Below are 56,737 nucleotides of genomic sequence, written 5' to 3'. Positions count from 1 at the left end.
CTGGGCTTCCTGTCCTACTGGGTCGCCTCCATCATGAACCGCAAGACCTACGAGCTGCTGCCGGCCGTCAAAACCCAGGTGGACGAGTTCGGCTCCGCCACCATGGTCCGCGTTGGCCACGAGGGCCCGGGCAGCAAAGCCATCGCCCCGCCCCGTCCGGGACTGATCATCTTCCTCATCGCCACCCCGATCGTGCTGATCCTCCTCGGCACCGTCGGCACCCTGGTGATCGACAAAAACGACTTCTGGTACGGCGTCGCGGCGTTCGTGGGCAACCCCGTCTTCGCCCTGCTGGTGGCCGTCGCGCTCTGCTTCTTCCTCCTGGCCGTCCGCCGGCAGTGGTCGCTGACGGAAACCGGCGAAATCTTCGAAGGCGCRCTGCCTCCGATCGCGTCCATCCTGATGGTTGTTGCGGCAGGCGGCGTGTTCGGCAGCGTCCTGCAGGTGAGCGGAATCGGCAAGGCTCTCTCCGAATCCCTTGACACGCTTGGCGTTCCGCTGCTGCTGCTTGGCTTCATCATCTCCCTCGCCCTCCGCGCAGCCCAAGGCTCGGCCACCGTCGCGATCGTCACCACGGCCGGCCTGCTCTCCTCCGCCGTCGCCGGCGGCGGCTACACGCCGGCGCAGACCGCCGTGATCGTGATCGCCATCGGATTCGGCGCCCTCGGCCTCTCCCACGTGACCGACGCCGGTTTCTGGGTGGTTGTGCGCTACTACGGACTGACCGTCGCCGACGGCCTCAGGACCTGGACCGTGCTCACCACCGTGCTGGGACTGGCAGGCTTCGCCCTGACATTCGTCGCCTGGATGCTGGTGGGGGGACTGAGCGCCTGATGCGTACCCAACTGGACACCCTGGTGACCGGCGCCCTGCAGCAAGGCTCTGCCGTTCCGGCGTTCACCTGTTACGACTTCACCACCGCGCTCGCCGTTGTGGGGGCGGCCGAGGAATCCGGCCGGGGCGCCATCCTGCTGGTCGCGCCGAAGACCGCGGCAACGCCCAACGGGCTGCGGCTGATCGCCGCCCTGCGCGGACTCGCCGACGCAGCCTCGGTGCCGATTGCGGTGCAGCTGGATCATGCCACCGACCCGCAGGTGATCGCCGACGCCGTCAGTGCCGGGGCCGACTCGGTGCTGGTCGACGGGTCCTCGCTGCCGTACGAGGACAACATCGACCTGGTCCGGAACGTCCGCGCGGCCCTGGCGGCGCAGGGCCGGGCCGACGTCGTCATTGAAGCAGAACTCGGCGGACTCGCCGGCGACGAGGACCGGGCCTTCGGGACCGACGCCGCGGATAACGCAGGCGACGCCGCAGGCAATGTGGAGTCGGACGCCCCCGCCGGGCTCACCGACTCCGCCCAGGTGGAGGACTTCGTGGCCCGCACCGGGGCGCAGCTGCTCGCCGTGGCTGTGGGCAATGTCCATGGCAAGTACAAAGGCGAGCCCCGGCTGCGCTGGGACGTGCTGCAGGACATCGCCGTGCGGACCCGGATCCCGCTGGTCCTGCACGGCGCCTCCGGCATTCCGGCCGAGGAACTGGTCAAGGCAGCCGCGATGAACGTGGGCAAGGTCAACTTCAACACCGAGCTGCGCACCGGCGTCCTGGCGGTCCTTGAGGAACAGACCACCGCCCACCGGGCCGACGGCGAGAACCTCCAGGCACTGCTGGGCCTGTGGAATGCCTCGGCCAGGACCTTCGCGGCCACAGCCCTGGCCACACTCTCGCGCTGACACTGTGACTGCCAGAGCAGTATGGCCCGCATCCGGCGCGCATCCGGGCCATACTGCTCTGGCAGCCAGGGCGCCCCGGCCCGACAATGATGGCACCACAGCCTGCCTTCCCGAGGGGTGCCATGCTTGCGCAGCAGCGGCCAGCCGGCGACCCGGCGCCGACGCCGGACCGAGACCCGGTGATCGACCTTGTCCGCTTCTTTTGCCTGGCATTGGTGGTGGTCGCGCACACCATGATGGTGAGTCCCGTCCTGCACCCGGACGGCACCGTGACGTCCGAGAACACCTTGGGCGATCAGCACTGGTTTGAACCAGTGGTGTGGGTCTTCCAGATCATGCCGCTGTTCTTTGTGGCCGGAGGCATCACCGGGCTGCAGTCCTGGCGCCGGCTCCGCGCCAGGGGCGGCAATGCCTTCGATTTCATGCAGGCCCGGCTGCTGCGCCTGATCCGGCCGGCCGCCGTCCTGCTGGCGGTCATGTTCGTTGGCCTGTCGGCGGCCCGCCTCGCAGGGGTTGACCCTCAGGTCATCGAACTGCTCACCAGCGGAGCCGGCATGCCGCTGTGGTTCCTGGCCGCGTACCTCGCTGCGCAACTCAACCTTCCCTGGCTGGCGGCCCTCCACACCCGCGCGCCATGGCTGACCTTCGCCGGCCTCACCGCCCTGGTGGTGACGGTCGATTGCCTGCGGGGAGTGCTGCCGCTGTTGGCATACCTGAACATGCTGTTCCTGTGGTGCGCCGTGCAGCAGCTCGGATTCATCGTGGCGGATGGCCCGCGGCTGCTGCCGAGCCGGCCGGCGCACCTGAGCATCATGGTTGCCAGCAACATGCTGCTGGGGTTGATAGTCCTGCTGGGGCTGTATTCCGGGAACATGCTGGTGAACCTCAATCCGCCCAATGTGACGCTGCTGCTCCTGGGCATCTCGCAGGCCGCCGCCCTCCAGCTCTTCCGGCCGGTGCTGTCCCGGATCGCGTCCGTGGCCGGGGTGCGCCGGATGATGGGCGTGGCCGGCCGGCGGTCCATGACTGTTTATCTGTGGCATCTGCCCCTGCTGGCGGCGATGTCCGGTGTGCTGTTGCTGACGGATTTCCCGCAGCCCCCCGGGGGTAGTGCGGCCTGGTGGTGGGGGCGGCCCCTGGTGCTGTTGGGCGTCATCGCCCTGCTGCTGCCGGTGGTGGCATTGTTTGGCAGGCTGGAGGAGCAGCCGACGGCGCCCGGCCCGTCGCCGAGCCGGCCGGCGGCCGCCGTGCTGCTGGCCGCCGTCGCCGTTTTTGTCCCGGCAGTCAACGCCGCGCTCACCGGGCTCACGCCCGGGCTCCTCGGCGGGGGCGCCGCCTGCTTCGCGCTGGCCGTCGTGCTCCTGGGCCGGATTCCGGTTCGGCTCACGACGCCGCCTGACGGGCAGGGCGGATCGGAACCGCCATTGCCACGCCCGCCATTAAGTGCCAATGTCGAACCATGACGGAGAACTCGGCAACCACGGAAGACACCTTCACCCCGGACGTCTCCACCACCCGGAACGACGAGCTGCACCGTTACGAACTCCGTGTCGGCGACAAGCTGGCCGTCCAGGTGCGCTTCATCGACAGGCCGGGCCATATCGACTTTATCCACACGGATACCGCAGAGCAGTTTCAGGGCCAAGGGCTCGCCAAAGTGCTGGCGCACTTCGCCCTCGATGACGTGGTTGCCTCCGGCAAGCGGATCATCCCGAATTGCCCGTTCATGTACCGCTACCTGCGCAAACATGAGTCGTACCACCAGTATGTGGACTGGCCGGAGCGGGTCCCCGAGGGAGCCTGAGCGCCTGGCCCGGGGGCCGGAACGGCGTCATGGGCCTGCCCGCTTGTGGGCAGCGGACCAACCTCGTAAAGTTTGACCAGAGTTATGCAGTTGGCTCTTGGACAGGTGACTTTGGAGTACCCCATGAACCATAAACTGCGTGTGCTTGTCCGGGTGGACGTCGATCCCGCACAGGTCACCCTCGAAATTACCGGCTGCGTTACGCAGTCTGACGCAGCAGCCCTCCTGCACATCGTGCGCCGCGCCTGCCGCCTCGAACCGGGCGCCGCCGTGGTCATCGACCTCCACGGCGCCTCCCACCTGGACCCTGAGGTGCTGCTGGACCTCCGGCGTCTCGCTGATGCCGGACGCCTGCCCGCTCCCGATGCCGTGGGCTCCGCAGAGGCCGGGCCGCTTCGTTTCGCCCTCGACGAGCCGGCGGTGCTGCCAATCTGCCTTGTGCACGTCGGCGCCGACGCCGAAGTCCTCGCCGAACTCGACACCGACTACCGCCCGGCCCCGGTCGCCGTCGCCGGGAACGGAGACAGCGAAGCTGCCGGACTGCTCGACGTCGGGCCCGGCTCCGGATCCGACTCCGGGCTGGGGGAGGCCAACAGCCCGCTGGCCGCGGAAACCGGCGGCCCCAGCGACCTTGGCTCCATCGACGGGCTGGCGCTTTCGGAGTACTTCGAGGGAACGCTGGATCCTGTGGCCACGGTCCGGGCACTGTCCGACACGGCGCTGTGCCGGCTCGCGGACGCTCTCTACCGCCACCTCGACACCAGCAGCCCGTCTTTCGGGGCGCACACCTGGTACGAGCTTGCGGCCGAAGAGCTTCAGAACCGCCACCTGCTCGATGACGGTGACCCGGCAGGGGACGAACTGGCGCAAGACACGGCCCTGGCCTGAGCCGGGACGAGACTAGGCTGTCGCTATGAACCCTCAAACAGCCTCTACATCCGGCAGCACAGCCCTGGTCACGGGCGCGACGGCAGGCCTTGGCGCCGAGTTCGCCCGCCAGCTCGCCGAGCAGGGCCACCGCGTGGTGCTCGTGGCCCGCGATGCCGGCCGCCTCGCGGTCACCGCGGCGGAGCTGGAGAACAGCTACGGGACCGCGACGGAGACGATCGCCGCGGACCTGACCGACGACGGCGGGATTGCCGCCGTCGTCGCGCGCCTCAGTGACCCCGCGCGGCCGGTGGAGATCCTGGTCAACAACGCGGGAATCGGCCTATTGCGGCCCTTCGAGGACAACGACATTGCCGAGGAGAAGAAACACCTGAAGCTCCATGTCGAAACCGCCATGGAGCTCAGCCACGCCGCCCTGCAAGGCATGCTCGGGCGCCAGTCCGGCAGGATCATCAACGTCGCCAGCGTGGCGGCCTTCCTGCCCCGCGGCACGTATTCGGCAGCGAAGGCCTGGCTGCTGAGTTTCTCGCGCTCGGCCAACATGGCCTATGCGGCGCGCGGGGTGAAGGTCACCGCCGTGTGCCCCGGCTTCACCCACACCGAGTTCCACGACCGGATGGGGATGGACAAGACGGCGACGCCGCGCTGGATGTGGCTCGAGGCCCGGCAGGTGGTCAGCGAGGGACTGGCGGACAACGCCAAGGGCAAGGCCGTCTCGATCCCCAGCAAGCGCTACAAGGTCCTGACCTCGGTTTCGCGGGTGCTGCCCTCAAAGCTCGTCGCCGGGCCGGCGCGGCGCGCCAAGTAGCCGCCGGGTACGTCAGCGGACGGCCAGGCGCCGTCGGCGGATCAGTACGACGACGGCGATCCCGACGGCGGCGCCCACCAGTGTCTCGACGGCCCGTTCGGTCACCAGTACGCCGGGATCGGCCGGCGCGGCAAGCTGTCCGACCAGCAGGATCACCGGGGTGAAGGAGACCATGGCAAGGCCGTAGTGCCGGGTCATGAACAGCTCGGTGCTGAACTGCAACACGATCACGAGGCAGACCAGGACGGCGGCCTCCTGCCCGGGGAAGGCCAGCAGCGGTGACCCCGGCCACGGGAACAGGACCGCAGCGACCACCACGAGGCCGATCAGGGTGCCGACAATCCGGTGGATGCCGCGGTACACGCTGCTGGGCAGGTCCGCCCCGGCAAGCGGCACCGCCGCCGCGGCCATGGCCCAGTGCGGGTGGCCGCTGCCACTGAGGACCCCCAGGGTGCCGGCGCCGCCGACAGCGGTGACGTAGCGGGCGGCATGCAGCCACGCCGCCCGGCGCCCTGCCCCGCGCAGTATTATGACGTCCCGCCGCCTCCCGCGCTGCCAGGTGCGGCCGACAAACCAGCCGCCAAAGCCGACCAAGATGGAGAACGCGGCCGATCCCGCGGCGATGAGAAGGCCCGTGTGCCAGGGGGCGGCGGCGGGAACGGAGGCGCACGCGCCCAGGGCCAGGATCCCGAAGAAGGGACCGGCGGGTTTCAGGGCAGTCTTGTCCGTGAACAGCGAGCCCACGCCGGCGAACGCGGCCTCAATGATCACCAGGGCCCACGAATGAATGTGGTGGGCCGAGAGGAAGACGCCGACTCCTACGCCGGCAACCAGAAGGACAGCCGCCTGGCCTTGATGGCGGAGCCGGAGCTGGTGCGGCTCGGTGCGGCCGTACATGCCGGTCAGCGCGCCGAAAACGGCGTAGCCGGCCAGCTCGGGGCGACCGGCTGCCAGGAGCGCCAGGGACGGAACGGCCACGCTGATCGCCATCCGCCAAGCCGACACGTGGTCCTTGTTGGCCGGGGACAAGGTGTGCAGCGAACGGATGTGGTGCAGCAGGGACATCACAACCGCCTTTCCGGTTCCTGTGGTTTCAGTGGTTTCAGTGGTTCCCCGGATCCCGGGGGTTCGCGGGTGCCCCGGCGCCCGGGTGGTGCTGATAGCGGTTCGGACACGCCTAAGGCCTGCCCGGATGCGTCCCCCAACGGGTAAGCATCCGGAACAGGCCTCAAAGGGCGGGGCTGTCAGCTACGTAGCCTGGACTACTGCTGCCGGTCCGGTCGGACCGGCAGGCTCAGGCTGTGGCCGGGACTTTCTCGGCTTCCCCGCGCCCTGCGGTGGAATCGACGGCCGGTGCGACCATGGGCATGTCCATGTGCTCGAGGTCGATCAGCGGGTTCTCGTCCTGCGTCGCGACCAGCTCGCGGGCCTCAGCCTGGGTGTCCACGCTCGGCATGGAGCCGGGCAGCGGCATCTGGGCGGATTCCTTGAGGAAGTAGATCGCTACTGCGCCGATCGCCGAGGTGGCCATCAGGTAAAAGGCCGGCATCATGTCGTTGCCGGTTGCGCTGATCAGGGCGGCAACGATGAACGGCGTGGTGCCGCCGAAGATGGCCACCGAGAAGTTGTACGCGATGCCCATGGCGCCGTAACGGCTGGCCGTCGGGAACTGGGCCGGCAGGGCCGACGCCAGGTTGGCCACGTAGAACGTCACGGGGAAGGCAATCAGGGAAAGGCCGGCCAGCGTGGACCAGATTTCACCGATGCCGATCAGCAGGAAGGCAGGGGTGGCGAGGACGACGGTGCTGATGGCGCCGATCCACAGCACGGGGCGGCGGCCGATGCGGTCAGAAAGCTTGCCGGTCAGCGGGATGCAGAGGCTCATGATGACCAGCACGGGGATGGTCAGCAGCGTGCCGTGCAGCTCGTCGTAGCCCTTGGACTCCGTCAGGTACGTCGGCATGTAGGAGGTCAGTGCGTAGCCGGCGGTGTTTGCCGCCGCGACCAGGATCATCGCGACGATGAGGGAGCGCCAGTACGCCTTCACGATGCCCACCGGACCCTTGGAGGCTGTGATGTCCGAGGCGGTTGCGTCCTTGGCGAGGTTCTCCTGGGCATCCAGGGTTGCCTGGAACTGCGGGGATTCCTCGATCTTGCTCCGGAAGTACACGGCGATCAGGCCGAGCGGGCCGGCAAGGAGGAACGGGATGCGCCAGCCCCACTGCTCCATGGTGTCCTGGCCGAGGGTCAGCTGCAGCACCGAAACGAGGGCCGCGCCAAGGGCGAAACCGAGGTAGCTGCCCATATCCAGGAAGCTGGCGAAGAATCCGCGGCGCTTATCAGGGGCGTACTCGCTCACAAAGGTCGTGGCGCCGGCGTATTCACCGCCGGTAGAGAAGCCCTGGATAACTTTGAACAGGACCAGCAGGACCGCAGCCCAGATGCCGATCTGTGCGTAGCCGGGCAGGAGCCCGACGGCGAAGGTGCTGGCGGCCATGATCATCAGGGTCGCGGCGAGGACCTTCTGGCGGCCGATCTTGTCGCCGAGCCAGCCGAACACGACTCCGCCGAGGGGGCGGGCGATGAAGGTGGCGGCGAATGTTCCGAGCAGGAACAGGGTCTGGACGGACTTGTCCGCCTCCGGCAGGAACACCGGTCCCATGGTGGTGATCAGGTAGCCGAACACGCCGACGTCGTACCACTCCATGGTGTTACCCACGATGGTGCCGCCGAGTGCCTTCTTGAGCATCGGCTGGTCGACAACGTTGACGTCGGACTCGCGGAGTCGACGGCGACGTAGCTTCGGTTTCTTCACACCCTTGGGTGCGCCTTGGTTGGTTCTGCTGGCGTCGATGACGCCTGCTGAAGAGTCGGTCATGCTTCGGTCTGTGGGCATTTGGGAAGCTCCTAGGGAGATCATTTGCTTGCGACTTGTAGCTGCCCCGCTCTGGGCAGGCTTTCAATTTTACGGGAATTCTCTGGAGTTTCCGAGTTGTGTGCCGTATGATCGCCCATTTCGGGTGCAAATTGAGGGCAATTCACTAATTTCTTTTGCCCGCTTTCACCGCGCGGATACTGGGAACCGGCCATCCCCGCGGCGCCGGGCCCAAAATTTTCCGCGCCAGCCCTCGATTGCTGGGGTTTCCGACGGGATTCGGGCCGCCGGAAAGTCAGACGGCGGGCGCTACAGACATCTCCCCGGGGCAGTCCTACGATTGATGGACACTTCATTTCACAGCGGTTAGTTACAGCGGAAAGGAAGATCAATGGCGGATCATCAGTTCGGAGAAGAAATCGAGCCCGAGGTCGCGAGCCATCTGGCGCAGTCCATGGCTGAAGCCCCGGGACCCGAGGCCCTGCACCACGCTCCCCCCGGGCCCGGCCAAGGACAGCAATGGCCGGACGGCAGCGGTAAGCAGCGGCACCCCAAGGACCGCGACAGCGCCCGCGGGCGGCAGGGCCAGCAGGTGGCCGCCGGCGCCATGCACCGGCAAAGCCGTCCGCAGCTGCCCCACCACGACTAGCCCCATCATCGCTGGCCCCACACGACTAGGGGCCGGCGGCAGGGTCTGCCACGACGTCGGCTGGCGCCTTATCCAGGCGCCAGCCGCGCCACACCGGGTGCCGGAGCTTCCCGCTGCCGGTCCATTCTCCGAAGGTGACCTCGCCGACGAGTTTTGCGCTCACCCAGTTGGCGTCTGCCGCGTCAGCGTCCGGCACGTCCCGGAACGGGGAGGTCTTCCGTGGCAGGGCGTCGAGTTGTTGCCTGAGTTCCTTGAGTTCGCGGGTGCTGAATCCGCTGCCCACCCGGCCCACATACCGTAGTTTCGAGCCGTCCGGAATCCCCAGCAGCAGCGAGCCCACGGATTCCCGGCGGCCCCCTTTCCCGGGCCGCCAGCCGCCCACCACCACCTCCTGGGTCCGTTCAACCTTGAGCTTGAGCCAGGACCGGCTGCGCTGGCCGACGTAGCGCCCGTCCGTGCGCTTGGCCATGACCCCCTCGAGGCCGAGCTCGGCGGCGCTTTCCAGGATGTGCGCGACGTCGCCATCGATCACGCCGGAAAGCTCCGCCGGGGCGGCGGAAGGGCGGAAGAACTGCTCCAGCCGGCGGCGCCGCTCACTCAGCGGCTGGCGCCGCAGGTCCTCGCCGGCGTCGAAGAGCAGATCGAACAGCATCAGCCGCACGGGCGTCGACTGCTGCGCCCGGGCGACGTCGGCGGCCCTGCTCAGTTTCATCCGGCCCTGCAGCAGCCCGAAGTCGGGCCGGCCGGAGCGGCCGACGGCGATGATCTCGCCGTCGGCGACGAAGCCCTGCTCCGGCCAGCAGGACCGGTCCGTCAGCTCGGGGTAGCTCACTGACATGTCGATGCCGTTGCGGCTGATGAGCCGGACCGTCGTTGCGTCGCCGATCACCAGGGCCCGCACCCCGTCCCACTTGAGCTCGATCTGCCAGTCCAGCTCCGGTAGGTCGGCCAGGGTCCCGGATGTGGCCAGCATCGGGCTGAATCCGGCGGCGTCGGGGGCACGTTCGTTGCCGGCGGCGGTTTCCGCTCCGCCCTCGCGGTGGCCGCGGCCGTCCGCTGAGCCGTCCTCCCCGCCGTCGTCCGCTGCCTCGTCGGTGTCTTTGTCCGTATTGTCCGCTGTGCCGGCCGGGCGCGGCGGACCGGGATGGCCTTGCGGGGCCGCCGGGTCCATCAGGTGGATCAGCCACTGGTCATCGGCCCGGCCGGTGTGGATCAGGGCGAACCTGCGCGGTCCGCCGAGGCCGCCGCCCTCCGCGCCGGTCAGGGTGGCGATGACCTCCTTGCCCGCGATCCATTTTTCGCATTCGTAGTGTCCGTGGTCCCAGATGCTGACCGTCCCGGCGCCGTACTGGCCCTTGGGAATGTCACCCTCGAAGTCGGCGTAGTCAAGCGGGTGGTCCTCGGTCTGGACCGCGAGGTGGTTCTTGGTTTTGCTGGTCGGGACGCCCTTGGGCAGTGCCCAGGACACGAGCACGCCGTCGCGTTCCAGCCGGAAGTCGTAGTGGAGCCGGCTGGCGTGGTGCTCCTGGATGACGAACTTCTCCTGCCGTGTCCCGCCGTCGTCCCCGGCGTGGTGCCGGTCCGCGGTGAAGGGCTCGGGAGTGGCCGCCCTGTCCCGTTTGGTGCGGTACTTTTCCAGCCGCGGATCGGTGTCGCCGCCGTCGCCGGCCGGCTCGGGAGGGATTTCGGCCCGTCCGCTGAGCCGGTGGTCCGACTGGCGGTCCGGCGCGTGCGCCGCCGGGGCTCCGGCGCCGTGCCGGCCGCCGGAAACCGCGGCGAACGGATCCTGGCCGGCTGCGACGCGCTTCATCACCTCCTGGTAATCCAGCTGGTGCAGGGACGCGGAACTGAGTTCCCGCCATGTGCGCGGGGCGGCCACCGTCGGCCGGAGCCGGCCGCGCAGTGAGTACGGCACGATGGTGGTCTTGGCGGCGTTGTTCTGGCTCCAGTCCACCAGCACCTTGCCCGTGCGCAGGGTCTTTTTCATGTCGCTGACGGCGAGATCCGGGTGGTCTGCCTCGAGCGAGCGGGCCAGTTCACGGGCGAAGTCGGAAATCCGGTCCGAGCTCTGGAACCCGTCCAGGGCCGCGTAGAGGTGGATGCCCTTGCTGCCGCTCGTCACCGGCACGGGGTCCAGGCCAACGTCCTGCAGGATGGTGCGGGCCAGCCTGGCCACCTCCACGCACTCCGCCAGTCCCGCGCCTTCGCCCGGGTCCAGGTCCAGCACCAGCCGGTCGGGCGGCATGGCGTTGCCGTGGGAGTCAACCCGCCACTGCGGCACGTGGATCTCCAGGGCCGCGATCTGGGCCAGCCAGGTGAGGGTGGCGGGATCATTGACCAGGGGATATTGGATGGTCCGGTCCTTGTGCGTGATGGCGGCACGGGGCACCCAGCCAGGCGTTGAATGGTCCAGGTTCTTCTGGAAGAACATCTCTCCCGGGGCATCTGCGGTCCCGACGCCGTGGACCCAACGCTTGCGCGTGGCCGGCCGGTTGCGGGCTGCGGGGATCAGCACCGGTGCGACGGCGGCGTAGTAGGCCAGGACGTCGGCCTTGGTGGTGCCTGTCTCCGGGTACATGATTTTTTCCAGGTTGGTGAGCACCAGTTCGCGCCCGTCCACGCGGACGCGTTCCTTACCGTTGGGCAAAACCCTTCACCTCCGCGCAACTGTGATGTTCACTTGATCCATGAGAGCCATCTGGAAAGGCGCAATAGCGTTCGGGCTGGTCAACGTGCCGGTCAAGGTCTACAGCGCCACCGAGGACCACGACATCAGCCTCCACCAGGTCCACAACGCCGACGGCGGCCGGATCCGCTACCAGCGCCGTTGCGAGGTCTGCAGCAAGGTCATCGACTACGAGGACATCGACAAGGCCTACGAGGACGACGGCCGCACGGTGGTCCTGACTCGCGACGAGCTTAAGTCCATCCCGGCGGAAAACAGCCACGAAATCGAAGTGGTCCAGTTCGTTCCGGTCGACCAGCTCGATCCGATGATGTTTGAAAAGAGCTATTACCTTGAACCCGACTCCAAGTCGCCCAAGGCCTATGTGCTGCTGCGGCGCGCCCTCGAGGACACGGACCGGGTGGCAATTGTGCAGTTCGCGCTGCGGGACAAGACCCGGCTTGGCGCGCTGAGGATTCGGGACGAGGTCCTGGTGCTGCAGTCGCTGCTGTGGGCCGACGAGGTCCGCGAGGCCAGCTTTCCCGCACTCGAGACTTCCATCCGGATCTCGGCGCAGGAACGCGAGATGTCCGCGGCCCTGGTTGACTCGATGGCCTCCGACTTTGAGCCGGACCAGTTCACGGATGATTACCAGGAGCAGTTGCGCCAGCTGATTGAGGCCAAGCTGGACAAGGGGGAGTCGCTGGACACGGAGGAGACCTTCGGCGCCCCCGCCGAGGCCGGCGAGGGCGAAGTTATCGACCTGATGGAAGCCCTCAAGCGCAGCATCGAGAAAAAGCGCGGCGGTGGGCCGGCGGAGACTCCTGCCGGGGGCTCCGGTTCTGCTGCCAAGGCCGCCCCGAGGACCTCCGCCACGACGGCGGCAGCCAAGTCCACAGGCACTAAATCCACGGCCGCCAAGACGGCGGCATCCACGACTGGTTCCAAGTCTGCGGCGGCTTCCAAGGCTGAAGCGGCGCCTAAAGTGACGGCGTCGAAGACGGCGCGAAAGCGTGCCTGAGCCCGGATGCCGGCTGGCGCCGTCGTGCACGTTAATCAGGAGTTCCGCAGGGCGGAGATGAGTTCGCTCTTCTTCTTGGCCGAGTAACCTTTGAGGCCGATCTCCTTGGCGCGTGCCTTCAGCTGCGGCACCGTCCAGTCCTCGTAGTCTCCGGCCTTGCCGCCCTTGCGGCCGACCGAGGATCGGCCCCGCTTGGCGGCGGCGTTGGAGATCCTGGCGGCTTTTTGCTTGGAGGCGCCGTCCTCGAGCAACTTCTCATAGAGCTCGGGGTCCTTGATGCTGGGGCTCTCTGAGCCTTGGGGCTCGCCTTTCTTCGTTGGCATGGCTGCGCGATCATCTCCTTCGGCCGGGAACCACATGGGCGGCGGCCCGCGGTCGGTGCCGCCGGGGATTCCAAACTAGCCGCGCCGCGGGGCCGTGACAAGCATTTGCTAAGGCCCCTTATAAAAGTTGCCCTGACGGTCCGCCGCCAGGCAAAGCGGCAGGCAACGCGAAGGCCCGGCCGGCCCCTGATCGGGGGCGGCCGGGCCAACTGAAGCTGCCGGTGTTCCGGCGCGGGGCCGGAAGGTGAGGCTATTCGGCGTCGTGATCCGTCTCAAGGATCTGCACGAGGCGGTCAAGTGCGGCGTCGGCGCCTTCACCTTCGGCACGCAACACCACAACTTCACCGTGCGATGCGCCGAGGCTCATCAGCGACAGGATGCTGGCGGCGTCCATCGCCTCGTCCTCGGGCTCGCCCAGCCGGGCAATCGTGATCTCGAGGTTGTCGAACTCGCCTGCAGCCTCGGCGAAGATGGCGGCCGGACGGGCGTGCAGCCCGACCCGGCTGGCAATGGTGGCGTTACGTTCGGTCATTTCTGCTCCTTGAAGTCAGCTTGGGTGTTTGTCAGCTGTGAGTATCTGCTGGGAAAAGCGTCCTGGTTCAGGCGGCTACGGGAACCGTTTCCACCGTATCAACCGGCTTCTTGACTGCCCAGCGCTTGAGCCCGATCACGGCGAAGGCGCCGACAACGGTACCGGCCGCGATGGCGATGCAGAACCACAGGAACGAATCGATCGCGAAGAAGACGAAGATTCCGCCGTGGGGGGCCTTCGAGCCCACGCCGGCCGCCATCGAGATGGCACCGGTCACGGCGCCGCCGAGCATGCTGGCGGGGATGACGCGGAGCGGGTCCGCGGCGGCGAACGGGATGGCGCCTTCGGTGATGAAGGAGGCCCCCAGCAGCCAGGCAGCCTTGCCGTTTTCCTGTTCCGCAAGGCTGAAGAGCCTCTTGTTCAGCACGGTCGCGGCCAGTGCCATGGCCAGCGGCGGGACCATGCCGGCGGCCATGACGGCCGCCATGATCTGCCACGGGGCCTGGTTGGTGATGGAGGCTGCGCCCAGGCCGGCGACTGCGAAGGAATAGGCAACCTTGTTGACGGGACCGCCGAGGTCGAAGCACATCATCAGGCCCAGGATGACGCCCAGGGCGATGGCGCTGGCACCGGTGAGGCCGGACAAGAACTCGTTGAGCCCTACAGTGACCCGGGCGATGTAAGCGCCCAGGAACACGAACAACAGGCCCGACGCCGCGAGCGACGCCACGAGCGGGATAACGACCACCGGCATCAGGCCGCGCAGCCAGCGGGCCACTTTAAGCTTGCCGATGGAATGGGCCACGTAGCCGGCGATCAGGCCGCCCACGATGCCGCCGAGGAACCCGGCACCCATGAAGACGGCAACGGCGCCGGAAACGAAGCCCGGGGCGATGCCGGGCCGGTCAGCAATGGCGTAGGCGATGTAGCCGGCCAGCGCGGGTACGAGGAAGCCCAGGGACAGGGCGCCGATCTTGAAGAGCACGGCCCCCAGGTAGGCGCCCAGCGGGCCCCAGGCCAGTTCCGGGTACGCGGTGGGCAAGTTCGTGAGGCTGTTCTCCGCCAGGATCTTGTCCGCGAAGGCGGTGATGTTGTAGCCACCCAGCAGGAAGCCGAGGGCGATCAGCAGGCCGCCGCCAGCCACGAACGGGATCATGTAGCTGACACCGGTCAGGAGGGCCTTCTTCAGCTTCGTGCCAATGTGCTCACTCTTTTCCTCGGCGGCCATCTCGGCCTGCTCCTCGGCGCCGAAGTGGGGCACGCGGTGGGCGTGCGGGTTGTCCGCGGCGGCGAGAGCCTCGGCGACCATCTTGTCCGGTTCGTCGATGCCGCGCTTGACCGGCGCGTTGATCACCGGCATGCCGGCGAAGCGCTCCTTGCCGCGCACGTCGACGTCCACGGCGAAGATCACGGCATCGGCTGCGGCGATCACGGCGGGGTCGAGGGCCTTGGCGCCGGAGGATCCCTGGGTTTCGACCTGCAGGTCCACGCCGACTTCCTTGGCCGCGGCGACGAGCGAGTCGGCGGCCATGTAGGTGTGGGCGATGCCGGTGGGGCACGCGGTGACGGCGACGAGGCGCTTGGGCCCCTTGGCCTTCGCCGCGCCGGCACCTTCACCGGTTGCGGCCGCCGCGGCTGTGGCGCCGGCCGCGGATGCGGCGCCGGTCGCTTCGGCTGCGGTGTGGGCGGCCGGCTTGTCCGCCAGGGCGGCGTCGACGAGGTCGACAATTTCCGCCTGGGAGGTCGCGGCGCGCAGGCTGGCCGTGAAGTCCTTTTTGATCAGTGACCGCGCCAGCTTCGAAAGCAGCTTCAAGTGGTCCTGGTCCGCGCCCTCGGGAGCGGCGATGAAGAAGATGATGTCTGCGGGCCCGTCCTTGGCGCCGAAGTCGACCGGCTGGGACAGCCGCGCCATCGCCAGGGTGGGTTCGGTGACCGCCGTCGAGCGGCAGTGCGGGATCGCGATGCCGCCCGGGACGCCCGTGGCGGTCTTGGATTCCCGGGCGAAGGCGTCGGCGAAAAGCCCTTCGGCCTCGGTGGCGCGTCCGGTGGCTGCAACCCTGCCTGCCAGATGCCGGATCACGTCCTCGGGCGAGCTGCCCAGATTCTGGTCGAGCTCGACCAGTTCGGTAGTAATGAGCTGTGTCACTGTCAATCCTTCCGGAGGGCCGTGATGGTTACGGCATCAGGGGTGGTTTGGTTGACTGCCGGGACAGTGGAGCCAGGCAGGGAAGCGGCGGCGGCACCATGGGCCACCGCCTGACGGAGGCAATCGACCGGGGCGGCGCCCTGGCTGGATGCGAGCAGGTATCCGGCCAGCGAGGAATCGCCGGCGCCGACAGTGCTGACCGCGGTGACCGGCGGGTGCGTGGCCAGCCACGCGCCGTCGGCCGTCACAAGAACGGCACCCTTGGAGCCGAGGGTGGCCAGTACGGCACCCACTCCGGAGCGCACGACGGCGGAGGCGGCAGCTGCTGCAGCCTCCGGGTCCGCTTCGAGCTCCTCGGCGGACTTGTTCGTGGCGAAACCGGCTGCGGCAGCCAGTTCCACCAGTTCCTCGGCGTTGGGTTTCAAGAGGTCCGGTTTTCCCGAGGTGTCGCCGGAGACCGCTGCGGCGAGGGGTTCGCCGGATGAATCGACGGCAACCCGTGGTGCGGCCTCGCCGTCGAACAGGGACCGCAGCCGCCGGGTGACGGTTGCGTAGAAGTCGGCCGGGACCCCGGGTGGGAGCGAGCCGGCCAGGACTACCCAGGCGGCACCGCGGGCGTGGTCCAGCAGCAGGCTGATCAGGGCCTCCTGCTGCTCCTCGCTGAGCGCCGGTCCGGGTTCGTTGATCTTGGTGGTGACGCCGCCGGGCTCGGTGAGGGCCACGTTGCTGCGCAGCGGCTCGCCAATCGGCAGGGCCGCGAACGGAACGTCGGTCTCCCGCAGGCCGGTGAGGACGGGGTCGGCCTCGGCGCCGGGGAGAACGGCGACTGTCTTCAGCCCCGACGCGACGAGGGCGCGCGAGACGTTGACTCCCTTGCCGCCGGATTCCTGGCGGACGGAGATGGCCCGCTGAACTTCCCCGCGGAGGAGGGGGCCGGGCAGCGCCACGGTGCGGTCCAGGCTGGGGTTGGCGGTGAGGGTGACAATCACGCGACCACCACCTCCACTCCGGCTTCCGCGAGGGCGTCGGCGAGTTCCCGGCTGGGCTGCGAGTCTGTGATCACGGTGTCCAGATCTTTCAACGAGGCGAACTGGACCAGCGTTTCCGCGTCCAGCTTGGAGGAGTCAGCCAGCACCACAATGCGGCGCGCTGATTGGACGAAGGCAGCCTTGACAGCGGCTTCTTCAGGATCGGGTGTGCTCAGCCCGAAGGCTGCATGGATGCCGTTGGTGCCGATGAAGGCGATGTCCGGGCGGATCCGGCGGGCGGCTTCCACCGTGGACTGGCCGACGGCGGCCTGGGTCAGGCCGCGGACCTTGCCGCCGAGCAGGTGCAGGGCGATTCCGGGTCCGCCGGACAGCCGGGACGCGATGGGCAGGGAGTGGGTGATGACGACGAGTTCGGCGTCGGACCCAGATGCCGGAACGGTGCCCTGTGCGGCGGCTCCGGCGGCCCGGGCGGACAGGAGTTCGGCGAGGGCCTCCGTGGTGGAGCCGGCGTCGATCAGGATGCTGCCGGTGAGGCCCTGGGGAATGAGGGCCAGAGCGGCCTCGGCGATCCGGGTCTTTTCGGGCTGCCGCTGGACGGTCCGTTCCAGGATGCTTTCTTCCGTGGTGCTGAAGCGGTCCGGGGAGACCGCGCCGCCGTGCACCCGGCGGACGCTTCCGGAAGCTTCCAGGGCGGCGAGGTCCCGGCGGATGGTTTCGGTGGTGATGCTGAAGCGCTCGGCCAGGTCCGTGACACTGGCCCGCCCGCTGGCGTAGATGAGCCCCACGATCAGCTGCTGGCGTTCTTCGGCGAACACTTACCCTCCATTGCGTACTGCGTCTGACTTGGCTTTCGTTCTTGCCGTGCGTTGGGCTGGAAATGCGCCCCGGCCGCTTCGGTGACTCCCGTCACATGAAGTGGAATTATTTGACTTTATCTTTGTTCTTGTTGGTTTGTCAATGAAAAACCACATGAACGCAGAAGGGTGGGCTTTCGCCGCGGGACATGCCCAGTGTTCGGGCCGGGCGCCGGGGGACATGTCCAGTGTTCGGGCCGGGGAGTGGGCACTTGGGGAATATGTCCATGGGCCGCTGCGGGGGCTGGGTATGTGCCGCACTTGGGGTGGTTGCGGGCCGGGCGCCGGGGGACATGTCCAGTGTTCGGACCGGGGAGTGGGCACTTGGGGGATATGTCCAGGGGCCGCTGCGGGGGCTGGGTATGTGCCGCACTTGGGGTGGTTGCGGGCCGGGCGCCGGGGGACATGTCCAGTGGTCGGGCCGGGGAGTGGGCATTTGGGGGATATGCCCATGGGCAGCTGTGGGGGTTGGGCATGTGCTGCGCTTGGGGTGGTTGTGGACCCGGATGGCGGAAGCCGGGCCCGACCTCGAGGTCCGGCCCGGCTTCCGGGTCGTTGGATTCCGCGCCGCTTAGTGGGTGCGGGGAAATCTCAGATGCCTGCGTCGCGGCTCTCATTGCGGGTGATGGTCTCGCCGGTGTTGGGGTCCACTACGGTGCGGCTTTCGCTGACCCGGCGCGTGCGGCCCCGTCCTGGGCCGGCGAGGACGAGAGAAGCGATGAGTCCAATCACGCCGACCGCCATCAGGATGTAGCCGATCATGGCCTGGTTCACATTGGGGATCAGCCCCGGGGCGACAGCCCAGGCGAGGATGGCGCCGATGGCGATGAGGAAGATTGCGGAACCGATTCTCATAACGTGCTCCTTGATGCCCGGGGGCGGACTGATGATGGTAAGCATGCTGTCCAGCGTCACGCTACAACCCCGCCCCGGCTGTTTCAATGAAGCGCCCTCCGCCCCGCGGGGAAATTTCCGCGCCGGTTTCGGCCCGCCGCGCCTTTTCCGGACGGATGCGCCACGGATCCGGGGGGCGGAGGTCCGCTTACGCCGCGGAAACCGCGGAGCGCGGCCCGTGCGTGGCGGGACGCGTGGCGGTGCTGGATAGGCTGAGCCAATGGAGACGGTGATCTGGTCGAAACCCGAACACGAACGCGGCGGCACCCCGCTGCTGGTGATGCTGCACGGCTACGGTACGGACGAATTCCGCATGTCCAAGCTGTTCGCTTCCCTGCCGCCCGAGTTCAGTTGCGCCGCCCTGCGTGGACCCAAGGACATTGGAGACCACTACGGCTGGTTCCTGCTGGACTATTTCCTCACCCACGACTTTGCCGACGTCATCGCCTCCACGAACGCGGTCTTCGCCTGGATCGAGTCGGTCAAAGCCCGGCACAGCAGCGTCAGCCTGTTCGGATTTTCGCAGGGGATGGCGATGGCCAGCACGCTCCTGCGGCTCCGGCCGGAACAATTCCGCGCAGCTGTGGGGCTCTCGGGTTTTGTCCTGGACAACGAACTGCTGGCGATGAGCGAATCGTTCACCGCCCGGCCGCCGTTCTTTTGGGGCCGGGACAAGGGCGACGTCGTCATCAACGACGCCGCTACCGAGCACACCGAGGCGTGGCTGAACCGGAATACCCAGCTCACGGCCAGGACCTATCCGGGCATGGGCCACACGATTTCGAAGGCCGAACTCGTGGACGTCGGTGCGTTCCTGCGGCACTACGTCCTGCGCTGACCGGGCGCTGACCAAGGCACTGCGTCCTGCGTGACCAAGGCGCTGACCAGGGCGCCGGCCGGGCCCTGCCAACCCCCGGCCATGCGGGCCTGCCAACCAGTCCCCAGTCCGCTGCCAAACTCCGGATCATCCACTTGCATGCCAAATATGTAAGCGCTTACAATCGACCTCGGCCATGAACACCGGGCCCACTACTTCGGGGGGAAGAAAGGGCTGAGCCCGTGCCGCAGGCCAACACCCCGCGCGTGAGAATCCAGGACGTCCCCGCGCTTCCCGGACTCTCCATCTGCACCGTCTCATCCGGACCTCGTGCTCGACGCCGGCTCCGGCATCGAAGGCGGCCGGCTGGCCATGGTGGAGCCTGTGGAAAACCCCGGGATGCCGTCCGCGATCCTCGCGGGTTGCGACGGGACAGCCTGCTGTGCGCTCATGGCCATGCGGGAGCCCGGTTTGTCAGCGCCGGAAAACGTGTCCATCATAGGAATAGACGATCATCAGATGAGTTGGTTCCTGGGCCTGACCACAATTGCCCAGCCACTGGCCGACCAGGGCGCGTTCGCGGCCAACCTGCTGATTGAAAGACTTCATCGCTCAGGACTTGCCAATCCGCCGCCTGCCAGTCCGCCGTCGAACCATCTGCCGGACACCACATTGGTAGAGCGAACCGGCACGCGCCGATGCTGATCCGGACGGCGTCCGACGCCGGAACGGCCCCAAACGAGCAGCCCTGAACTGCCTGCCGTAGACCATCGCTTTGACCAAACCGTCTTGCCTGCCCGTCGTCTGAAAGGACCTCGACTCATGACTGTAGTTCCCGACACCTCCGGCCTCGCCGGTGCGCTCTCCGGTGCAACCGCCATCCTTTTTGACCTCGACGGCGTCCTGACCCCCACCGCCGTGGTGCACGAGCACGCCTGGAAGCAGCTCTTTGACGGCTTCCTGGCCTCGGTCCCCGGTGCTGAGCCGTACCGTGAGAGCGACTATTTCGACCACATCGACGGCAAGCCGCGGTTTGACGGCGTCCGGGACTTCCTGGCCTCCCGCGGGATTGTGCTGCCCGAGGGCCCGGTGAACGACGAGCCCGCGCATGACACGGTCCACGGACTCGGCAACCGCAAGAACAAGGTCTTCAACGACATCGTCGAGGCCGGCGGAGTCCAGCCGTACGAGGGCTCCGTCCGGCTGGTTGAGGCCGCGCTGGCCCGCGGGCTCAAGCTCGCCGTCGTCTCCTCTTCCCGCAACGCCCCTGCCGTGCTGAAGGCTGCCGGCCTGTCCGACTACTTCCCGGTGGTGGTCGACGGCGTCGTCGCCGTCGCCGAGGGACTGCCCGGCAAGCCCAGCCCGGCCACCTACGAATACGCCGCGCGGCTCTTGGGCCTGCCGAGCCAGGAGTGCGTCGTGGTGGAGGATGCCGTCTCCGGCGTCCAGGCCGGCAGCGCGGGAGACTTCCGCTCGGTGATCGGCGTCGACCGCGGCGCCGGCCGGCAGACCCTGCTCGACGCCGGGGCCACGGTCGTGGTCAACGACCTCGCCGAACTGCTCTAGCCCGGCCCGCTCACCCCACCGCCCAGCCCACTGCCACTCCCGCCGAAGGAACCCCCCAAACCATGGCTCTCATCACCTCGGACCGCGCCCGGTTCCCCAACGATCCCTGGCAGCTGGTCGAGACCGTTCACCTTCCCGGCAATGCCGGCACCCTGGAGACGCTGTTCAGCCTCGGCAACGGGCACCTGGGCATCCGCGGCGCGCACTGGGGTGCCGCGGACGCCGAACTTCCGGGCAGCTTCATCAACGGATTCCACGAGACCTGGGACATCAAGCACGCGGAAAACGCGTACGGCTTCGCCCGCACCGGCCAGCGGATCCTCTACGTCCCGGACGCCAACAACTTCACCGTCATCATCGACGGCGAGCCGCTGAGCCTGGAGGAGTCCACCGTGCTGGACTACCGCCGGTCGGTGGATTTCGCCACGGGTATCTACGAGTGCCGGATCACCTGGCAGTGCCGTTCCGGTGCGACCGTGACCACCACCGAACGGCGCGCCGTCGGTTACGCAACCCGAGGGGCGCTGGGCATCAGCCTCGAATTGGCGGCTGACCGGGATATCTCCGCGGACGTCACGTCCTCGGTCATCAACCGCCAGGACCAGCCGGTGGAGGACCACTCCGCCCATGATCCGCGCCGCGCCGGCCGGCACGCCGGCCGTGTGCTGCTGCCCCTGCGTCTCGACGGCGGGGACGGCTCCCTGCGCCTGTCCTGGGAAGCCTCGGAATCCAAGCAGCGGCTTGGGATGGCCGTGGATCACTGGACCTCGGCCGGCGTGCAGCCGTTCGACACCCAGGTGGACCAGGACGACAGCAGCGTGCGCTACGTGCTCGCCGTCAGCGCGGACGCACCGTTCCTGCTGGAGAAGAGCGTCAGCTACGCCGTGGGGCAGGCCGCCGAGGACCTCGCCGACAGCGCCGAAGCCAGCCTCAAGCCGGTCAGCGAGATCTTCGCCGAGAGCGAGGACCACTACCGCGCCTACTGGAGCACGGGCGACATCGTCCTGGCGGGCCAGACCGAGCTCCAGCAGGGCGTCCGCTGGAACCTCTTCCAGCTCGCGCAGGCCACGGCCTGCGCCGATGTGGCCGGCATCCCGGCCAAGGGCGTGTCCGGCTCCGGCTACGACGGCCACTACTTCTGGGACCAGGAGGTGTACCTGCTGCCCTACCTGACCTACACCAACCCGGGCAACGCCCGCCAGGTCCTGGAATTCCGCCACGACCTCCTGCCCGAGGCGAAGATCCGGGCCAAGGAGCTCAGCGTCGACGGCGCGCTCTTCCCCTGGCGCACCATCAACGGACTCGAGGCCAGTGCCTACTACGCGGCCGGCACAGCACAGTTCCACATCGCCGCCGCGATCGCCTTCGCGACAAACCGGTACATCTGGGCCAGCGGGGACGCCGAGTTCCAGGCCACCCTGGGCTCCGATCTGCTGATCGAGACTGCACGGATGTGGGTCTCACTCGGCTTCTTCGGCAAGGACGGACTGTTCCACATCCACGGCGTCACGGGCCCCGACGAGTACACCGCCGTCGTCAACGACAACCTGTACACGAACGTCATGGCGCGCTTCAACCTGCGCGCCGCGGCGGCGCTGGACCACCCGGAGATCGACGACGCCGAACGCCAGCTCTGGGAGCAGGCAGCCAACCGCATGCAGCTGCCCTACGACGAGGACCTCCAGGTCCATTCCCAGGACAACGACTTCATGACGCTGGAACCGTGGGACTGGACCACGCCCCGGTCCAAGTACCCGCTCCTGCTGCACTTCCACCCGTTGGTGATCTACCGGCACCAGGTCCTTAAGCAGGCCGACACCGTGCTGGCCATGTTCCTGCAGTGGCAGGACTTCACCGCCGAGGAAAAGCGGCGCGCCTTCGATTTCTACGATCCCATCACCACGGGCGACTCCACGCTGTCCGCCTGCGTCCAGGGCATCATGGCGGCCGAGGTCGGCTACGGGAAGGCCGCGCTGGACCACTTCACCCACGCCCTGTTCATCGATCTCGACGACACCCACGGCAACACGATCGACGGCGTCCACATCGCGTCCACCGGCGGCGTGTGGAGCTCGCTGGTCAGCGGCTTCGCCGGGCTGCGGGACCAGGGCGCGGTGCCGTACTTCGATCCCCGGCTGCCTGCCGAATGGGACGGCCTCGAGTTCCACCTGAAGATCCAGGGCAGGCTCCTGCACATCGGGCTGGAACAGGATTCGATCAGCCTGACCGTCCGTGACGGCGCGCCGCTGGAGATCGACGTGCGCGGGGAACTGCTCACCGTCGATGGCGACCCGGTCCGGGTCCCGCTGGCACCCGTCACGGTTCCGGAGCCGACCGTCTTCCCCAGCGGCCTCCCGACGGCGTCGATCCCGGTGGTGCGCGCCGCAGTCTAAACCGGGCCGGGCTGTCCTGGTCCGGAGGATTCGGCAGGGGTCGGGGCGTCGGCGGGCTCCTCACCGCCGGCGAGGGGGTGGGCCAGTTCATCGGCCGGCATCCGCGCCACGACCATCGCGACGACGGCCATCGCCGGGCACACGGTCCCGGCGACGAGGAAGATCAGCCACACCGGCAGCACCTCGGCGGCCGGCCCGGCGAGTGCCATGGAGACCGGCATGAGGGCCAGGGATACAAAGAAGTCCAGGCTCGAGACGCGGCCCAGCAGATGCGGCGGCACCCGGCGCTGGAGCAAGGTTCCCCAGATCACCATGCCCACGCCGCCGGTGGCGCCGAAGATGAAGAGGGCGGCGGCCAGGGCCCAGAAACTGTCCATGATTCCGACGGCGGCGATCGGCAGGCTTCCCGCTCCCCAGGACACCATCATCACGGTGAGGTAGCGGCGCGGGAGGGGAAAAGAAGCCGTGGCCAGCGAGGCTGCGGCACCGCCCACGCCCATGATGGCGAGCAGGAAACCGAACATGCGCGCGTCCCCGCCGAGCTGGTCCCGGACCACGAAGGGGATCAGGACCTCGATGGGGCCGATCAGGAACAGCACCGAAATGCAGGCCCAGAGCAGGGTCCACAGCAGCCAGGGCGTCCGGACGGTGTAGCTGACGCCCTCGCGGAGATCGTGGCGCAGGGACGTCTTGGCCCGCGACTGGCCAGATTCGGTAGCCTCTCCGCTGACCGGGACCCCTGCCGCGGGCTGGCGGTGGAGGAGGTTCAGGATGCAGAAGGCCACCAGATGGCAGGCCGCCACTCCGGTGACGGCGTAGGCGGGGGACAGGGCCGCCACCAGGATGCCCGCAACGGCCGGTCCGGCGGCCTGCTGCAACAGCGGCCGCATGGTGCCTTCCAGGCCATTGGCCGCCAGCAGGTCCTCGGGCGGCAGGATCCGCGGCAGGATGGCGGAGTAGGCGGGGAAGAAGAACGCGGCCCCGACGCCGAGCACGAAGGCCCCCAGCGCGAGATGCCACAGCTCGAGCAAGCCGGCCAGGGCCAGCCCGCTGACAGCGGCAACGACGGCAAGGTTGGCGCCCTCGACCGCGATGATCAGGAGCCGCTGGGGCAAACGGTCCGCGGCGATGCCGCCGGCCAGCAGAAACGTCACCAGCCCGACGCTGCCCGCCGCGGCCACGACCGAAAGCTCCAGCGGTCCGCCGCCCAGGTGGATCACCTCGTAGACCATCGCGACGGCCCACATCCCGGAACCGAAGATGGAGATGGCCAGCGCCGTGATCAGCACGCGGTACTCCCGGTGCGCGAAGGGGCGGAGGGCTCGCAGGGCGGGCATGGGCCCAGTCTAGTAGCCAGCCGGCCGGCCGGGCTGGAACCCTCCGGGGCGCAGCGGCGACCCCGCCTGTCTGCCCGTGTGTAGTGTTAAGTGCACTTAGTTTTATGGTTCCGACGAGAGGCGATCATGGCCAAGCGCAGCAACCCGGCAATGAAGATTGCCCAGGAAACAGCCCACAGCGCGATGTTCGATGCCGCCGGCCAGCCCCGGCCCGGCCTGCACAAGGTGCTCCTGCGGGCGGTTGAAGTCCAGCGGCCGCTGGTGCTGGCCAATATCCGCAGGCTTCAGCGCAGGCATCCGCACGCCACCGCGGCGCAGCTCGCCGCCATCCTGGAGCGCGACTACCTGCTGGCCGTCACCGGCGGCGGTGCGCTGGTCGGCGGGGCTGCCGTGATTCCGGGCGTCGGAACTGCGGCCGCACTGGGTCTCTCGGCCGCCGCAGCAGTCGGGTTCCTCGAAGCCACCGCACTGTATTCCACGGCTCTTGCTGAACTGCACGGCATCCGGATGGTGGACCCGGACAGAGCCAGCACCCTGGTCATGGCGGTCATGCTGGGCGAGGAAGGCACCCAGCTGCTGAGCTCGCTGAGCGGACAGGCGGCGGGCCGGGGCAAGGGGCCCACCCAGGCGTGGACCGCGGCCTTCACCCGCCGCGTCCCTCTCGCCGGCTTCGGTACAGTGCGGGCCAAGATGCAGACGATGTTCCTGCGCTCCCTGCTCAAGACCCAGGGCACAGCCTGGCTGGGCCGTGCCCTGCCCTTCGGTATCGGCGCCGTCGTAGGCGGCGTGGGCAACCGGGTGATGGGCCATGCGGTCGTCGCGAACGCCAAGGAAGCCTTCGGGCCCATCCCGGACACGATTCCGGGAGAACTGCAGGCCCTTGCGGAAACCACCGGCCCGGCCGCGCTCTACGAAACTTCCCTGGACGCGCAGCCGGACGGCGGCGCTCAGGGCGGCGGCACCCAGGACGGCGGCCGCCCGGACGGCGGCACCCCGGGCAGCGGCGCTCCGAAGACTTCAACGAAGGACGGCGCCACGTTTTGGATCTGAACACTGACCTGGGGGAGTCCTTCGGGACCTGGACCAAGGGCGCCGACGCCGCGATGTTTCCGCTGGTCACGAGCGCCAGCGTGGCCTGTGGGATGCACGCCGGGGACCCTGTGACCATGCTGGACACCTGCCGGGCGGCGTACGAGCTCGACGTCAACGTCGGTGCCCACATCGGCTACCCAGACCTGGCCGGCTTTGGCCTGCGCTCGCTGGATATGACCTTTGACGATCTCTTCGGCCTGGTCCTCTACCAGCTCGGGGCGCTCGACGGCGTCGCCCATGCCGTGGGCGCCTCGGTGGACTACGTCAAGCTGCACGGGGCGCTCTACGACCGCACCGTGCACGACGGCGAGCAGGCCTCCGCCGTGATCGCCGCTATCCAGGCCTACGATCCCGGACTGCCCGTCCTCGGCTTCCCCGGCTCAGCCCTGCTGGAAATCGCCAAGGAAGCCGGGCGCCCCGTCTTCTCCGAGGCCTTCGCCGACCGTGCCTACTTCCCCGACGGCACCCTCGTGCCGCGCACCGAGGTGGGGGCGGTGATGCTCGACGCCGGACAGGTTGCCGAGCGGGCGGTCAGGCTCGCCACAAAGGGCGAAATCGAGGCCGTCGACGGCACCGTGCTCCGAATTGAGCCGCAGTCGCTGTGCCTCCAGGGCGACACCCCCGGCTCCGTTGCCGCGGCGACCGCGATCCGTGCGGCGCTGGAGGCTGCCGGCGTCGAGCTGGAAAGCTTCGCCTGAACCGCTGGCCCTGACCCGCTGGCCCTGAACTGCGGGGCCGGCCGGGCAGCTCCCGGGCCGCCCGGACCCGGGGCTGCCACAGTGTCCTAAGGCCCTGTTCCGGCCAGAAGGGGCACCCTAGCTTGAAGGAATGACTGCCGGAGACGCGGCGGGGCTGGACGGGCCCGCCTCGGATGCAATGTTGAAGCTGGGCCGATTCTTTACGAAATGGGACCAGACCGACGACGGCAGGGCGGTGTTCCGCGAGGGTGGCCGCAAGGGCGACATCTTCTACCGGGACCGCTGGAGCCACGACAAGGTGGTCCGGTCCACGCACGGGGTGAACTGCACCGGCTCCTGCTCCTGGAAGGTGTACGTCAAGGACGGAATCATCACCTGGGAATCCCAGCAGACTGACTACCCCTCCGTGGGCCCGGACAGCCCGGAATACGAGCCGCGGGGCTGCCCGCGCGGCGCGGCCTTCTCCTGGTACACCTATTCGCCCACCCGGGTGCGTTTTCCGTATGCGCGGGGCGTCCTCGTCGAGATGTACCGCGAGGCCAAGGCCCGGCTGGGTGACCCGGTGCTGGCCTTTGCCGACGTCGTGGGCGACCCCGCGCGGCGCCGCCGCTACCAGCAGGCCCGCGGCAAGGGCGGCCTGGTGCGGGTCTCCTGGCAGGAGGCGATCGAAATCGCCGCCGCCGCGCACGTGAACACCATCAAGGCGTACGGCCCGGACCGCTGTGCCGGCTTCTCGCCCATCCCAGCGATGTCCATGGTCTCGCACGCCGTGGGGACCCGCTTCATCCAGCTGATCGGCGGGGTGATGACGTCCTTCTACGACTGGTACGCAGACCTCCCCGTGGCCAGCCCACAGGTGTTCGGGGACCAGACCGACGTCCCGGAATCGGGGGACTGGTGGGACGCCCGGTATCTGATGATGTGGGGATCCAACGTCCCGGTCACCCGCACCCCGGACGCGCACTGGATGGCCGAGGTGCGGTACCGCGGCACCAAGGTGGTCACGGTCAGCCCGGACTATGCGGACAACACGAAGTTCGCCGACGAATGGCTCCCCGCGCAGGCCGGAACCGACGCCGCGCTGGCCATGGCGATGGGGCACGTCATGCTCAAGGAATTCTTCGTCGACCGTGAGGTGCCGTTCTTCGCCGACTACGTCCGCCAGTACACCGACCTGCCGTTCCTGGTCGGTCTCGAACGGCGCGACGACGGCACGCTGACACCGGCCAAGTTCCTCACCGCCAAGGACCTCCCTGCCGCTGCCGGGGCCGAGGACGCGGCGTTCCGCACCGTCCTGTTCGACAAGAAGACCGGGCTGCCGGCGGTCCCCAACGGCTCGATGGGCTTCCGCTACTCAGAGAGCGGCGAGGGCAAGTGGAACCTGGACCTCGGAGCGATCGAACCGGCGCTGTCCCTCCGGGAAGTCTCAACGGAAAGCGCCGAGATCCTGCTGCCGTGCTTCGAGGACGCCGGCGGGGACGGCAGCGTGCTCCGCCGCGGCGTGCCCGTCCTGGAGGTGGAAGGCCAGCTGGTCACCACCGTCTTCGACCTCATGCTGGCCCAGTACGGGGTCGGCCGCGACGGGCTCCCGGGGGACTGGGCAGCCGGCTACCAGGACGCAGCGACACCCTACACGCCGGCCTGGCAGGAGGAGATCACCTCCGTCCCGGCGCAGGCCTGCATCCGGGTGGCCCGCGAATTCGCCCGCAACGCCGAACAGTCCAAGGGCCGGTCCATGATCATCATGGGCGCCGGGATCTGCCAGTGGTTCCACGGCGACACCACCTACCGGGCGGTGCTGGCCCTGGTGATGCTGACCGGCTGCATGGGCCGCAACGGCGGCGGCTGGGCGCACTACGTCGGCCAGGAAAAGACCCGGCCGGTCACCGGCTGGCTGTCGCTGGCCAACGCGCTGGACTGGTCCCGGCCGCCGCGGACCATGATCGGCACCGGCTACTGGTACATGCACACGGACCAGTGGCGGCAGGACGGCTACTGCGCGGATGCGCTGAAGTCCCCGCTCTCCACCGGGGCCCTGGACGGCATGCACACCGCGGACGCCCTGGCCCAGTCCGCCCGGCTCGGCTGGATGCCGTTTTACCCGCAGTTCGACCGGAACCCGCTGGACCTCGCGGACGAAGCCGGGGCGGCCGTAGCCGCCGGCACCGCGACGGATGCCGCCGGCTACATCGCCGATGCCCTGAAGAGCCGCACCCTGAACCCGGCGATCGAGGACGTGGACGCCCCGGAAAACTGGCCGCGGACCCTCGTGCTGTGGCGCTCCAACCTGTTCGGCTCCTCGGCCAAGGGCAACGAGTACTTCCTGCGGAACCTGCTGGGAACCCACAACAACGTCCTGGGCCAGGACCATGCCGAGGGGCTCAAGCCCAAGGATGTGAAATGGCATGAGCAGGCGCCCGAAGGGAAGCTGGACCTGCTGGTTTCCGCGGACTTCCGGATGACCTCCACCACCCTGCTGTCCGACGTCGTGTTCCCGGCCGCCACCTGGTATGAAAAGCACGACCTGTCCTCCACCGACATGCACCCGTTCGTTCACGCCTTCACCCCCGCGATTGACCCGCCGTGGGAGACCAAGACGGACTTCGACACCTTCCACCTGCTGGCCCAGGAGTTCTCCCGGCAGGCCAAAACCCACCTCGGCGTCCGCCGGGACCTGGTGAGCGTGCCGCTGCAGCACGACACGCCCGGCCAGCTGGCCCAGCCCGGCGGGATTGTGCGGGACTGGCGGGACATGTCCGTCCCCGCGGTCCCGGGTCAGAACATGCCCATTTTTTCCGTCGTCGAGCGGGACTACACCGCCATCGCGGACAAGCTCGCCGCCGTCGGGCCGCTGGCGGACAAACTGGGCTTCACGGTCAAGAACGTCACGTACAAACTTGCCGGGCCGTTGGACCGGCTCAGCCGTTCCAACGGGGTGATGCTTGGCGGTGCCGCGGACGGCCGTCCCGCGATCGACACGGACGCGAAGATGGCCGAGGCCATCCTGGCGTTCTCCGGCACCACCAACGGGGCGCTGGCCGTGCAGGGATTCAAGGACCTGGAAATCCGCACCGGGAGGAAACTGGCGGACCTGGCCGAGGGCTCCGAAGAAAAATTCATCACTTTCGCCCAGACCCAGGCCGGCCCGGTTCCGGTGATCACCTCGCCGGAATGGTCCGGCTCCGAGACCGGCGGCCGGCGCTATGCGCCCTTCACCATCAACGTCGAGCGGCTCAAGCCCTTCCACACGCTGACCGGCCGGATGCACTTCTTCCTGGACCACGACTGGATCCGGGACATCGGCGAGGCGCTGCCGATCTACCGGCCGCCGCTGGACATGCACCGGCTCTTCGGCGAGCCCAAACTCGGCCAGGACGGGAAACTGGAGGTGGTGGTCCGCTACCTGACCCCGCACTCCAAGTGGTCCATCCACTCCGAATACCAGGACAACCTGCTGATGCTCTCGCTCTCCCGAGGCGGCCCGACCGTCTGGATGAGCCCGGCCGACGCGGCGGCCATCGAGGTCAAGGACAACGACTGGGTGGAGTGCCTGAACATTAACGGCGTCCTGGTGGCCAGGGCCATCGTCAGCCACCGGATGCCGGCCGGCGTGGTCTATGTGCACCACGCGCAGGAACGCACCATTGACGTGCCCAAGTCCGAGGCCACCGGGCGGCGCGGCGGCATCCACAACTCCGTGACCCGGCTGCTGGTCAAGCCCTCGCACCTGATCGGCGGCTACGCCCAGCTCGCCTACGCGTTCAACTACCTTGGCCCCACCGGAAACCAGCGCGACATGGTGGCCACCGTCCGGCGTCGTTCCCAGGAGGTGCAGTACTGATGCGTGTCATGGCCCAAATGGGCATGGTCATGAACCTGGACAAATGCATCGGCTGCCACACCTGTTCCGTGACCTGCAAGCAGGCCTGGACCAACCGTGCCGGCACCGAATACGTGTGGTTCAACAACGTCGAAACCCGCCCAGGGCAGGGCTATCCGCGCCGCTACGAGGACCAGGAGAAGTGGCACGGCGGCTGGGCGCTGAACAAGCGCGGGAAACTGGTGCTCAAGGCCGGCGGCCGGGTCAAGAAGCTCTTCGGGATCTTCGCCAGCCCGGTCCAGCCCGAGCTCAAGGACTACTACGAGCCATGGACCTACGACTACAAGACCCTCGTTGACGCGCCCCTGGGCGACGACTTCCCGGTGGCCCGGCCCAAGTCCCTGATCACCGGGGAGGACACCAAGATCACCTGGTCCGCGAACTGGGACGATGACCTCGGCGGCTCCGCCGAGAACGGCCACCTGGACCCGATCGTGGAGAAGGTCCGGCGGGAATCCGAGGACAAGATCAAGTTCGCGTACGAACAAACCTTCATGTTCTACCTGCCGCGGATCTGCGAGCACTGCCTGAACCCGTCCTGCATGGCTTCCTGCCCCTCCGGCGCGATCTACAAGCGGGTGGAGGACGGGATTGTGCTGGTGGACCAGGACAAATGCCGCGGCTGGCGCCAGTGCGTCACCGGCTGCCCCTACAAGAAGATCTACTTCAACCACAAGACCGGCAAAGCCGAGAAGTGCACCTTCTGCTACCCGCGGGTGGAGGTGGGGCTCCCGACAGTCTGCTCCGAGACCTGCGTGGGCCGGCTGCGGTACCTGGGGCTGTTCCTGTACGACGCCGACGCCGTCACCGCGGCGGCCTCCGTCACGGACCCCCGGGAACTCTACGACGCCCAGATGGACGTGCTTCTGGACCCGAACGACCCCGCCGTCCAGGACGAGGCCCGGGCCCAGGGCATCCCCGAAGACTGGATCGACGCCGCCGTGCGCTCGCCGGTCTACGCCCTGGCCAAGGTCTACAAGGTGGCGCTGCCGCTGCACCCGGAATACCGGACCATGCCGATGGTCTGGTACGTGCCGCCGCTCTCACCCGTGGTGGACCTGCTGCGCGACCAGGGCCACGACGGCGAGGACACCGGCAACCTTTTCGGCGCCATCGACGCGCTGCGCATCCCGGTGGAATACCTCGCTGAACTCTTCACCGCCGGCGACGCGGACCGGGTCACCGCGGTGCTGAAGAAGCTCGCCGCCATGCGCTCCTTCATGCGCGGCATCAGCCTCGGCAACGACCCGGACGACGCCATCCCGGAGGCCGTGGGGATGGACAGCCAGAGCATGTACGAGATGTACCGGCTGATGGCGATCGCGAAATACGAGGAGCGCTACGTCATCCCGAAGGCCCACGTGGAACAGGCCCACGACCTCGAGGAAATGGGCTGTTCGCTCGACTTCGAGGGCGGCCCCGGCATGCAGGATACCGCCCACTTCGGCGAAGCCAGCGGCCGGCCCGTCCCCGTGGCGGTGGAAACCTTCAACGCCCTCCGGGACCGGCAGACCTCCGGCTCCGCGCCCGGCGAAACCACACTGCGCGGCAGGGTGAACCTGCTGAACTGGGACGGCACCGGAGCGCCCTCCGGGCTTTTTCCGGAAAAGGCGTTGCTTCCGGAAAAACCGCCTCCGGAGAAACCGCCGCCGCCGAAACCGGCGGCCCCCGCGGAATCCCCTCCGGCGGGGGAGCAGCCATGACCCGCCGCCAGCAGGTCCTCTACCTCGCCGCGGCCTGGTGCCTGTCCTACCCTGACGAGGAACTGACCGGCCGGGTCCCGCTGATGCGGGCCGCTCTGGCAGAGTTCCCCGGCGCCACGGCGGACTTCGTTGCAGTCCTGGACCAGCTGGAGTCCACGCCGCCGATCCAGCTCCAGTCCCAGTACGTGCGCGAGTTCGACCTCGGAAAGCGCCACGCCCTGCACCTTTCCTACTGGACTGACGGGGACACCCGGCGCCGCGGCGAGGTTCTGGGCAACTTCAAGAAGACCTACCGGCAAAGCGACATCCTGGTGGACACCCACGGCGAACTGCCCGACTACCTCCCGATGGTCCTCGAATACGCCGCGCTGGTGGACCTGGCGGCCGGCCGCGAGCTGCTGACGCGCTTCCGGGCGAGCCTGGAGATGCTCCGCTTCGGGCTGCTCCGGGACCAGCTGCCGCACGCCCGGATCCTGCAGGCCGTCTGCGCCACGCTGCCCGGGAAATCCCCGGCGGACGAGCAGGCCGTCATGCGGATGGCCGGCTACGGCCCGCCCACCGAGGCCGTGGGCCTGGACCCGTACGATCCGCGCCTGCTGCCCGTGAAGGGGGCCTGAGCATGCTGGCATTCGAAGCGGAACCCGGATCCGCCGTCGGACTCTCCGCACTGGACATCGTGCTGTGGGGCGTTCTCCCGTACGTCATGGTGGTGGTTTTGGTCGGCGGGCTTCTCTGGCGCTACAAGTACGACCAGTTCGGCTGGACCACGAGGTCTTCCCAGCTCTATGAGTCCAGGCTGCTGAGGATTGCGTCCCCGTTGTTCCACTTTGGCCTGCTCGCCGTAATCGCCGGTCACTTCTTCGGCCTGGTCATTCCGATGGGCTGGACCCAGGCGGCCGGGATGAGCCAGGAGTTCTACCACTTCAACGCCCTGCTGGTCGGCGGAATCGCCGGGGTCGGAACGCTGGGCGGGATCCTCCTGCTGATCTACCGCCGCCGGACCACCGGGCCGGTCTTCATGGCCACCACCGGCAATGACAAGACCATGTACGTGGTGCTCACCGCGGCCATTGTGTTCGGGCTGTGGACCACCTTGGCGAGTGTCTTCGAGGGCGAGCACGGGCACAATTACCGCGAGACCGTGGCCCCGTGGTTCCGCTCGCTGTTCATCTTCCAGCCCGACATCGCGGCGATGGCCGCGGCGCCGTTCTCCTTCCACCTGCACACCCTGGTAGGCATGGCGCTGTTCGTGATCTGGCCGTTCACGCGCCTGGTCCATGCCTTCACGGCCCCGTTCCACTACCTCTTCCGCCCCTACATCGTCTACCGCTCCCGGGACCGGGAAACCGGTGGGGCCGGGGCCAAAGACACAGCCGGCGCTGCCGGCGCCCGGAGCTCCACGGCCGGCGCGCGGCGGGGCTGGTCCGCCGTCGGAACCCGGGACCGGGACACCAGGAACCGGTGACCCGGTGCCATCGCTGAAGCTGAGTTGCTGAACTGCTTGTTGACCAAGGAAGGAGACCGCCGTGGCCGGAGCAATGTTCCCGCCCGTTGCCGCCCCTGCGGGCCGGGCGCTCAATCTGACGCTCGCCACCTCGACCTCCGTGGTGTGCTTCTGGGCCTGGAACTCCATCGCCACGCTGAGCGCGTTCTACACCCAGCACCTGCACCTCAATCCGGCCACCACCGGCGTGCTCGTGGCCATGCCCGTCTTCGTCGGCTCGCTGGGGCGGATCGTCGTCGGCGCCTTGACGGACAAGTACGGCGGCCGCGCCATGTTCACTTTTGTCCTGCTGGCCTCCATCGTCCCGATCCTGCTGGTGGCCGTCGGCGGTAGCCTCGACTCCTTCGCCGTAGTGCTGGCTGCCGGCGTGCTGCTGGGGGTCGCCGGAACCGTCTTCGCCGTCGGGATCCCCTTCGTCAGCGCTTGGTACGAGCCCGCCCGGCGGGGTTTCGCCACCGGCGTCTTCGGCGCGGGCATGGGCGGAACGGCCCTGGCCGCCTTCCTGAACCCCCGGCTTGTCGCCGCCATCGGCTACGTTCCCACCCACCTGCTGATCGCCGCGATTCTGGCGGTCATGGCCGCCATCATCTGGTTCCGAATGAAGGAGGCGCCGGGCTGGACCCGCAGCAACGCGCCCGTGATGCCCAAGCTGATCGACGCCGCGAAGACCCCGGTCACGTGGAAGCTGTGCTTCCTCTACGCAGTCCTCTTCGGTGGCTTCGTCTCCTTCGCCACGTATCTGCCCACGTACCTCCGGGATGTCTACAGCTTCGATCCCAGCGCCGCCGGCGCCCGCACCGCGGGGTTTGCGCTCGCCGCCGTGCTGGCGCGCCCGGTGGGCGGCGTACTCGCCGACAAGATCGGTCCCAAGCCCGTGGTGATCGCCGCCCTCGCCGGCGTCGCTGTCCTCGCCTGGGTGGTGAACCTGCAGCCCGACGGCGATGTCCCCGCCGGCCTGACGTTCGTCGCCATGGCGGCGGCGCTGGGCCTGGGCACGGGCGGGGTGTTCGCCTGGGTGGGGGTCCTCGCGCCGGAGGGCAAGGTCGGCAGCATCAGCGGGGTGGTCAGCGCGGCCGGCGGCCTGGGCGGCTACTTCCCGCCGCTGATCATGGGCGCCACCTATGACGCCGCGGCGCACAGCTACGCGATCGGGCTGCTGCTGCTAGTCGCCACGGCGCTCGCGGCGCTGGTCTTCACCATCTTCGCCATGCACGGCAGGACCAAGGCCAAGGTCGCGGCCGCCTAGCGCAGCCCAGGGACTAGCCGAACAGCAGGGTGGCCAGCGTAAAGATGGCCAGCCCGGCCAGGGCGCCCACCACCGTGCCGTTGATCCGGATGAACTGCAGGTCCCTGCCGACCTGCAGCTCGATCTTCTGCGACGTCTCTTCGGCATCCCAGCGGGCCACGGTGTCCGTGATGACCCCCGCGATGTCCGAGCGGTAGGTCTTCACGAGGTAGCCGGCCGCGTCGCCGATCCAGGCGTTCACCTTGCCGGCGAGCTCGGGATCGACCAGCAGCCGGGTGCCGAAGTCATGCACGGCCGCCTTGAACTTGACGGTCAGTTCGCTGTGCGGGTCATCGACGGCGGTGAGCAGGGCCGTCTTGATGGTGTCCCAGGTGCGGGAGGCGAGCTCGCGGACCTCCGGGTCGCCGAGGACTTGGGCCTTGATACCCTCGGCGCGGGCGATCATGACAGGATCATGCTGCAGGTCCTGCGCGAGTTCCTTGAGGTACTTGTCGATCGAGAGGCGGACCTGGTGCTGCGGGTCGGACTGCACGGCGCGGGTGAACTTGAGGATCTCCACGTACACCTTGTCGCCCACCAGCCCGTCCACGAACGAGGGCACCCACGTCGGGGACCGGTCGGTGACCAGCCTGTTGACCGTCTCCTGGTTGTCCCGCACCCAGTCCACGGTGCGGTCCACCATTAGGTCCACCAGCGCATGGTGGTGCCCGTCGTCGAAGATCCGCTCGGCGAGCCGGCCCACCGGCGGCCCCCACGGCGGGGTGAGCAGGTGCTTACGGACCATGGACTCGATCACGGCCTGGACGTCGTCGTCGTTGAGCACCTTGAACGCGCCGCGGATGACGGCGGCACCCTCCTTGGCGACCCGGTCCGGGCCGCCGGGGCTGGACAGCCAGGCGCCGGCCTTGCGCGCAATGTCTGCGGACGCCAGCTTCTCCTGGACCACCTGTTCGGAGAGGAAATTGGTTTCCACGAATTCGCCCAGCGAGGCGCCGATCTGGTCCTTGCGGCGCGGGATGATCGCGGTGTGCGGGATCTTGATGCCCATGGGGTACTTGAACAGGGCCGTGACGGCGAACCAGTCCGCGAGGGCACCGACCATGCCGCCCTCGGCCGCGGCGCGGACATATTCGAGCCCCGGATACTGCTTCTGCAGGGCGAACGCGACGATGAAAATCACCGCCATGACGACCAGCAGCGAGAGGGCCAGGAGCTTCATCCGGCGCAGCGCCGCGGCCTTCTCGCGGTCGCTGGAGGCAGCGGAACGCTGCCCGGGGGGACCGCCCGGCCGGGCGCCGCCCGGACGTCCCGCGGCACCGGTCAGGGAAGTTGCCTCAGTATTCACCTGCATGAGCCCAGCCTAGCCCGCCACGGAAACGGACGGTCCGCTAACGTGGCACCATGACCACTGATGAGCCTGCCGCCGCCGCCCGGCCTTTGGTCTATGCCCACCGCGGCTCCAGCGGAACCTTCGCCGAGCACACCCGGGCCGCGTACCTGCAGGCCATCGCCGACGGCGCCGACGGCGTGGAATGCGATGTCCACCTGACCCGGGACCAGCACGTGGTGCTCCTGCACGATGCCACCCTGGACCGCACCTCGGACGGCACCGGCCAGGTGGCCGACCGGACCCTGCAAGAACTCCAGGAACTGGACTTCTCCTCCTGGAAGGGAGCCCGGATCCCGGAGGCCTACGGCGCCAAGTCCGGGCAGTTCCTGACCCTGCCGGACCTGCTCGACATCCTGCGCGCGGCCGGCCGCGGGATCGGGCTGGCGATCGAGTTCAAACACCCGAGCCCGTACCAGCTCAGACTCGAGGACCGGGCCCTGGAGGTCCTGAGGGTCGAGGGCTGGGATCCGCGGACGTCGATGCTGGAGAACATCACGGTTTCCTTCATGAGCTTTAGCCCCGACTCCGTAAAACACCTCCTGGAGTCCGTGCCGGCCGCGGCCGTCTGCCAGCTCGTGGACGACGTCAATGTGGCGGACATCCGGGAGGAACTGGGCCTCGGTGCCCTGACCGGCGGGGCGCTGGCCAACGTGATGAAGGCCGCCCAGGCTGAGGGGGAACGGATCCTGGCGGCGGCCGAGGCGGGCATTGCCGGCCCCGGCATCGGGTACGTCCGCACGCACGCCCCGGCCGTTCAGCGCTGGCTCGCCTCGGGGCTGCGGTGCCGGGTGTGGACGGTCGACACCGAGGACGACGTCGAACGGTGCCGGAAACTCGGGATCCAGGAGATCACCACCAACTGGCCGGCCCAGGTCCTCTCCCAGCTCATGGCGGACAGCCGGCCCCCACGGTAGCCGCCTGGCCGCTCCACGGATCCTGGGCCGACATCTTCACATCCCCTGCGTCCCCGCGGATTACGGCCGGCGTGGCCGCTGTGGTTGAGTTGTTGCATGCCATTTCGCCGGCCCGTCCCGGACCTCCAGACGCTATCCGCGGCAGCGATGAGCGCGCTGCTGCTCACCAGTGCCGCCAAGCACTTCCGCGAGCCTGAATTTTTCCACCCGGTGGTACCCGACTTCCTGTGCCGGGACGACTCCGGCGAGCAGCCGAACGGGCCCCTGGCCGTCCTGTCCCGTGAGGAATGGGTGGCAGTGAGCGGGCTGCTGGAAGCCGCCGCCGCCGTCGGGCTCCTGGTCCCGGCCACCCGGAGGGCCGCCGCGGGCAGTGTCACGGCGCTGTTCGCCGCTTTCCTCGCCGGCCACGTGGACGCCCTGCGCAAAGCCTACGGGCCGGAGGGCTCGCCGCGCCGGCGACGCGTGCACACCCTGCGGCTCCCGCTCCAGGCGCCCCTCATCGCATGGGCCTGGACTTTGACACGGCGGAACCGGCGCCCGTGAAAATCCTGCAGTCACCGGCGGTGCGGATCGGTTTGTCGATCAGCATCGCCACCGGGCTCTACGGCGTCTCCTTCGGCGCGCTGTCCGTAACCTCAGGCCTGGATTTCTGGCAGACCATGGCGCTGAGCCTGCTGCTGTTCAGCGGCGGCTCGCAGTTCGCGTTCATCGGTGTGGTGGCCGGCGGCGGGTCGGGCGTCGCGGCGATGGGCGCCGCGACGCTGCTGGGCATGCGCAACGGCATCTACGGCATGCAGATCAATGCCCTCCTGCAGCCGCGGGGGTGGCGGAAGTTTGCCGCGGCCCAACTGACCATCGATGAGTCCACCGCCACCAGCACCGGGCAGACGGATCCCGACGAGCAGAAACGCGGCTTCTGGACCGCCGGAATCGGCGTCTTTGTCCTCTGGAACCTGTTCACCGCCCTCGGCGCACTGGCCGGCGGGGCACTCGGGGATCCCAAACAGTGGGGACTGGACGGCGCCGCTGTGGCGGCCTTCCTGGGCCTGCTCTGGCCGCGGCTGAAAGGCAGGGAACCTGTGGCCATCGCGGTGGTCTGCGCGCTGGCCACCGTGCTGGCCGTGCCGTTCGTGCCCCCGGGAGTGCCGATCCTCGTCGCCGCCGTGGTCGCGGCGGGGATCGGCTGGTTCAGCCACGGCCGCAGCGACGAGGGCCTGGAGCCGGACGTCGATCCGTACGCGGAGGACCACGTGCACCACCACCACGACCCTGCCCGCGATTCCCGCGGTGACCGCTCCGGAGACGACGCATGAACCTCTGGATGTGGCTGCTGCTCTCCTGCCTGCTCGCCTACGCCTGGAAGCTGCTCGGCTACCTGGTGCCGGCCAGCCTGCTCCGCAACCCGCGGACGTCCAGGATTGCCGGGACCATGACAATCGGGCTGCTGGCGTCCCTGACGGTGGTCAATGCCGTCGCCTCCGGCCAGTCGCTCGTCCTGGACGCCCGGCTTGGCGCCTTGGCGGCGGCGGCCATCGCTTTGTGGTTGCGCGCGCCGTTCCTGGTGGTGGTGATCGCCGGCGCGGCCGCGGCCGCCGGGCTCCGGCTGCTCGGCTGGGACTGACCCGTTCGTGGGACGCCTGACCGCGCTGGGCCGCGGACCGGCTGTGGGTGCGGCCGGAACGGTCTTTAGTCCCTACTTGGTGCCGGGATCGCATGGGAGCATTCGAACATGACTGAACACGACGGCGAGCTGCCGGCTGCCGACCGGGAGGCTGCCGATGAGCAGGCCCCGGAGCAGCAGACCGCGGAGCAGCAGGCCGCGGAGCAGCAGGCCGCGGAGCAGCAGGCCGCGGAGCAGCAGGCCGCGGAGCCGCGCAAGGATCAGCGCACCAAGGCGCACGAGCCGTATGTTTCCGGCGGGGCTGAGTCCACCCGGGAAATGCGCGAAATGTCCCGCCGCCGTCGGGAAGCCGAAGAGAAGCTTCAGCAACACCTTCTCGAAGCCAGGGAAAAGCCGGCCGAAGACTAGCGCCGGGCACCGGGCTGTCGGGGCACCTGCAGGAACCGGCGCTTATGGGTGCTAGCCGAGAACGGCGTCGAACGCGGTGCCCGTCAGCGGGGCCTGCGGCGGCAACGCCCGGTCCGGCCGCTCCGTCCGGATGGCGTCCTCAACCAGCGCCACGGGCCGGCGCCACGCGTCGGAGCCCGGCTCCATGGTGTCCACGACGCCGATCAGCATGGCCAGCAGGCGGATCATGTCCGTCATGGAAATATCGCTGCGCAGGGTGCCCTGCCCCTGGCCCCGGCCCAGCAGCACGGCGATGGATTCAATCAGGCCGCCCGTGATCCCGGTTAGCAGCCCGCGCCGGCCCGCGACAGCTCCCAGCAGGTTGGCTTCTTCGCTGGCGACATGCATCGTGGCATCGATGACCCGAAAGAGCCCTGCGGCGGCGTCAGGATCGGCCAGGGCCTCATCGATGGCCGGATCCACCTGCAGCCGGAGCTGCTGGTTCAGGGCAGCGAGCACCAGCTCTTCCTTGTCGGCGAAATTCCGGAAAAGGGTGGCGGGACCCACGCCGGCGGTGACGGCAATGGTCTGCAGCGGCACCTCGGGGCCGTGCTCGCGGAAGCACTGGCGGGCCGCGGCGATGATTTTGTCCACGTTGCGCGCGGCATCTGCGCGGAGCGGCCTGCGGTCTACTGCCCGGTTCATTTGCCTAGGGTAGCAACGCGAAGGGTGCGCGAACCTGTTACCGGCGGGTAGTGACTTATGTGACGGTGGCGGAGGTGCCCCCGGCCGCTGCCGGGCTGGAATCGCGTGAAAGACTAGTGCCGGACAGCCCGGAAGTTTTCGCCCCCGGTGTCCTGACTGAGTGAAGGGAACCACCACATGCTGGTCGCATTCTCCGTAGCACCTTCCGGTGACCCAGCCAACGGGCAAGCGCCCGGCGACGCGTCGGTCCACGACGCCGTCGCGGCGGCGGTGCGGATCGTCCGGGAGTCGGGCCTGCCCAACCGGACGAGTTCCATGTTCACCGAGATCGAGGGGGACTGGGACGAGGTCATGGACGTCGTCAAGCGGGCCACGGACGCGGTGGGCGCCTACGGTTCGCGCGTCTCGCTGGTCCTCAAGGCGGACATCCGGCCGGGCTACAGCGGCGAGCTGACCGGCAAGGTGGAACGGCTGGAAGACGCCATCGACGGGCAGGGCGCCGTCGGGGCCGGCCCGCAAATCCCAACCCGGCCGGGAAACTAGGCGTACTGAGCCGGACCGCACGCCGAAACGCGGGCGGGAACGGCGCGCCCGGAGGGGTACCGCCGGGCGCGGGCGGCTGGAACACTGGGGGCATGATCGAGCATCAATCCGCCCCCGGCTGGGTCGCCGTCGAGAACTTCCTCTCCGACGCGGTGGTCCGCCCGGACCGTTCACTCAAGCGCGCCGTCACCAGCGCGCTTGAGGCAGGCATGCCGCCCATCGAAGTGGCCCCCAACGCCGGCAAACTCCTGAAGCTGCTGGTCCAGCTCTCCGGTGCCCGCCGCGTCCTGGAGATCGGTACGCTGGCCGGCTTCAGCACCATCTGGATGGCCCAGGGACTGCCCGACGACGGCCGGCTGGTCACCTGCGAATACCTCCCCCTGCACGCCCGCGTCGCGCGCACCAACGTTGACGACGCCGGGCTGGGCCACAAGGTGGACATCCGGGTCGGCGCGGCGCTGGACACCCTGCCCGAGCTGGAAAGCGAGGCCGGGCCGCCCTTCGATTTCGTGTTCATCGATGCCGACAAGGAAAACAACCCACACTACCTGGACTGGGCCATCCGGCTTGGCCGGCCCGGCACCACCATCGTGGTGGACAACGTCGTGTGGGAGGGTGCAGTGCTGGACGCGTCGATGGACCCGGTCAACGCCCCCGGAATCATCAGCACCCTCCAGATGATGGGCGATGACCCGCGGCTGGACGGCACCGTGATCCAGACCGTGGGTTCGAAAGGCTGGGACGGCTTCGCCCTCGCGATCGTCCGCTAGGTGCAAGAGATTGTCCGCCGGGGCGAACGCGCCGGTGGCAGCCGACCCCGTGAAGCGCCCGGCCACCCCCAAGTGCTAAGTATGCTTAGATTACTTGTCGACGGCGCCAGCGATGGCGGCGCGGCCGCGGACGCGCAGGACTTCAGCCACGTGGCCGGGCCCAGCCCGATCCGCCCAGCCCGATCCGCCCAGCCCGATCCGCCCAGCCCGATCCGCCCAGCCCGATCCGCCCAGCCCGATCCGCCCAGCCCGAAGGAACACAGGCAGCCGAAATGAACGGGATCCCCATCTCGCACCACCCCCTACCTGTCCGGATCAGCTCCGCGGCCGCAGACCTGGTGACGATCAGCCCCCTGCTGTCCGAGGCGCAGGACGCCGTCGGCGATGTGCCGGCGCTGCTGGAGCTGGCCAAGGCGGCCGCGGCGGCGGCGCCCAAACCAGGGGACGGCCGGACCGCGTTCCTGTGGGAGATTCTGGCCTCCGTGACCGCCGTCGATGTCGCCGCCGGACGGGTGCTGGAACCACACCTGGATGCCGTGGCGATCCTGGCCCAGGCCGGCGACGAGGCGGCACGGCACGGCCGGGACTGCCCGGATCCCGACGGTGCCGACTTCGACGGGACCTGGGGTGTGTTCGCCGCCGAGGCGCCCGGCCTGCGGCTTGAAGCCAAGGAAGCCGCAGACGGCTGGATCCTGCAGGGATCCAAGCCCTGGTGCTCGCTCGCCGCCCAGCTGGACCATGCCGTGCTGACGGCCCATCTGGAGGCCGGAGGCCGGGCCGCCTTCGCCGTCGACCTCCACGCGAACGGGGTGGGCTTCGCGAATCCGGAGTGGACCAGCCGGGGGCTGCGCGAGATTCCCAGCGGCACAGTCCACTTCGAGGCCGTTTCCGCCGTGCCCCTCGGCGGCGCCGGCTGGTACTACCAGCGCCCGGGTTTCGCATGGGGCGGCATGGGCGTGGCCGCCTGCTGGCTCGGCGGCGCCGTCGCCGTGGCGCGCAGCTTCGCCGACTCCCTGCGGCACGCCGCCGACGGCGGACGGGAACCGGACCAGATTGCACTGGCCCACCTCGGCGAGATTGACCGAACGCTGGCCGCCCTGACCGCCTACCTGGCCGGCACGGCCGCGAGGATCGACGCCGGCGAACTCTCGGACCGCGGTGCGTGGCAGGAAGCTCTGCGCGTGCGCGGCAGCGTGGCCGCCGCCGTCGAACGCGTCCAGACGCTCGTGAGCCAAAATCTCGGTCCGGCCCCGCTCGCCTTTGACGAGCGCTACGGAAAACGGATGGCCGATCTCGCCCTGTACATCCGCCAGCACCACGCGATGCGCGACGACGCGCAGCTGGGCGCCCTGGCACTGGCCGAAAGCAACCCATGGTGACCTTCACCCACAACGACGCCGGGACCACCGAGGCCGCCTGGGCCGGCAGCCGTGCCGCCGGGCTGCCGGACCTGCCGCTGGATGACGGGGCGCTCGCCGGCCGGGCCTTCGTTGTCCTGGCCGCGCACCCGGACGACGAATCGCTCGGGGCCGGCGGGCTGCTGGCCCGGCTGCACGCCGTCGGCGCCACGGTCCGCGTGCTGCTGTGCACGGCGGGGGAAGGATCCCACCCCGGCTCGCCAACGACGACGCCGGAACAACTCGCGGCGGTACGGCTGCAGGAGTTCGGCGATGCCCTGAAACGCCTTTCCGGGGTCGGGAACGGGGCCGGGGACGTGGCGTGGCAGTGCCTGGGCCTGCCCGACGGTCACCTCGCCGGGCACCGGGAAGAGATCCGGGCCGCCGTCCGGGACGCGGTCCGGGAGGCGGCGGCCGTATGCGGTCGCGCCGCCGACGAGGTGGTCCTCGTGGCGCCCTACCGCTCCGATGGCCACACCGACCACGACGTCCTCGGATCCGTTGCCGCCGGGCTCAGCGCCGCGGCGGGCCACGCCCTCCTCGAGTACCCCATCTGGTACTGGCTGTGGGCGGCACCAGGCGCGCCGGACGCCGGCGGCGACCCGGCCGGCCTGACCGGACCCGGCGACCCGGCCGGCGGCGCATGGCGCGGCTGGTTCCGGCTGCCGCTGCGCCCGGCAGAGCTTGAGGCCAAGGCCGCCGCGATGGCGGCACATGTGTCCCAGGTCCGCCCGCTCTCCGGGCTGCCGGGCGACGAGGTGCTCCTGCCACCGGCCTTCCTGGCACACTTTGAGCGGGCCTGGGAGACGTTTGCCTGGCACCCTGCGGTCGCCCCGGCCGACGGCCCGGGCGGCGGCCCTGCGGACGGCCCGGACGATGGCCCGGGCGGCGGCCCTGCGGACGGCCCGGACGATGGCCCGGGCGATGGCGGGTCCCGGCGGCCCTTCGTCGCGGGCGACGCGGAGCGCGTGTTCGATGCGGTCCACGCCCGGGAGGAGGACCCCTGGCAGTACACCTCGAGCTGGTACGAGCAGCGCAAACGCACCCTCACGCTCGCCGCGCTGCCCGGCAGCAGCTACACGTCCGGGTTGGAGATCGGCTGCTCCATCGGGACCCTGAGCGTGGAACTCGCGCCGCGGTGCGGAAGCTTCCTCGCCGTCGATGCCAGCGGCACCGCGCTGGACCGTGCCGCCAGGCGGCTCGTGCACCTGCCCGCGGCGACGACGCGACACCTGACCGTCCCAAACGAGTGGCCGGACGGATCGTTCGACCTGATCGTGGTTTCAGAGGTGGGCTACTACCTCTCACCGGCAGAGCTCGCCGGACTGTTCGACCGGATTCAAGGCTCGATCATGCCCGGCGGGACCCTCGCGCTGTGCCACTGGCGGCACCCCATTTCCGGCTGGGAACTCGACGGCGACGCGGTCCACGCCGCGGCCCGGCGGCACCTGGGCTGGGCGGGCGGCGGGAGCTACCAGGAGCGCGACTTTGTGCTCGAGGTGTTTCTTGCCCCGGACGCTGTACCGGGTGCCGCGCCGGGCCTGGGCGGCCCGGAACGGATGCGGTGACCCCGATGACGGCGTTGCCATTGCCGCGCGGGCACCGCATCGACCGGGTCGCCGTCGTCATGCCCGCAAACAACGAGGAAGACCACCTGGAACTGGCGTTGGAGGCCGTCCAGCGGTCCGCGGACGCCCTCCGCAGGGTCCGGTCCGACGTCGACACCCGGGTGACGGTGGTACTGGACAGCTGCACGGACGGCTCCGCCGCCGTCATGGCCGGCTTCGCAGCCTCGGACCCGCGTTTCAGCGCACTGGAGGTCAGCTACCGCAGCGCCGGCGCCAGCCGGGCCGCTGGCGTCCGGGCCTCCGGCATCGGCGTGACCCGGCGGCGGCCGCCCGGCCAGCGCTGGACGCCGCCGCCCTGGGCCGGCCGGACCTGGCTGGCCAACACCGACGCCGATTCCCGGGTGCCGGAGAACTGGCTGGTGCGCCAGCTGGAGTTCGCCGAGGCCGGGGCCGACGCCGTGCTGGGTTCCGTGGAACCGGACCCCGCCGGGATGGACCCTGAACTGCTCCGGTGCTGGCACGAACGCCACCCCTTCCGCGAGGACCACCCGCATATCTATGGCGCGAATTTCGGGGTCCGGGCTTCCGCCTATCTTGCCGCCGGAGGGTTCGCCAGGGTCACGTCCGAAGAAGACCGGACCCTGGTGCACAGCCTCCGCAGCCGCGCCTTCACGGTCACCGCAACGGACAGCATCAGGGTCATGACCTCCGGCCGGACCCATGCCCGGGCGCCCCACGGCTTTGCCACCTACCTGCGGAGCCTGGGCCACCTGCTGCCGCCTGCCAGCTGAAGATTCATTGACGCCGGGACCTGGCCGCTCCACACTGAAGAAGTGACGGACGATGCGAAAGAACCCAGCATTGATCAGGTTGTCGAGCGTCTGGCTGCCAGGTTTCCGCACGTGCCGCGGATGCACATCGCCGGGATCGTCGGCGAGGAATTCGATGCCCTGAACGCAGGCCGGATCCGGACCTACATACCCACACTGGTTGAGCGCGGCGCCCGCGTGCGGCTCAAGAGCGAGTTCGGGATCAGCGCCGCCGAAGACTAACGCACGTGACGCCGCCCCCTAGCCGCGAGTTCGCCGGATGCGCGCGACCCGGCACCCCCGAGTTTGCCGGATCCGTGCGACCCCGCCGGAAAGTTCCGGCGATCCCGCAGCTGTCCGGCGATTTCGACGGCGGCGGCCCGGGGCAGGCGGCACAGTAGCCGGAGGGGGCGCGCGGGTCCAAAGCCCCTGACCCCGGGACACCGGCCCCGCGCAGTATGGGTCCACCGACAATCCACAGGAGTGCTGACATGGCTGAATCGCCCGTGATGTGGTTTGACGAGATCGGCATGGCCGACGTCCCACGGGTCGGCGGGAAGAACGCCTCGCTCGGCGAGCTCATCCGGACCCTCCAAAGCGAGGGGATACGGGTCCCCGACGGGTTCGCCACCACAGCCGCCGCCTACCGCTCGTTCGTCGCGGCCAACGGGATCGACGCCGCCATGCGATCGCGCATTGCCGCCTACCGGGCCGGGGACGCCACACTGCGCGCCACCGGCGAGGCCATCCGGGACCTGTTCCTGGCCAGCGAGTTCCCCGGCGACATCGCCGACGCCATCCGCGCCCACTACCGGACCCTGGGGGACCGGGCCGGCATGGACCGGCTCGCCGTGGCCGTGCGCAGCAGCGCGACGGCGGAGGATCTCCCGGACGCGAGCTTCGCCGGGCAGCAGGAGACCTTCCTGAACATCGCGGGTGAGCGGGAACTGCTGGACGCCTGCCGCCGCTGTTACGCCTCACTCTTCACGGACCGGGCCATCAGCTACCGCGAGGTCAAGGGCTTCGACCACATGGACATCGCCCTCTCGATCGGCGTCCAGCGGATGGTGCGCTCCGACGTCGGCGCCTCCGGGGTGATGTTCTCCATCGATACCGACTCGGGCTTTCCCCGCGCCGCCGTCATCAGCGCGGCCTGGGGCCTTGGCGAAACCGTCGTCCAGGGCACCATCAATCCGGACAAGTACCTGGTCTTCAAGCCGCTCCTGACAGAGTCCGCGGCCGCGGAGGGCATCACCCCGATCATCGAGAAATCCCTCGGCTCCAAGGCCCGGAAAATGGTCTACAGCCGCGGCGGGAGCGCCCGCACCCGGATGGTGGACACCTCGGAGGCCGAGCGCCGGGCCTTCGTGCTGGGCGACGCCGAGATCCTCGCCCTCGCCCGCTGGGCCGTCACGGTCGAAAACCACTACGGCCGGCCCATGGACATGGAATGGGCCCGGGACGGCGAGACCGGGGAACTCTTCATGGTCCAGGCCCGGCCCGAGACGGTCCAGTCACGCCGGACCGGGCCGCAGTTCACCATCCACCACCTGCTGGAACGGGGGCCCGTGCTCGCCACCGGATCGGCCATCGGCGACTCGATTGCGCACGGCACGGCCTGCGTCATCCGGACCGCGGCGGACATCGCGGGGTTCCGCGACGGCGCCATCCTCGTGACCGAAATGACCGACCCGGACTGGGTGCCCATCATGAAACGGGCAGCCGGCATCGTCACGGACCACGGCGGCCCCACGAGCCACGCGGCGATCGTCAGCCGCGAGCTGGGTGTCCCCGCCGTCGTCGGAAGCGGCAACGCCACGGCCGTCCTGGCCGAGGGCCGGCCCGTGACGATCTCCTGCGCCGAAGGTGATCTGGGCCGGGTCTACGACGGCACCCTGGCGTTCGAAACCGAAGAGGTGGACCTCGGCGCGCTGCCTGCGACGCGCACGGCCGTCATGGTCAACATCGCCAGCCCAGCCGCGGCCTTCCAGTGGTGGCGGCTGCCGGCGGACGGCGTCGGGCTTGCCCGGATGGAATTCATCATCAGCAGCCTGATCCGCGTCCATCCCATGGCGCTTGTCCACCCGGAACGGGTCACGGATCCGGCCGAGGCGCACCAGATCCGGGAGCTGGCGCAGGCCTATGCGGACCCGGCCGAGTACTTCGTGGACGCCCTGTCGCTGGGGATCGCCAAGATCGCCGCGCCGTATTATCCGCGCCCCGTGATTGTCCGGCTCAGCGACTTCAAGACCAACGAATACGCCCACCTGCTCGGCGGTGGCGCCTTCGAGGAACCGGAAGAGAATCCCATGCTCGGGTTCCGCGGCGCCTCGCGCTACTACGACCCCCGTTACCGCGAGGGGTTCGCGCTCGAATGCGCCGCGCTCAAACGTGTCCGCGAGAAGCTCGGGTTCACCAACGTGATTGTCATGGTGCCGTTTTGCCGCACGCCGCAGGAGGCGGACAAGGTCCTGGCCGTGATGGCCGAGCATGGTTTGGTCCGCGGCAGCAACGGGCTGCAGGTCTACATGATGTGCGAAATCCCGTCCAACGTGGTCCTGGCCGAGAAGTTCGCCACGCGGTTCGACGGGTTCTCGATCGGCTCCAACGACCTCACCCAGCTGGTCCTGGGCGTGGACCGTGACTCCGGCCAGCTCGCGGCGCTCTTCGATGAGCGGGACGAGGCCGTGATGGCGATGATCAGCGAGGCCATCCGCAAGGCCCACGCCGCCGGCATCAAGATCGGCATTTGCGGGCAGGGACCGAGCAACCACCCGGAGTTCGCCGCGTTCCTGGTGCGCGAAGGGATCGACTCGATCTCCCTGAACCCGGACAGCTACCTCAAGACCGTGCCGCGGATCGCGGAAGCGGAGACTGAGTCAGCCGTCGCGGCGGCAGAGACAGAGTCAGCCAGACAATAGTCATCCCGGTAGCGGGGCCTGCCGCTCGCTTTCCCGGGACCGCACCGGGCTGGCTGCGCCGCGGCGGCCGGGGCCGAGTGAACGCAGGGCATTGAGGATCGTGGCGAGGTCCACCAGTTCCTGGGACAGGGCGCCGGCGATGGCCGGCACGTAGCCCGCGGCGGCGGCCAGCATGAGGGCCACGCTCAGGCCGATGCCGATCCAGATGCTCTGCAGGGCCACCTGCACGGTGCGTTGCCCGATCCGGACGGCGGTCCCCACCTTGGAGAGGTCATCGAGGATGATCACGACGTCGGCCGACTCGCCGGCCGCCGTCGAACCGCGGGCGCCCATGGCGATTCCGACGTCGGCGRCCGCCAGGRCGGGGGCATCGTTGACGCCGTCGCCGACCATCATGACCGGACGGTCCGGCAGCGACCTGACGGCCTCGACCTTGTCCCGCGGCAGGCACTCGGCGCGGACGTCGGTGAGCCCTGCCTCGTCCGCGATGTGCCGGGCCGTGGCGAGCGCGTCACCGGTCAGCATGACCGTTCGGCGTACGCCCAGGGCCTTGAGGTCKGCGAGGGTGCGGCGGGTCTCTTTGCGGATGGGATCGCTCATCACCAGGGCGCCCACGAATTTTCCGCCGGCACCGACGTAGATGGCGAGCTCGCCGCTGGCCAGCCCAGCCTCCACCACGCCGGACGCCCACTCTGCGACGAACGCTGGCTTGCCCACCACCACGTCCTGGCCATCGAACCTGGCGCGGACCCCGTGGGTGGCGAATTCGGTGGCTTCGGTGGCGGCCGCGAAGGGCAGGGCCCGGTTCCGCGCGGCCTCCACCACTGAGGCGGCCAGGACATGCGAGGAATACTGTTCCGCGGACGCCGCCAACTGCAGGACCTCGTCCTCTGCGAGGGGCCCGGCGGTCCGGATACGCAGCAGGGACGGGCGGCCGTACGTGAGGGTCCCTGTCTTGTCGAAGGCGGCCGTCTTGATCCGGCTCAGCTGTTCCAGCACCCCGGCGTACTTGACGATGACGCCGGAGTGCGCGGCGCGGCTCATGCCGCCGAGGAACGCCACCGGCGCGGCGATCAGCAGGGGGCACGGCGTGGCCACCACGAGGACCTCCGCGAAACGTTCCGGGCTGCCGCTGATGATCCAGCCCACGGCGCCGAGCACGTACGCGAGGGCCGTGAACGGCACGGCATAGCGGTCAGCGAGCCGGACCATGGGCGCCTTGCTGTCCGCTGCCTCCTGCACGAGGGCGACGATCCGGCTGTACTGCGAATCCTCCATGCGCGCCGTGACCCGCATCCGGACCGCGGCCTCACCGTTCAGCGAACCGCTCATGAGGCCGTCCCCGACGTACCGCTCCACCGGCAGGCTCTCCCCGGTGAGTGAGGACTCATCGAAAGAGCCGGACTCGGAGAGCAGGACGCCGTCCAGCGGGACCACCTCGCCGGGCCTGACCAGCAGGATGTCCCCGATCTCGACGTCGGCGGCCGCCACGTCCTCGTGTTGGCTCTCCGTTGGGGTTCCGGCGGCGGGGGGTCCGGCTGTGTGGGTTCCGGCTGTGTGGGTTCCGGCGGCGGAGCCGTTGCGCTCCCGGTGGGCCGTCTGCGGGACGCGTTCGAGCAACGCGGTGAGTTCGCCCTTGGCCCGGCCGGCGGCGTAGTCCTCAAGGGCAGTGCCGCCCGCGAGCATGAGTACGACGATCATCGAGGCGACGTACTCGCCCACCAGCACGGTGCTGACGATTGCGGTGACGGCCAGGATGTCGATGCCGAACTGCCCGCCTGCGAGCCGGCGCGCCATCCCGACGGCAAGGTAGGCCGCCACGGCCAGGGCATAGACGCTCGCAGCGGCCCGGGCTATGCCTTCCTGCCCGGAGAACAGCAAGACCAGCACCGCCAGCAGGACGACGAGGGTCCCGGCCACGAGCGGATACCGGAGTACGAATTTCACGGATGTTCCGCCTTAGCTTCGTATCAGTTTTGGCGTCTCCCTGAATCCTACTGCGCGGCCGCGACCGGCTTGCCGGGACGGCCTCCCGGACCGTCGCCGGACCCCGGCATGAGAGGCTGGACGAGCAGCCGTTTCGATCAAGCGGGCCGGCGCGCAGGGACCCGACACAGGCGATGGGCGCGGCGCAGCACAAGCGATACCAGGAGGAATGACGTGCGAAGCAGTTCAGAGACCGTCGACACCCGGACCGCCCTGGTGGTGGGGGCAAGCGGAATTGCCGGAGCCGCCCTGGTGGACAGGCTCGCCGAGAAGGGCTGGGACGTGGTGGGGCTCTCCCGCAATCCCCTCCGCCGCCGTGACGTGCGCCATGTGAGCGCGGATCTGACATCCGTGGAGAACCTGCGCGAGGCCCTGGCAGATGTTTCACCCACCCATGTGTTCTACACAGCCTGGTCCAGGCGGAAGACCGAACAAGAGAACATCGACACAAACGCGGGCATGCTGCGGAACGTCCTCGCCAGCCTCAACGGCAAGCCTGTGAAGCACGTCGCCCTCATGACCGGGCTGAAGCACTATCTGGGCCCGTTTGAGGCGTATGCGGCCGGGGAAATGCCGGACACCCCCTTTCGGGAGAGCGAGCCGAGGCTGCCGACGCCGAACTTCTACTACGCCCAGGAAGACGAGTTGTGGGCTGCTGCCGCGAAGCAGGGCTTTGGCTGGTCCGTGCACCGGGCGCATACGGTGATCGGGCATGCGGTCGGGAACGCCATGAACATGGGGCTAACCCTTGCCGTTCAGGCATCCATCTGTAAGGAACTGGGCCAGCCGTTCATCTTCCCGGGCTCCGAGACGCAGTGGAACAGCCTCACGGACATGACCGACAGCGGACTGCTGGCGGACCACATGATCTGGGCGGCCACAGCGGACAACGTTGGCGACCAGGCCTACAACATCGTCAACGGCGATGTCTTCCGCTGGCGGCGCATGTGGCCTGCGCTGGCCGACTACTTCGCGGTCGAGCCGGTGGGTTACAGCAACGAACCGCGGCCGTTGGAGCAGCAAATGAGCGGCATGGAAGGCGTGTGGTCGGGCATCGCCGCCCGCCATGGACTGGCCGAAGCCGACCTCGCGCAGGTCGCCTCCTGGTGGCACACGGACGGCGACCTGGGCCGGAACCTCGAGGTGGTCACGGACATGAGCAAGAGCCGGCTCGCCGGTTTCACCGGGTACCGCCGCACGGAAGACGCATTCCTGCAGCTGTTCGACCGGTACCGTGCGGACGGCCTGATTCCGGCGGCCTCCTAGGCTGCGGCACGGGCGGGGCCTTTGAGCCCTGATATGTAGTTGGCGTCTGTCAAGGGCGTGGCGAAGCGGTCCCGGGCTGGGTTGTCCGGGACCGCTTCCTTTTGGGTGGCCGGGAGGCGTTTGGTGTGTGGTCAGCGTGTCGTTGGCGACGGCGCGGTCAGACTGATATGCGCGGGTTGGTTACCGCAGGACGAGGTGTTCGGCTGGAGGTTACCGCTGGTCTAGCGATGTCGGGCGTGGCCCCGTTGCGGGCTGCCCATAGGGCGATCGCGGGTTTACTCCACGCGCTGCAGGGAACCACTCGCCAGTTGCGTCCCGGCGGTTTTCCGGGGTCCGGTCGAGGGCAGCGGAAGTCAGTTACGCGCCGGGGTCTGGTCGCTGCCGGTGGCCAGAGACCAGCACCAGCCGGCCAGCTCCCGGGCGATGGCGACGTTCGCGATGACGGGTCGTTTGCGGCGTTCGAGATAACTGATCCAGCGGTTGTGGAGGCGCCGGTTGCCGGCATGACCCCGGGCCCTGGCATCCGGGCTGGCCATTTCCCATCGGGACCGCATCAGGTGGGATGRATGGTCGTATGGTCTGCGGTGGTGCCAGGCCGCCTCGACGAGGAGCCGGCGCGCGTGGGTGTTGCCGGTTTTCGTGATCGAGCCTTGGGACCGGGATGCCCCGGAGGAATGCTCGGTCGGGACCAGGCCCAGATATGCGCCGATCGTGGAGCCGGTGAACCGGTTCCAGTCGCCTATTTCCAAGGCGAGACCGAACGCGGTCAGGGTCGAGATCCCGCGCAGGCACTCCAGCGACCGGACGACGGGCGTGTATTCGCTCCGGTAGGCCATTGTTGTGATGGCCTCGTCGAGGCGGTCGCGCCGGTCCAGGATCTCGTGCATTGCCTCCAGAGAGGATGCGTAGGTCAGTTGCAGGGCCGGGGCATCGAAGCGTTGTTGGGCCAGCCAGAGTTCGTGGGTGCCGGTCCAAGCCCTCCCTCCGGAATACACGATGCCCTGACGCAACAGGAGCTTGGAGATCCGGTGCCGGGAACGCATCAGATCCCCGCGGGCATCTTCCCGGGCCCGGACCAGGTCCCGGGCCGCCTCCTGATCCGCAGCGGGGACCCTRACCGCGGTGATCTCGCCCAGTTTCAGCAGCCGGGCCAGATGCAGCGCATCCTTCGCGTCCGTCTTAACCCGGTCACCGGACGGACGCTGGAGTTTCGACGGGGCCGCGACGAGCGTGTCGATCCCGGCGGCCAGCAGAAACCGGGCCAGCCCGAAACCCGTCGGGCCGGCCTCGTAGACGACCCGCACCGGGGCCGGAAGAGACACGATCCAGGCAAGAATCTCAGCATAAYCCGGAGTCAACCGGTGCGGAATGATCTCGCCGGTCTGCGCGTCCAGAGCGCATCCGGCAACAGAACGGGCATGGACATCCAGGCCGACGCTTGTACGCTCGAACATAGCTGGAACCTCCAATTTCAAATGTGGCTCTACCTGTCCGCCAAGTCTGGCAGGCAACCCACGTCCCGCTTTGAAAAGGAGGTTCCAGCCCCAAAACCCGGCTACCTCATATCGTCTAGCCTGCCGTAGCGCGTGATGCCAAGGTGAAGCATGGGGTCCATGATCGCGGGCCGCCGCCGGCTGTTGGTGATCGCGGCCGTGGTGGTTGCGCTGTTTCTGGCCGTCGGTGCCGCGGTCGTGCTGCTTCAGGGGGCGCCGACTGCGTCACCGCCCCCATCTGCGCCCGTCACCGCACCGGTATCCGGACCCGTCAGCGCAAGTGCCTCCGGGACCGCGCCCCCTGCCTCCCCGTCCCCTGAACCCACCTCGGCATCGCCGGCCCCAAATACCAGCGGACCAGTTCCGGCCGAGCCGGTTCCCGTCCCCCCGCCGACCCGGGCACCGACGGCTCCCGCTCCCGTGCCCCCCGCGGCGCGGTTCCCCGACGCGCTCGCCGGCCACGACGTCGAGAGCATCCCGGGCGCCGGAACCGTAGTGGCCCTGACCTTCGACGCCGGCGCCAACGCTGCCGGACTGCCGAGCATCCTGCAGAGTCTCGCCGCCGCGGACGTGCGGGCCACGTTCTTTCTTACCGGCAGCTGGGCCGCCGCGAACCCCGGAGGCGTGGCGGCGATCGTCGCCGGCGGGCACCGGGTGGGCAACCATTCCATGACGCATCCGGCATTCACCGGGCTGCCCGACGTCGGCATCAGGGACCAGGTCCGGTCGGCCGAAGAGGCCATCCGGGCGGCCGGGGCTGACCCGCGGCCGCTCTTCCGGTTTCCCTTCGGCGACCGCGACGCCAGGACCATCGCAACCGTCAACAACCTCGGCTACCTTCCGGTGCGCTGGAGCGTCGACACCCTGGGCTGGAAAGGCACCAGCGGCGGAGTGACGGCGCAGGTCGTGGCGGACCGCGTCCTGTCGGGCCTGCAGCCGGGGGAAATTGTCCTGATGCACATCGGCTCCAACCCCGACGACGGCACCACCCTGGACGCCGCTGCCCTGCCCCAGGTCATCAGCCGCATCCGCCAGGCCGGCTATGGCTTCACCACCCTCGATGCGCTCCTGGGCTGAGCGCAGCCGGGCCCAACGCCACTGTCGCGCGGCTCCGGTGCTGGTGCGGGTGGGCGTCGAGAAGGTGCTGCTCCGGGCGGGCCAGGAGCACGAGTTCCGCCGGGACGCCCGGCTGACGCGCCGAAGCGTGTCCCCGGCGTCGGTGCGGTGACTTGCTTGGGGTGGTTCCGGGCTATGTCGCGTCCATGTGCAGCACGGCTGCTCCGGTGATCCGGTCCTCCGCCAGGTCCCGCAGGGCCCGGTCCGCGGCCTCGAACGGGTATGCCACAGTGGTCGGGCGGAGCGGGATCTCGGCGGCAATCCGGAAGAACTCCTCGCCGTCGGCCCTGGTGTTGGCTGTGACACTGCGCAACTGGCGCTCTTCGAAGAGCTCGTCGGCGTAGTGCAGCGACGGAATATCGCTCAGGTGGATGCCCGCGACGGCGAGCGTCCCGCCGCGGTCCAGGGCCCGGAGCGCAACCGGCACCAGCCCGCCCGCGGGGGCGAAGAGGATCGCGGCATCCAGGGGATCGGGCGGTTGTTCCTCGGCCCCGCCCGCGAACGTCGCGCCGAGGTCCAGGGCCAGCGCGCGAGCCTGCGCGGACCGGGTCATGACGTACACGCGCGCACCCCGGTAGAGGGCGATTTGGGCCGCCAGATGCGCGGAGCCGCCGAACCCATAGATGCCCAGCCGTCCGCCGATCGGCAGTTCGGCCCGGGTCAGGGCCCGGTAGCCGATGATGCCTGCACACAGGAGCGGCGCAGCCTCCTCGTCGCTGAACGTCTCCGGGATCCGGTAGGCGAAGTTCTCCGCCGCGGTGATGAGTTCGGCGTACCCGCCGTCGCGGTCCCAGCCGGTAAACGTGGGGGACAGGCAGAGGTTTTCCTGGCCGCGCAGGCAGAACCGGCAGGCGCCACAGGTGCCGCCCAGCCAGGCCACGCCCACCCGTTCGCCGATGCCGAACCTGGCTGCCCCCGGTCCCTGCCCGATCACCTCACCCACTACCTCATGGCCCGGGATGACCCCGGCGTGCCGCGGCGTGAGGTCGCCCTCGGCCAGGTGCAAGTCCGTGCGGCACACACCGCAGACCCGCACTTTCAGCAGGACTTCGCCGCGTCCCGGCACAGGATCCGGGCGGTCGGCGGCAACGAGGGGGCCGCTGGACATGGGGCCCGGAAGTCCAACTTGCCATGCTCGCACCGCGGCCTCCTTTTTGCAGCGTCTGCAGGTCCGAATCGGTTGCGCTGGCGGCGGCTAGCGGGTGACCAGCACGTTGCAGCGCGCCTTGTGCAGCACGGCGGAGACCGTGTTGCCGGCTCCGGCCGCAGGGTTGTGGGTCCCGAGCACCAGCACGTCGGCGTCGTCCGCGGCGTCGAGGAGCTCCCGGGCCGCATGGCCTTCACGCAGGGCGCCGGCAACCTCCAGCCCGGGCGCCATCCCGCGGGCCTCGTCGATGGCGCGCTCGAGCAGCTCCTGGCCGTGGAGCAGGGCATGGCGGCCGTGCTCTTCCCGTGCCCCGCCGCGCAATGGATCGACGTGGACGAGGTGCAGCGGGGCGCCGAGGACTTTGGCCAACCGGATGGCCTCGGCCACCGTGGCGGGGCTGCGGGGCGAGGCGTCGACTCCCACCACGACGGGGTGGGCCCGGCGGCGCGGGCGCCGGATTATCATCACCGGGCAGGGTGCCGAGCCGGCCAGATCGATGCAGACCGAGCCGGCCACCTGGCCCAGGACGGCGCCGAGGCCCCGGCTGCCCACTACCAGCAGGCGTGCGTCCCGGGAGGCGTCGCGCAGCACGGGCGCCGGGAGCCCGGCCTCCATGACGCCGTCGACGGCGGGGCCGGGACGTTCCGGCTGTTGCCCGGTGACGGCGCGCTCGGCCCCCGGCGGTGCGCCAGCGGCCGCTTCGCGGGCGGCGCGGCGTGCCAGCTCGATGCCCTCGGCGAGGACGGCTTCCGCGGAATGCCGCAGCCCGCTGCCGGCCACGCCCTTGACAGGGCCCAGGTTCTTGGTGAAAACCGGCCACACCCAGGCGTGGATCACCAGGAGGTCCAGCCCGGCCGCGGCCGCGTATTCGGCCGCCCAGCGAACGGCGAGTTGGGCGGCCCCGGACCCGCCGTAGCCGACCGCCACGGTGCCGCCCTGCTGCCCTGTGGGTGCCGACATTTTTCCTCCCGGCTCGTCGGACGCACCCCTTCGCCCGGCACTATGTGCAGCCCCAGTAGAACCCTGCGGCCCGGGAATGGGTAGGGGCTTTGGTCCCGCGGGCTGGCCGCGTACGGGGCCGCGTCAGGGGCCGCGTACGGGGCCGCCGGTGAACTAGGGTTGAAACATGCACAATGCGGGGGATAGCTGATGGCCAAGCGGGGCAAAGGGCGGGCCGCCCAAACTGCCGGGCCGGGTGTGGTGGAAGTGCCCAAGGGGTCCCGCCCGGCCGGTCCTTTGGCCGGGGTGTACTACATCGATACCGGCGACTGCGAGCTGATCCCGGACCAGGACAATTCCACCGGCTGGCTCCTGCGCATCAACGGCGTCATGAGCTCGCACATTGACCTCGCGGACCCGTTGTTCCTCGACTTCGAGTACATGCGCTGGATGGCAGCCCTGGTGGAGTCGCGCTGGCCGCGGGAGCCTGGGCCCAAGCTGCGCGCCCTGCACCTTGGCGGGGGAGCATGCTCACTGGCGCGCTATTTCCACGCCGCCTACCCGGACGCCCGCCAGGTGGTGGTGGAGCTGGACGGCAAGCTCGCCGACTACGTCCGGGGCTGGTTCGACCTGCCCAAGGCGCCGTTGCTGCGCCTGCGCGTGGGAGAGGCCCGCGAGGTCACCGAGAGCCTGACCCCGCAGACCCGGGACCTGATCATCCGCGACGTCTTCGCCGGCTCGCTGACCCCGCGGCCGCTGACCACCCGGGAATTCATCGAGCACGCCAAGCGCGTCCTGGCCCCCGGCGGGATATATGTAGTCAACTCCGGCGACGCCCCGGACCTCAAGAATGCCCGCGAGGACGCCGCGACCATCGCCGACGCATTTGCCTACACCGTGATCATCGCGGATCCGGCCATGCTGAAGGGCCGGCGCTTCGGCAACATGGTCATGGCCGGCAGCGATGTCCCGTTCGACGACGACCCCGGACTCGCGCGGCGCCTGCTCGGCGGTGCGGTGCCGGCCCACATCTGGAACGACGAAAAGGTGCGGGCGTTCGCGGTCGGCGCCGCCGTCCGGCATGACCCGAAGTCGCCCGTGCTCGCTGAGCCGGCCGCGGAACCGCCCGTTCCCGCTCAGCCGCCCGCCGAGCCCCCGGCTGGGCCCCGCGCAGGGACGCCGACTGCTCCGTAGCGGCCCTTTTGCGGCACGATAGAGGCGGCTACGGAGCAATCGATGGGGCTGCTCCCCGGCCCAGCAGGGCATCGCGGTGCGCCGCGGTCTGCTCCCGCAGCGCCTGCACGAGCGCGGCCACTGCCGGCCGGCGCATCGAATCGGGCCGGAGCACCAT

At 69.1% G+C, this 56,737-nt stretch carries 52 protein-coding genes (2 of these 52 only partly in view); 35 read left to right on the top strand and 17 right to left on the bottom strand.

The annotated features are described in order from the left end of the window. The 6 genes from AC1D1W_RS00540 to AC1D1W_RS00515 form a co-directional block, all read left to right on the top strand. Positions 1–834 carry the 3' portion of a GntP family transporter gene (locus AC1D1W_RS00540; protein WP_223914661.1) on the top strand. 633 nt of this gene lie to the left of the window's left edge, so the window shows 834 of its 1,467 coding nt (coding positions 634–1,467); its start codon lies beyond the left edge, outside the window; the stop codon is at positions 832–834. Then, positions 834–1,730 carry a class II fructose-bisphosphate aldolase gene (locus AC1D1W_RS00535; protein WP_476942678.1) on the top strand — a complete coding sequence of 299 codons (897 nt, stop codon included), beginning with the start codon at positions 834–836 and terminating at the stop codon, positions 1,728–1,730. Before AC1D1W_RS00540 ends, AC1D1W_RS00535 begins: the two co-directional genes overlap by 1 nt. Before the next feature lie 122 nt (positions 1,731–1,852). Further along, positions 1,853–3,193 carry an acyltransferase family protein gene (locus AC1D1W_RS00530; RefSeq protein WP_476942677.1) on the top strand — a complete coding sequence of 447 codons (1,341 nt, stop codon included), beginning with the start codon at positions 1,853–1,855 and terminating at the stop codon, positions 3,191–3,193. Further along, a complete protein-coding gene (locus AC1D1W_RS00525) occupies positions 3,190–3,534 on the top strand; it encodes a GNAT family N-acetyltransferase (RefSeq protein ID WP_028276599.1) in 345 nt (114 codons plus the stop codon). Before AC1D1W_RS00530 ends, AC1D1W_RS00525 begins: the two co-directional genes overlap by 4 nt. A 123-nt stretch (positions 3,535–3,657) precedes the next feature. Continuing rightward, entirely contained in the window at positions 3,658–4,422 is a 765-nt protein-coding gene (locus AC1D1W_RS00520; RefSeq protein ID WP_243178346.1) for a hypothetical protein, read from the top strand. A gap of 25 nt (positions 4,423–4,447) precedes the next feature. Next, on the top strand, positions 4,448–5,230 hold the full coding sequence (locus AC1D1W_RS00515) for an SDR family NAD(P)-dependent oxidoreductase (protein WP_243178347.1): 783 nt from the start codon (positions 4,448–4,450) through the stop codon (positions 5,228–5,230). 12 nt (positions 5,231–5,242) lie between these two features. Here AC1D1W_RS00515 and AC1D1W_RS00510 read toward each other — a convergent pair whose 3' ends face one another. Together AC1D1W_RS00510 and AC1D1W_RS00505 are read right to left on the bottom strand one after the other, a co-directional pair. Next, positions 5,243–6,295, bottom strand: a complete 1,053-nt coding sequence (locus AC1D1W_RS00510) for an FUSC family protein (protein ID WP_476942676.1) — start codon at positions 6,293–6,295, stop codon at positions 5,243–5,245. A 229-nt stretch (positions 6,296–6,524) separates the two neighbouring features. Beyond that, entirely contained in the window at positions 6,525–8,126 is a 1,602-nt protein-coding gene (locus AC1D1W_RS00505; protein WP_243178349.1) for an MFS transporter, read from the bottom strand. 370 nt (positions 8,127–8,496) lie between these two features. On the opposite strand from AC1D1W_RS00505, the gene AC1D1W_RS00500 reads away from it, so the two are divergent. Continuing rightward, on the top strand, positions 8,497–8,754 hold the full coding sequence (locus AC1D1W_RS00500; RefSeq protein ID WP_028276596.1) for a hypothetical protein: 258 nt from the start codon (positions 8,497–8,499) through the stop codon (positions 8,752–8,754). 25 nt (positions 8,755–8,779) lie between these two features. Here AC1D1W_RS00500 and AC1D1W_RS00495 read toward each other — a convergent pair whose 3' ends face one another. Beyond that, positions 8,780–11,332: an ATP-dependent DNA ligase gene (locus tag AC1D1W_RS00495; RefSeq protein WP_476942732.1), complete on the bottom strand. Its 2,553-nt coding sequence runs from the start codon at positions 11,330–11,332 to the stop codon at positions 8,780–8,782. Positions 11,333–11,441: 109 nt separating this feature from the next. Between AC1D1W_RS00495 and ku the strand changes: the two genes are divergently transcribed. Continuing rightward, on the top strand, positions 11,442–12,440 hold the full coding sequence (gene ku, locus AC1D1W_RS00490) for a non-homologous end joining protein Ku (RefSeq protein WP_476942675.1): 999 nt from the start codon (positions 11,442–11,444) through the stop codon (positions 12,438–12,440). Positions 12,441–12,475: 35 nt separating this feature from the next. Here ku and AC1D1W_RS00485 read toward each other — a convergent pair whose 3' ends face one another. The 6 genes from AC1D1W_RS00485 to AC1D1W_RS00460 all read right to left on the bottom strand — a co-directional run bounded on the left by AC1D1W_RS00485 (position 12,476) and on the right by AC1D1W_RS00460 (position 18,139). Then, positions 12,476–12,763 (bottom strand): DUF7218 family protein, encoded by a 288-nt coding sequence (locus tag AC1D1W_RS00485; protein ID WP_043436005.1) that lies wholly within the window; start codon positions 12,761–12,763, stop codon positions 12,476–12,478. Positions 12,764–13,013: 250 nt separating this feature from the next. Further along, positions 13,014–13,295 carry an HPr family phosphocarrier protein gene (locus AC1D1W_RS00480; protein ID WP_018774864.1) on the bottom strand — a complete coding sequence of 94 codons (282 nt, stop codon included), beginning with the start codon at positions 13,293–13,295 and terminating at the stop codon, positions 13,014–13,016. 67 nt (positions 13,296–13,362) lie between these two features. After that, entirely contained in the window at positions 13,363–15,441 is a 2,079-nt protein-coding gene (locus tag AC1D1W_RS00475) for a PTS fructose transporter subunit IIABC (protein WP_476942674.1), read from the bottom strand. A 2-nt stretch (positions 15,442–15,443) separates the two neighbouring features. After that, on the bottom strand, positions 15,444–16,430 hold the full coding sequence (locus AC1D1W_RS00470; protein ID WP_028276591.1) for a 1-phosphofructokinase family hexose kinase: 987 nt from the start codon (positions 16,428–16,430) through the stop codon (positions 15,444–15,446). After that, positions 16,427–17,245: a DeoR/GlpR family DNA-binding transcription regulator gene (locus tag AC1D1W_RS00465; RefSeq protein WP_028276590.1), complete on the bottom strand. Its 819-nt coding sequence runs from the start codon at positions 17,243–17,245 to the stop codon at positions 16,427–16,429. Before AC1D1W_RS00465 ends, AC1D1W_RS00470 begins: the two co-directional genes overlap by 4 nt. A gap of 630 nt (positions 17,246–17,875) precedes the next feature. Further along, positions 17,876–18,139, bottom strand: a complete 264-nt coding sequence (locus AC1D1W_RS00460) for a DUF6458 family protein (RefSeq protein ID WP_018774860.1) — start codon at positions 18,137–18,139, stop codon at positions 17,876–17,878. 259 nt (positions 18,140–18,398) lie between these two features. Between AC1D1W_RS00460 and AC1D1W_RS00455 the strand changes: the two genes are divergently transcribed. The 4 genes from AC1D1W_RS00455 (at position 18,399) to AC1D1W_RS00440 (ending at position 22,954) form a co-directional block, all read left to right on the top strand. After that, positions 18,399–19,016 carry an alpha/beta hydrolase gene (locus AC1D1W_RS00455; protein WP_243178355.1) on the top strand — a complete coding sequence of 206 codons (618 nt, stop codon included), beginning with the start codon at positions 18,399–18,401 and terminating at the stop codon, positions 19,014–19,016. A 309-nt stretch (positions 19,017–19,325) separates the two neighbouring features. Next, positions 19,326–19,700 (top strand): substrate-binding domain-containing protein, encoded by a 375-nt coding sequence (locus tag AC1D1W_RS00450; protein ID WP_476942673.1) that lies wholly within the window; start codon positions 19,326–19,328, stop codon positions 19,698–19,700. A gap of 117 nt (positions 19,701–19,817) precedes the next feature. Next, complete coding sequence (locus tag AC1D1W_RS00445) at positions 19,818–20,561, top strand: HAD family hydrolase (RefSeq protein ID WP_223914646.1); 744 nt, start codon at positions 19,818–19,820, stop codon at positions 20,559–20,561. Between the two features lie 62 nt (positions 20,562–20,623). Next, positions 20,624–22,954: a glycoside hydrolase family 65 protein gene (locus AC1D1W_RS00440; protein ID WP_476942672.1), complete on the top strand. Its 2,331-nt coding sequence runs from the start codon at positions 20,624–20,626 to the stop codon at positions 22,952–22,954. Here the strand turns inward: AC1D1W_RS00440 and AC1D1W_RS00435 are convergent. Continuing rightward, entirely contained in the window at positions 22,951–24,291 is a 1,341-nt protein-coding gene (locus tag AC1D1W_RS00435; RefSeq protein ID WP_243178358.1) for an MFS transporter, read from the bottom strand. The two genes, AC1D1W_RS00440 and AC1D1W_RS00435, sit on opposite strands and share 4 nt — an antisense overlap. 126 nt (positions 24,292–24,417) lie before the next feature. Here AC1D1W_RS00435 and AC1D1W_RS00430 point away from each other — a divergent pair, with 126 nt between their 5' ends. The 7 genes from AC1D1W_RS00430 to AC1D1W_RS00400 all read left to right on the top strand — a co-directional run bounded on the left by AC1D1W_RS00430 (position 24,418) and on the right by AC1D1W_RS00400 (position 34,414). After that, positions 24,418–25,341, top strand: a complete 924-nt coding sequence (locus AC1D1W_RS00430) for a hypothetical protein (protein WP_476942671.1) — start codon at positions 24,418–24,420, stop codon at positions 25,339–25,341. Beyond that, the gene (locus tag AC1D1W_RS00425; protein ID WP_476942670.1) at positions 25,332–26,081 is read left to right on the top strand and encodes a LamB/YcsF family protein; all 750 of its coding nucleotides are present in this window, start codon (positions 25,332–25,334) and stop codon (positions 26,079–26,081) included. Before AC1D1W_RS00430 ends, AC1D1W_RS00425 begins: the two co-directional genes overlap by 10 nt. 130 nt (positions 26,082–26,211) lie before the next feature. Further along, a complete protein-coding gene (locus AC1D1W_RS00420; RefSeq protein ID WP_476942669.1) occupies positions 26,212–29,922 on the top strand; it encodes a nitrate reductase subunit alpha in 3,711 nt (1,236 codons plus the stop codon). Continuing rightward, a complete protein-coding gene (gene narH, locus AC1D1W_RS00415; RefSeq protein WP_476942668.1) occupies positions 29,922–31,664 on the top strand; it encodes a nitrate reductase subunit beta in 1,743 nt (580 codons plus the stop codon). The genes AC1D1W_RS00420 and narH overlap by 1 nt, the downstream gene beginning before the upstream one ends. Next, positions 31,661–32,281, top strand: coding sequence for a nitrate reductase molybdenum cofactor assembly chaperone (gene narJ / locus AC1D1W_RS00410; RefSeq protein WP_243178363.1), 621 nt, complete (start codon positions 31,661–31,663; stop codon positions 32,279–32,281). The genes narH and narJ overlap by 4 nt, the downstream gene beginning before the upstream one ends. Positions 32,282–32,283: 2 nt before the next feature. Continuing rightward, on the top strand, positions 32,284–33,129 hold the full coding sequence (gene narI, locus AC1D1W_RS00405) for a respiratory nitrate reductase subunit gamma (protein WP_476942667.1): 846 nt from the start codon (positions 32,284–32,286) through the stop codon (positions 33,127–33,129). Positions 33,130–33,202: 73 nt separating this feature from the next. Next, the gene (locus AC1D1W_RS00400) at positions 33,203–34,414 is read left to right on the top strand and encodes an MFS transporter (RefSeq protein ID WP_243178427.1); all 1,212 of its coding nucleotides are present in this window, start codon (positions 33,203–33,205) and stop codon (positions 34,412–34,414) included. Positions 34,415–34,427: 13 nt separating this feature from the next. Here the strand turns inward: AC1D1W_RS00400 and AC1D1W_RS00395 are convergent, their stop codons facing one another. Continuing rightward, a complete protein-coding gene (locus AC1D1W_RS00395) occupies positions 34,428–35,633 on the bottom strand; it encodes a DUF445 domain-containing protein (protein WP_476942731.1) in 1,206 nt (401 codons plus the stop codon). A gap of 182 nt (positions 35,634–35,815) precedes the next feature. Here AC1D1W_RS00395 and AC1D1W_RS00390 point away from each other — a divergent pair, with 182 nt between their 5' ends. The 5 genes from AC1D1W_RS00390 to AC1D1W_RS00370 all read left to right on the top strand — a co-directional run bounded on the left by AC1D1W_RS00390 (position 35,816) and on the right by AC1D1W_RS00370 (position 38,747). Beyond that, positions 35,816–36,718, top strand: a complete 903-nt coding sequence (locus tag AC1D1W_RS00390; RefSeq protein ID WP_243178365.1) for a glycerophosphodiester phosphodiesterase — start codon at positions 35,816–35,818, stop codon at positions 36,716–36,718. A 96-nt stretch (positions 36,719–36,814) separates the two neighbouring features. Next, positions 36,815–37,261, top strand: coding sequence for a DoxX family protein (locus AC1D1W_RS00385; RefSeq protein ID WP_476942666.1), 447 nt, complete (start codon positions 36,815–36,817; stop codon positions 37,259–37,261). Beyond that, positions 37,222–38,031, top strand: coding sequence for an AzlC family ABC transporter permease (locus AC1D1W_RS00380; protein WP_243178366.1), 810 nt, complete (start codon positions 37,222–37,224; stop codon positions 38,029–38,031). Before AC1D1W_RS00385 ends, AC1D1W_RS00380 begins: the two co-directional genes overlap by 40 nt. Further along, positions 38,028–38,339: an AzlD domain-containing protein gene (locus AC1D1W_RS00375; RefSeq protein WP_028275273.1), complete on the top strand. Its 312-nt coding sequence runs from the start codon at positions 38,028–38,030 to the stop codon at positions 38,337–38,339. The genes AC1D1W_RS00380 and AC1D1W_RS00375 overlap by 4 nt, the downstream gene beginning before the upstream one ends. Before the next feature lie 108 nt (positions 38,340–38,447). After that, positions 38,448–38,747 carry a hypothetical protein gene (locus tag AC1D1W_RS00370; protein ID WP_476942665.1) on the top strand — a complete coding sequence of 100 codons (300 nt, stop codon included), beginning with the start codon at positions 38,448–38,450 and terminating at the stop codon, positions 38,745–38,747. Between the two features lie 51 nt (positions 38,748–38,798). On the opposite strand, the gene AC1D1W_RS00365 is transcribed toward AC1D1W_RS00370, so the two are convergent. Further along, positions 38,799–39,431 carry a TetR/AcrR family transcriptional regulator gene (locus tag AC1D1W_RS00365; protein ID WP_028275272.1) on the bottom strand — a complete coding sequence of 211 codons (633 nt, stop codon included), beginning with the start codon at positions 39,429–39,431 and terminating at the stop codon, positions 38,799–38,801. Between the two features lie 177 nt (positions 39,432–39,608). Here AC1D1W_RS00365 and AC1D1W_RS00360 point away from each other — a divergent pair, with 177 nt between their 5' ends. The 8 genes from AC1D1W_RS00360 (at position 39,609) to ppsA (ending at position 47,439) form a co-directional block, all read left to right on the top strand. Further along, positions 39,609–39,974 carry a thiamine-binding protein gene (locus tag AC1D1W_RS00360; protein WP_243178368.1) on the top strand — a complete coding sequence of 122 codons (366 nt, stop codon included), beginning with the start codon at positions 39,609–39,611 and terminating at the stop codon, positions 39,972–39,974. 92 nt (positions 39,975–40,066) lie between these two features. Continuing rightward, positions 40,067–40,744, top strand: coding sequence for an O-methyltransferase (locus AC1D1W_RS00355; RefSeq protein ID WP_028275270.1), 678 nt, complete (start codon positions 40,067–40,069; stop codon positions 40,742–40,744). Positions 40,745–41,016: 272 nt separating this feature from the next. Then, entirely contained in the window at positions 41,017–42,123 is a 1,107-nt protein-coding gene (locus AC1D1W_RS00350; protein WP_476942664.1) for an acyl-CoA dehydrogenase family protein, read from the top strand. Further along, on the top strand, positions 42,117–43,709 hold the full coding sequence (locus tag AC1D1W_RS00345) for a PIG-L family deacetylase (protein ID WP_476942663.1): 1,593 nt from the start codon (positions 42,117–42,119) through the stop codon (positions 43,707–43,709). The genes AC1D1W_RS00350 and AC1D1W_RS00345 overlap by 7 nt, the downstream gene beginning before the upstream one ends. 5 nt (positions 43,710–43,714) lie before the next feature. Then, positions 43,715–44,500 (top strand): glycosyltransferase family 2 protein, encoded by a 786-nt coding sequence (locus AC1D1W_RS00340; protein ID WP_243181332.1) that lies wholly within the window; start codon positions 43,715–43,717, stop codon positions 44,498–44,500. 42 nt (positions 44,501–44,542) lie between these two features. After that, positions 44,543–44,761, top strand: coding sequence for a three-helix bundle dimerization domain-containing protein (locus tag AC1D1W_RS00335; protein WP_028277122.1), 219 nt, complete (start codon positions 44,543–44,545; stop codon positions 44,759–44,761). A gap of 5 nt (positions 44,762–44,766) precedes the next feature. Next, positions 44,767–44,919 carry a hypothetical protein gene (locus tag AC1D1W_RS00330; RefSeq protein WP_476942662.1) on the top strand — a complete coding sequence of 51 codons (153 nt, stop codon included), beginning with the start codon at positions 44,767–44,769 and terminating at the stop codon, positions 44,917–44,919. Between the two features lie 90 nt (positions 44,920–45,009). Next, the gene (ppsA, locus tag AC1D1W_RS00325; protein ID WP_476942661.1) at positions 45,010–47,439 is read left to right on the top strand and encodes a phosphoenolpyruvate synthase; all 2,430 of its coding nucleotides are present in this window, start codon (positions 45,010–45,012) and stop codon (positions 47,437–47,439) included. Here the strand turns inward: ppsA and AC1D1W_RS00320 are convergent, their stop codons facing one another. Beyond that, entirely contained in the window at positions 47,440–49,386 is a 1,947-nt protein-coding gene (locus AC1D1W_RS00320; protein WP_476942660.1) for a heavy metal translocating P-type ATPase, read from the bottom strand. A gap of 213 nt (positions 49,387–49,599) precedes the next feature. Here AC1D1W_RS00320 and AC1D1W_RS00315 point away from each other — a divergent pair, with 213 nt between their 5' ends. Continuing rightward, positions 49,600–50,691, top strand: coding sequence for an SDR family oxidoreductase (locus tag AC1D1W_RS00315; protein ID WP_476942659.1), 1,092 nt, complete (start codon positions 49,600–49,602; stop codon positions 50,689–50,691). Between the two features lie 353 nt (positions 50,692–51,044). On the opposite strand, the gene AC1D1W_RS00310 is transcribed toward AC1D1W_RS00315, so the two are convergent. Further along, entirely contained in the window at positions 51,045–52,145 is a 1,101-nt protein-coding gene (locus AC1D1W_RS00310) for an IS110 family RNA-guided transposase (RefSeq protein ID WP_476942658.1), read from the bottom strand. 150 nt (positions 52,146–52,295) lie between these two features. Here AC1D1W_RS00310 and AC1D1W_RS00305 point away from each other — a divergent pair, with 150 nt between their 5' ends. Further along, positions 52,296–53,261 (top strand): polysaccharide deacetylase family protein, encoded by a 966-nt coding sequence (locus AC1D1W_RS00305; RefSeq protein ID WP_476942657.1) that lies wholly within the window; start codon positions 52,296–52,298, stop codon positions 53,259–53,261. Between the two features lie 172 nt (positions 53,262–53,433). On the opposite strand, the gene AC1D1W_RS00300 is transcribed toward AC1D1W_RS00305, so the two are convergent. Together AC1D1W_RS00300 and AC1D1W_RS00295 are read right to left on the bottom strand one after the other, a co-directional pair. After that, on the bottom strand, positions 53,434–54,441 hold the full coding sequence (locus AC1D1W_RS00300) for a zinc-dependent alcohol dehydrogenase family protein (protein ID WP_308197248.1): 1,008 nt from the start codon (positions 54,439–54,441) through the stop codon (positions 53,434–53,436). Between the two features lie 54 nt (positions 54,442–54,495). Beyond that, complete coding sequence (locus AC1D1W_RS00295; protein ID WP_476942656.1) at positions 54,496–55,407, bottom strand: universal stress protein; 912 nt, start codon at positions 55,405–55,407, stop codon at positions 54,496–54,498. Between the two features lie 189 nt (positions 55,408–55,596). Here AC1D1W_RS00295 and AC1D1W_RS00290 point away from each other — a divergent pair, with 189 nt between their 5' ends. Continuing rightward, positions 55,597–56,580 (top strand): spermidine synthase, encoded by a 984-nt coding sequence (locus AC1D1W_RS00290; protein ID WP_476942655.1) that lies wholly within the window; start codon positions 55,597–55,599, stop codon positions 56,578–56,580. Between the two features lie 28 nt (positions 56,581–56,608). Here the strand turns inward: AC1D1W_RS00290 and AC1D1W_RS00285 are convergent, their stop codons facing one another. Beyond that, positions 56,609–56,737 carry the final stretch of a LysR family transcriptional regulator gene (locus AC1D1W_RS00285; protein WP_476942654.1) on the bottom strand. It continues 789 nt past the right edge of the window, so only the last 129 of its 918 coding nucleotides appear in the window; its start codon lies beyond the right edge, outside the window — the gene reads right to left on this strand; its stop codon occupies positions 56,609–56,611.

Source organism: Arthrobacter sp. P1_B4, from assembly GCF_056406555.1.
The sequence above is the reverse complement of the archived record's forward strand: the minus strand, read 5'-3'. Positions and strand labels throughout refer to the sequence as shown.

Excerpts from the sequence above, each read along its gene's own strand:
- AC1D1W_RS00395 (WP_476942731.1), bottom strand. The coding sequence starts at position 35,633 with ATGAAGCTCCTGGCCCTCTCGCTGCTGGTCGTCATGGCGGTGATTTTC.
- AC1D1W_RS00420 (WP_476942669.1), top strand. The coding sequence starts at position 26,212 with ATGACTGCCGGAGACGCGGCGGGGCTGGACGGGCCCGCCTCGGATGCA.
- AC1D1W_RS00525 (WP_028276599.1), top strand. The coding sequence starts at position 3,190 with ATGACGGAGAACTCGGCAACCACGGAAGACACCTTCACCCCGGACGTC.
- AC1D1W_RS00290 (WP_476942655.1), top strand. The coding sequence starts at position 55,597 with ATGGCCAAGCGGGGCAAAGGGCGGGCCGCCCAAACTGCCGGGCCGGGT.
- AC1D1W_RS00510 (WP_476942676.1), bottom strand. The coding sequence starts at position 6,295 with ATGTCCCTGCTGCACCACATCCGTTCGCTGCACACCTTGTCCCCGGCC.
- AC1D1W_RS00520 (WP_243178346.1), top strand. The coding sequence starts at position 3,658 with ATGAACCATAAACTGCGTGTGCTTGTCCGGGTGGACGTCGATCCCGCA.
- AC1D1W_RS00500 (WP_028276596.1), top strand. The coding sequence starts at position 8,497 with ATGGCGGATCATCAGTTCGGAGAAGAAATCGAGCCCGAGGTCGCGAGC.
- AC1D1W_RS00390 (WP_243178365.1), top strand. The coding sequence starts at position 35,816 with ATGACCACTGATGAGCCTGCCGCCGCCGCCCGGCCTTTGGTCTATGCC.
- AC1D1W_RS00430 (WP_476942671.1), top strand. The coding sequence starts at position 24,418 with ATGGCCAAGCGCAGCAACCCGGCAATGAAGATTGCCCAGGAAACAGCC.
- AC1D1W_RS00530 (WP_476942677.1), top strand. The coding sequence starts at position 1,853 with ATGCTTGCGCAGCAGCGGCCAGCCGGCGACCCGGCGCCGACGCCGGAC.
- AC1D1W_RS00480 (WP_018774864.1), bottom strand. The coding sequence starts at position 13,295 with ATGACCGAACGTAACGCCACCATTGCCAGCCGGGTCGGGCTGCACGCC.
- AC1D1W_RS00305 (WP_476942657.1), top strand. The coding sequence starts at position 52,296 with ATGGGGTCCATGATCGCGGGCCGCCGCCGGCTGTTGGTGATCGCGGCC.
- AC1D1W_RS00360 (WP_243178368.1), top strand. The coding sequence starts at position 39,609 with ATGCTGGTCGCATTCTCCGTAGCACCTTCCGGTGACCCAGCCAACGGG.
- AC1D1W_RS00455 (WP_243178355.1), top strand. The coding sequence starts at position 18,399 with ATGGAGACGGTGATCTGGTCGAAACCCGAACACGAACGCGGCGGCACC.
- narH (WP_476942668.1), top strand. The coding sequence starts at position 29,922 with ATGCGTGTCATGGCCCAAATGGGCATGGTCATGAACCTGGACAAATGC.
- AC1D1W_RS00355 (WP_028275270.1), top strand. The coding sequence starts at position 40,067 with ATGATCGAGCATCAATCCGCCCCCGGCTGGGTCGCCGTCGAGAACTTC.
- AC1D1W_RS00440 (WP_476942672.1), top strand. The coding sequence starts at position 20,624 with ATGGCTCTCATCACCTCGGACCGCGCCCGGTTCCCCAACGATCCCTGG.
- AC1D1W_RS00400 (WP_243178427.1), top strand. The coding sequence starts at position 33,203 with ATGTTCCCGCCCGTTGCCGCCCCTGCGGGCCGGGCGCTCAATCTGACG.
- AC1D1W_RS00370 (WP_476942665.1), top strand. The coding sequence starts at position 38,448 with ATGACTGAACACGACGGCGAGCTGCCGGCTGCCGACCGGGAGGCTGCC.
- AC1D1W_RS00375 (WP_028275273.1), top strand. The coding sequence starts at position 38,028 with ATGAACCTCTGGATGTGGCTGCTGCTCTCCTGCCTGCTCGCCTACGCC.
- AC1D1W_RS00485 (WP_043436005.1), bottom strand. The coding sequence starts at position 12,763 with ATGCCAACGAAGAAAGGCGAGCCCCAAGGCTCAGAGAGCCCCAGCATC.
- AC1D1W_RS00435 (WP_243178358.1), bottom strand. The coding sequence starts at position 24,291 with ATGCCCGCCCTGCGAGCCCTCCGCCCCTTCGCGCACCGGGAGTACCGC.
- narI (WP_476942667.1), top strand. The coding sequence starts at position 32,284 with ATGCTGGCATTCGAAGCGGAACCCGGATCCGCCGTCGGACTCTCCGCA.
- AC1D1W_RS00345 (WP_476942663.1), top strand. The coding sequence starts at position 42,117 with ATGGTGACCTTCACCCACAACGACGCCGGGACCACCGAGGCCGCCTGG.
- AC1D1W_RS00380 (WP_243178366.1), top strand. The coding sequence starts at position 37,222 with ATGGGCCTGGACTTTGACACGGCGGAACCGGCGCCCGTGAAAATCCTG.
- AC1D1W_RS00445 (WP_223914646.1), top strand. The coding sequence starts at position 19,818 with ATGACTGTAGTTCCCGACACCTCCGGCCTCGCCGGTGCGCTCTCCGGT.
- narJ (WP_243178363.1), top strand. The coding sequence starts at position 31,661 with ATGACCCGCCGCCAGCAGGTCCTCTACCTCGCCGCGGCCTGGTGCCTG.
- AC1D1W_RS00295 (WP_476942656.1), bottom strand. The coding sequence starts at position 55,407 with ATGTCGGCACCCACAGGGCAGCAGGGCGGCACCGTGGCGGTCGGCTAC.
- AC1D1W_RS00495 (WP_476942732.1), bottom strand. The coding sequence starts at position 11,332 with ATGTACCCGGAGACAGGCACCACCAAGGCCGACGTCCTGGCCTACTAC.
- ppsA (WP_476942661.1), top strand. The coding sequence starts at position 45,010 with ATGGCTGAATCGCCCGTGATGTGGTTTGACGAGATCGGCATGGCCGAC.
- AC1D1W_RS00385 (WP_476942666.1), top strand. The coding sequence starts at position 36,815 with ATGCCATTTCGCCGGCCCGTCCCGGACCTCCAGACGCTATCCGCGGCA.
- AC1D1W_RS00515 (WP_243178347.1), top strand. The coding sequence starts at position 4,448 with ATGAACCCTCAAACAGCCTCTACATCCGGCAGCACAGCCCTGGTCACG.
- AC1D1W_RS00365 (WP_028275272.1), bottom strand. The coding sequence starts at position 39,431 with ATGAACCGGGCAGTAGACCGCAGGCCGCTCCGCGCAGATGCCGCGCGC.
- AC1D1W_RS00350 (WP_476942664.1), top strand. The coding sequence starts at position 41,017 with ATGAACGGGATCCCCATCTCGCACCACCCCCTACCTGTCCGGATCAGC.
- ku (WP_476942675.1), top strand. The coding sequence starts at position 11,442 with ATGAGAGCCATCTGGAAAGGCGCAATAGCGTTCGGGCTGGTCAACGTG.
- AC1D1W_RS00340 (WP_243181332.1), top strand. The coding sequence starts at position 43,715 with ATGACGGCGTTGCCATTGCCGCGCGGGCACCGCATCGACCGGGTCGCC.
- AC1D1W_RS00505 (WP_243178349.1), bottom strand. The coding sequence starts at position 8,126 with ATGCCCACAGACCGAAGCATGACCGACTCTTCAGCAGGCGTCATCGAC.
- AC1D1W_RS00535 (WP_476942678.1), top strand. The coding sequence starts at position 834 with ATGCGTACCCAACTGGACACCCTGGTGACCGGCGCCCTGCAGCAAGGC.
- AC1D1W_RS00460 (WP_018774860.1), bottom strand. The coding sequence starts at position 18,139 with ATGAGAATCGGTTCCGCAATCTTCCTCATCGCCATCGGCGCCATCCTC.